Source organism: Acinetobacter sp. YH12070, from assembly GCF_013419625.1.
GTDB lineage: Bacteria > Pseudomonadota > Gammaproteobacteria > Pseudomonadales > Moraxellaceae > Acinetobacter > Acinetobacter amyesii.
In genome coordinates, this window is sequence record NZ_VOZT01000003.1 from 1 (window position 1) to 57,671 (window position 57,671).

The 57,671-nt window shown below is 40.7% G+C and carries 50 protein-coding genes and 1 tRNA gene; 24 read left to right on the plus strand and 27 right to left on the minus strand.

Annotated features, from left to right (window positions below; genetic code table 11):
• Positions 1-100 precede the first annotated feature (100 nt).
• Positions 101-913: a hypothetical protein gene (locus FTU17_RS01445; RefSeq protein WP_373684044.1), complete on the plus strand. Its 813-nt coding sequence runs from the start codon at positions 101-103 to the stop codon at positions 911-913.
• A gap of 151 nt (positions 914-1,064) precedes the next feature.
• On the opposite strand, the gene FTU17_RS01450 is transcribed toward FTU17_RS01445, so the two are convergent.
• Positions 1,065-1,259, minus strand: a complete 195-nt coding sequence (locus FTU17_RS01450; protein WP_180004283.1) for a hypothetical protein — start codon at positions 1,257-1,259, stop codon at positions 1,065-1,067.
• A gap of 460 nt (positions 1,260-1,719) precedes the next feature.
• Here FTU17_RS01450 and sbmA point away from each other — a divergent pair, with 460 nt between their 5' ends.
• From sbmA to FTU17_RS01470, 4 genes are all read left to right on the plus strand, one after another.
• Positions 1,720-2,916, plus strand: coding sequence for a peptide antibiotic transporter SbmA (gene sbmA, locus FTU17_RS01455; protein ID WP_180134546.1), 1,197 nt, complete (start codon positions 1,720-1,722; stop codon positions 2,914-2,916).
• A 465-nt stretch (positions 2,917-3,381) separates the two neighbouring features.
• Complete coding sequence (locus FTU17_RS01460) at positions 3,382-4,353, plus strand: hypothetical protein (protein WP_180134547.1); 972 nt, start codon at positions 3,382-3,384, stop codon at positions 4,351-4,353.
• A 95-nt stretch (positions 4,354-4,448) separates the two neighbouring features.
• The gene (locus tag FTU17_RS01465) at positions 4,449-5,294 is read left to right on the plus strand and encodes a hypothetical protein (protein ID WP_180134548.1); all 846 of its coding nucleotides are present in this window, start codon (positions 4,449-4,451) and stop codon (positions 5,292-5,294) included.
• Positions 5,295-5,441: 147 nt separating this feature from the next.
• Complete coding sequence (locus tag FTU17_RS01470; RefSeq protein WP_373684045.1) at positions 5,442-5,894, plus strand: hypothetical protein; 453 nt, start codon at positions 5,442-5,444, stop codon at positions 5,892-5,894.
• A gap of 10 nt (positions 5,895-5,904) precedes the next feature.
• On the opposite strand, the gene yddG is transcribed toward FTU17_RS01470, so the two are convergent.
• On the minus strand, positions 5,905-6,822 hold the full coding sequence (gene yddG / locus FTU17_RS01475; protein WP_180134550.1) for an aromatic amino acid DMT transporter YddG: 918 nt from the start codon (positions 6,820-6,822) through the stop codon (positions 5,905-5,907).
• Positions 6,823-6,929: 107 nt separating this feature from the next.
• Positions 6,930-7,154: a hypothetical protein gene (locus FTU17_RS01480; protein ID WP_180134551.1), complete on the minus strand. Its 225-nt coding sequence runs from the start codon at positions 7,152-7,154 to the stop codon at positions 6,930-6,932.
• Between the two features lie 277 nt (positions 7,155-7,431).
• Between FTU17_RS01480 and FTU17_RS01485 the strand changes: the two genes are divergently transcribed.
• Complete coding sequence (locus FTU17_RS01485; protein WP_180134552.1) at positions 7,432-8,613, plus strand: hypothetical protein; 1,182 nt, start codon at positions 7,432-7,434, stop codon at positions 8,611-8,613.
• Between the two features lie 29 nt (positions 8,614-8,642).
• Here FTU17_RS01485 and gatB read toward each other — a convergent pair whose 3' ends face one another.
• Genes gatB through gatC form a run of 3 tightly spaced genes read right to left on the minus strand, consistent with a single transcriptional unit; the run spans position 8,643 to position 11,974 of the window.
• Positions 8,643-10,130: an Asp-tRNA(Asn)/Glu-tRNA(Gln) amidotransferase subunit GatB gene (gene gatB / locus FTU17_RS01490; protein WP_180134553.1), complete on the minus strand. Its 1,488-nt coding sequence runs from the start codon at positions 10,128-10,130 to the stop codon at positions 8,643-8,645.
• Positions 10,130-11,608 (minus strand): Asp-tRNA(Asn)/Glu-tRNA(Gln) amidotransferase subunit GatA, encoded by a 1,479-nt coding sequence (gene gatA, locus FTU17_RS01495; protein WP_180134554.1) that lies wholly within the window; start codon positions 11,606-11,608, stop codon positions 10,130-10,132. The genes gatB and gatA overlap by 1 nt, the downstream gene beginning before the upstream one ends.
• 51 nt (positions 11,609-11,659) lie before the next feature.
• Entirely contained in the window at positions 11,660-11,974 is a 315-nt protein-coding gene (gene gatC / locus FTU17_RS01500; RefSeq protein ID WP_078189985.1) for an Asp-tRNA(Asn)/Glu-tRNA(Gln) amidotransferase subunit GatC, read from the minus strand.
• 133 nt (positions 11,975-12,107) lie between these two features.
• On the opposite strand from gatC, the gene FTU17_RS01505 reads away from it, so the two are divergent.
• From FTU17_RS01505 to FTU17_RS01530, 6 genes are all read left to right on the plus strand, one after another.
• Entirely contained in the window at positions 12,108-13,154 is a 1,047-nt protein-coding gene (locus FTU17_RS01505) for a rod shape-determining protein (protein WP_180004320.1), read from the plus strand.
• A gap of 16 nt (positions 13,155-13,170) precedes the next feature.
• A complete protein-coding gene (gene mreC, locus FTU17_RS01510; protein WP_078189984.1) occupies positions 13,171-14,028 on the plus strand; it encodes a rod shape-determining protein MreC in 858 nt (285 codons plus the stop codon).
• Positions 14,015-14,506, plus strand: coding sequence for a rod shape-determining protein MreD (gene mreD, locus FTU17_RS01515; RefSeq protein ID WP_180004304.1), 492 nt, complete (start codon positions 14,015-14,017; stop codon positions 14,504-14,506). Before mreC ends, mreD begins: the two co-directional genes overlap by 14 nt.
• On the plus strand, positions 14,494-15,060 hold the full coding sequence (locus FTU17_RS01520; protein ID WP_168379037.1) for a Maf-like protein: 567 nt from the start codon (positions 14,494-14,496) through the stop codon (positions 15,058-15,060). Before mreD ends, FTU17_RS01520 begins: the two co-directional genes overlap by 13 nt.
• Positions 15,061-15,102: 42 nt before the next feature.
• Positions 15,103-16,557 carry a ribonuclease G gene (rng, locus tag FTU17_RS01525; protein WP_078189981.1) on the plus strand — a complete coding sequence of 485 codons (1,455 nt, stop codon included), beginning with the start codon at positions 15,103-15,105 and terminating at the stop codon, positions 16,555-16,557.
• A 142-nt stretch (positions 16,558-16,699) separates the two neighbouring features.
• Entirely contained in the window at positions 16,700-16,873 is a 174-nt protein-coding gene (locus tag FTU17_RS01530) for a PA1571 family protein (RefSeq protein WP_168379036.1), read from the plus strand.
• A 311-nt stretch (positions 16,874-17,184) separates the two neighbouring features.
• On the opposite strand, the gene FTU17_RS01535 is transcribed toward FTU17_RS01530, so the two are convergent.
• The gene (locus tag FTU17_RS01535; protein WP_168379035.1) at positions 17,185-18,564 is read right to left on the minus strand and encodes a wax ester/triacylglycerol synthase family O-acyltransferase; all 1,380 of its coding nucleotides are present in this window, start codon (positions 18,562-18,564) and stop codon (positions 17,185-17,187) included.
• A 167-nt stretch (positions 18,565-18,731) separates the two neighbouring features.
• On the minus strand, positions 18,732-19,466 hold the full coding sequence (locus FTU17_RS01540) for a phosphoadenylyl-sulfate reductase (protein WP_168379034.1): 735 nt from the start codon (positions 19,464-19,466) through the stop codon (positions 18,732-18,734).
• Positions 19,467-19,666: 200 nt separating this feature from the next.
• Here FTU17_RS01540 and thrH point away from each other — a divergent pair, with 200 nt between their 5' ends.
• Entirely contained in the window at positions 19,667-20,284 is a 618-nt protein-coding gene (gene thrH / locus FTU17_RS01545; protein WP_180134555.1) for a bifunctional phosphoserine phosphatase/homoserine phosphotransferase ThrH, read from the plus strand.
• Between the two features lie 72 nt (positions 20,285-20,356).
• On the opposite strand, the gene FTU17_RS01550 is transcribed toward thrH, so the two are convergent.
• The 4 genes from FTU17_RS01550 to FTU17_RS01565 form a co-directional block, all read right to left on the minus strand.
• Positions 20,357-21,508 (minus strand): OmpP1/FadL family transporter, encoded by a 1,152-nt coding sequence (locus FTU17_RS01550; protein ID WP_180134556.1) that lies wholly within the window; start codon positions 21,506-21,508, stop codon positions 20,357-20,359.
• A 308-nt stretch (positions 21,509-21,816) separates the two neighbouring features.
• Entirely contained in the window at positions 21,817-23,247 is a 1,431-nt protein-coding gene (locus FTU17_RS01555; RefSeq protein ID WP_180134557.1) for an outer membrane protein transport protein, read from the minus strand.
• A 538-nt stretch (positions 23,248-23,785) separates the two neighbouring features.
• A tRNA-Arg gene (locus tag FTU17_RS01560) sits at positions 23,786-23,858 on the minus strand.
• 73 nt (positions 23,859-23,931) lie between these two features.
• Positions 23,932-25,320 carry an amino acid permease gene (locus FTU17_RS01565; protein WP_078189974.1) on the minus strand — a complete coding sequence of 463 codons (1,389 nt, stop codon included), beginning with the start codon at positions 25,318-25,320 and terminating at the stop codon, positions 23,932-23,934.
• A 330-nt stretch (positions 25,321-25,650) separates the two neighbouring features.
• Between FTU17_RS01565 and prpF the strand changes: the two genes are divergently transcribed.
• The 3 genes from prpF (at position 25,651) to FTU17_RS01580 (ending at position 29,065) form a co-directional block, all read left to right on the plus strand.
• Complete coding sequence (prpF, locus tag FTU17_RS01570) at positions 25,651-26,841, plus strand: 2-methylaconitate cis-trans isomerase PrpF (RefSeq protein ID WP_180004315.1); 1,191 nt, start codon at positions 25,651-25,653, stop codon at positions 26,839-26,841.
• Positions 26,842-27,048: 207 nt separating this feature from the next.
• On the plus strand, positions 27,049-28,026 hold the full coding sequence (locus tag FTU17_RS01575) for a GGDEF domain-containing protein (protein WP_180134558.1): 978 nt from the start codon (positions 27,049-27,051) through the stop codon (positions 28,024-28,026).
• Between the two features lie 130 nt (positions 28,027-28,156).
• Entirely contained in the window at positions 28,157-29,065 is a 909-nt protein-coding gene (locus tag FTU17_RS01580; protein ID WP_180004317.1) for a polyprenyl synthetase family protein, read from the plus strand.
• A 196-nt stretch (positions 29,066-29,261) separates the two neighbouring features.
• Here FTU17_RS01580 and putP read toward each other — a convergent pair whose 3' ends face one another.
• The 5 genes from putP to FTU17_RS01605 all read right to left on the minus strand — a co-directional run bounded on the left by putP (position 29,262) and on the right by FTU17_RS01605 (position 34,034).
• Positions 29,262-30,752: a sodium/proline symporter PutP gene (gene putP / locus FTU17_RS01585; RefSeq protein ID WP_180134559.1), complete on the minus strand. Its 1,491-nt coding sequence runs from the start codon at positions 30,750-30,752 to the stop codon at positions 29,262-29,264.
• Between the two features lie 211 nt (positions 30,753-30,963).
• Positions 30,964-31,818 (minus strand): SPFH domain-containing protein, encoded by an 855-nt coding sequence (locus FTU17_RS01590; RefSeq protein WP_078189969.1) that lies wholly within the window; start codon positions 31,816-31,818, stop codon positions 30,964-30,966.
• 16 nt (positions 31,819-31,834) lie between these two features.
• On the minus strand, positions 31,835-32,314 hold the full coding sequence (locus FTU17_RS01595; protein WP_180113867.1) for an NfeD family protein: 480 nt from the start codon (positions 32,312-32,314) through the stop codon (positions 31,835-31,837).
• Positions 32,315-32,413: 99 nt separating this feature from the next.
• Positions 32,414-33,337, minus strand: coding sequence for a patatin-like phospholipase family protein (locus tag FTU17_RS01600; protein WP_180022300.1), 924 nt, complete (start codon positions 33,335-33,337; stop codon positions 32,414-32,416).
• A gap of 61 nt (positions 33,338-33,398) precedes the next feature.
• Complete coding sequence (locus FTU17_RS01605) at positions 33,399-34,034, minus strand: 1-acyl-sn-glycerol-3-phosphate acyltransferase (RefSeq protein WP_180134560.1); 636 nt, start codon at positions 34,032-34,034, stop codon at positions 33,399-33,401.
• 169 nt (positions 34,035-34,203) lie between these two features.
• On the opposite strand from FTU17_RS01605, the gene FTU17_RS01610 reads away from it, so the two are divergent.
• From FTU17_RS01610 to FTU17_RS01630, 5 genes are all read left to right on the plus strand, one after another.
• Positions 34,204-35,490 (plus strand): MFS transporter, encoded by a 1,287-nt coding sequence (locus tag FTU17_RS01610; protein WP_180113060.1) that lies wholly within the window; start codon positions 34,204-34,206, stop codon positions 35,488-35,490.
• Between the two features lie 127 nt (positions 35,491-35,617).
• The gene (locus FTU17_RS01615; RefSeq protein WP_180134561.1) at positions 35,618-36,748 is read left to right on the plus strand and encodes a porin; all 1,131 of its coding nucleotides are present in this window, start codon (positions 35,618-35,620) and stop codon (positions 36,746-36,748) included.
• A gap of 140 nt (positions 36,749-36,888) precedes the next feature.
• The gene (locus FTU17_RS01620) at positions 36,889-38,559 is read left to right on the plus strand and encodes a phosphoethanolamine transferase (RefSeq protein ID WP_180134562.1); all 1,671 of its coding nucleotides are present in this window, start codon (positions 36,889-36,891) and stop codon (positions 38,557-38,559) included.
• A gap of 3 nt (positions 38,560-38,562) precedes the next feature.
• Entirely contained in the window at positions 38,563-39,231 is a 669-nt protein-coding gene (locus FTU17_RS01625) for a response regulator transcription factor (RefSeq protein ID WP_078189962.1), read from the plus strand.
• Positions 39,232-39,250: 19 nt separating this feature from the next.
• Complete coding sequence (locus tag FTU17_RS01630; protein ID WP_180134563.1) at positions 39,251-40,576, plus strand: ATP-binding protein; 1,326 nt, start codon at positions 39,251-39,253, stop codon at positions 40,574-40,576.
• 30 nt (positions 40,577-40,606) lie between these two features.
• Here FTU17_RS01630 and FTU17_RS01635 read toward each other — a convergent pair whose 3' ends face one another.
• Entirely contained in the window at positions 40,607-41,314 is a 708-nt protein-coding gene (locus FTU17_RS01635; RefSeq protein WP_180134564.1) for a phosphatase PAP2 family protein, read from the minus strand.
• A 172-nt stretch (positions 41,315-41,486) separates the two neighbouring features.
• On the opposite strand from FTU17_RS01635, the gene FTU17_RS01640 reads away from it, so the two are divergent.
• Complete coding sequence (locus tag FTU17_RS01640) at positions 41,487-42,185, plus strand: HAD family hydrolase (protein ID WP_180134565.1); 699 nt, start codon at positions 41,487-41,489, stop codon at positions 42,183-42,185.
• A gap of 75 nt (positions 42,186-42,260) precedes the next feature.
• Here FTU17_RS01640 and FTU17_RS01645 read toward each other — a convergent pair whose 3' ends face one another.
• The 6 genes from FTU17_RS01645 to metH all read right to left on the minus strand — a co-directional run bounded on the left by FTU17_RS01645 (position 42,261) and on the right by metH (position 51,753).
• Positions 42,261-43,448, minus strand: coding sequence for an ammonium transporter (locus FTU17_RS01645; protein WP_180134566.1), 1,188 nt, complete (start codon positions 43,446-43,448; stop codon positions 42,261-42,263).
• A 600-nt stretch (positions 43,449-44,048) separates the two neighbouring features.
• A complete protein-coding gene (locus FTU17_RS01650) occupies positions 44,049-44,726 on the minus strand; it encodes a DUF421 domain-containing protein (RefSeq protein ID WP_180041198.1) in 678 nt (225 codons plus the stop codon).
• Between the two features lie 222 nt (positions 44,727-44,948).
• On the minus strand, positions 44,949-46,679 hold the full coding sequence (dhaK, locus tag FTU17_RS01655) for a dihydroxyacetone kinase subunit DhaK (protein WP_180134567.1): 1,731 nt from the start codon (positions 46,677-46,679) through the stop codon (positions 44,949-44,951).
• A 421-nt stretch (positions 46,680-47,100) separates the two neighbouring features.
• Complete coding sequence (locus FTU17_RS01660; RefSeq protein ID WP_180007440.1) at positions 47,101-47,556, minus strand: hypothetical protein; 456 nt, start codon at positions 47,554-47,556, stop codon at positions 47,101-47,103.
• Between the two features lie 71 nt (positions 47,557-47,627).
• Positions 47,628-47,972 (minus strand): lysozyme inhibitor LprI family protein, encoded by a 345-nt coding sequence (locus tag FTU17_RS17710; RefSeq protein WP_180005277.1) that lies wholly within the window; start codon positions 47,970-47,972, stop codon positions 47,628-47,630.
• 91 nt (positions 47,973-48,063) lie between these two features.
• Positions 48,064-51,753: a methionine synthase gene (metH, locus tag FTU17_RS01670; protein WP_180134568.1), complete on the minus strand. Its 3,690-nt coding sequence runs from the start codon at positions 51,751-51,753 to the stop codon at positions 48,064-48,066.
• A 479-nt stretch (positions 51,754-52,232) separates the two neighbouring features.
• Between metH and FTU17_RS01675 the strand changes: the two genes are divergently transcribed.
• Positions 52,233-53,852, plus strand: coding sequence for an inorganic phosphate transporter (locus FTU17_RS01675; protein WP_111884444.1), 1,620 nt, complete (start codon positions 52,233-52,235; stop codon positions 53,850-53,852).
• 165 nt (positions 53,853-54,017) lie between these two features.
• Here the strand turns inward: FTU17_RS01675 and FTU17_RS01680 are convergent, their stop codons facing one another.
• The 3 genes from FTU17_RS01680 to FTU17_RS01690 all read right to left on the minus strand — a co-directional run bounded on the left by FTU17_RS01680 (position 54,018) and on the right by FTU17_RS01690 (position 56,833).
• Positions 54,018-55,568 (minus strand): hypothetical protein, encoded by a 1,551-nt coding sequence (locus FTU17_RS01680; RefSeq protein WP_180134569.1) that lies wholly within the window; start codon positions 55,566-55,568, stop codon positions 54,018-54,020.
• A 219-nt stretch (positions 55,569-55,787) separates the two neighbouring features.
• Positions 55,788-55,967, minus strand: a complete 180-nt coding sequence (locus FTU17_RS01685; protein ID WP_180005268.1) for a hypothetical protein — start codon at positions 55,965-55,967, stop codon at positions 55,788-55,790.
• A gap of 248 nt (positions 55,968-56,215) precedes the next feature.
• Positions 56,216-56,833 carry a rhomboid family intramembrane serine protease gene (locus tag FTU17_RS01690; protein ID WP_111884441.1) on the minus strand — a complete coding sequence of 206 codons (618 nt, stop codon included), beginning with the start codon at positions 56,831-56,833 and terminating at the stop codon, positions 56,216-56,218.
• A 158-nt stretch (positions 56,834-56,991) separates the two neighbouring features.
• Here FTU17_RS01690 and nfuA point away from each other — a divergent pair, with 158 nt between their 5' ends.
• Positions 56,992-57,630, plus strand: a complete 639-nt coding sequence (gene nfuA / locus FTU17_RS01695) for a Fe-S biogenesis protein NfuA (protein ID WP_078189947.1) — start codon at positions 56,992-56,994, stop codon at positions 57,628-57,630.
• The last annotated feature ends 41 nt before the right edge of the window (positions 57,631-57,671 follow it).

Consider the following 57,671-nt stretch of genomic DNA (forward strand, 5'->3'; position numbering starts at 1 on the left):
CGACCTCATTCGAGTCTAGACAAAATGACACCAAATGAGTTTTACTATGATCAGCTACCCCAACAAAACAAGGTGGCTTAACTAGAGCGGAATATCACTTATAAATACGCTTTTAGTTGTTCAAACATGTGGGACCACCTCTGATCAACAATTAGCAGAATTTAATAAGTGTGTTAGTGAATTAAGAAAAATAACACCTGAGTGTCAGTCAGTAGATGATCTAAAACTCGAAAGTCAGCAGTTGCAGTTTATTCAAGCTTTTCGTGATGTGATTCGTCTACATTCACAACTGAAAATGTATACAGACTTTGATGTTGATAAAGCAGTTATAGTGCCGCAAGAACTTGAGGACTATAAATCTAAATATAAAGATTTGTATGACAGAATAAATAAAGGTACAGCGGTTGAAAAAGATTCAGTGCTACGTGACGTGAATTTTGCTTTAGATTTTATTATTAGTGATTATGTAAATCAGGATTATATTTATACATTATTAAATATGATTGCTGCTGCGCCACCGTCCTCGATTCAAAGAGCGAAACAGCAGCAACAACTCCAATCTTTACTCAGTAATGACCGAAAAATGTATAAAAAAATGGATTTGATTCAGAAATTTATTGATGAACAAATACCACGAATGCTGAATGGCCAAAGTGTTCAAGATGCATTTAAGCAGTTTTGGGATGCAGAAAAACAGCAAGCCTATGATGTCTTTTGTAAAGATGAAAATCTTGTGATTGATGAATTTAAAAAAGTGGTTCAACGATTTGATTTTACTGAACGTTTTCCGCACGCACATGAAATTCGGCCATTGCCAAAAAACAAGCCTTCAGCACTGGTGAGTAAAGTCTATTTTGAGGGATTGCATCAGAAAACCAATGCGATTTTAGAAAAATATGATTTACGGATTTAAACGTTAAGCTAAGTTATGAAAAATATTTGCTTAAAAGGAGGGTTCTTTTTTTATGGAATTTAAGAACCTTATCCTGTTTATTCAATAATTGTATGATTAAATTTCTTAGAATAAATATGATTTAAAAACAAATCACAAAGTGAGGCGAAAATTAAATTTCGCGCCAAACTTCATTCTTATCTTTCAATGAAATCACAAAGTTAAATTTGTCATCATTACTTACCAAAAGGCCTTCTGGCGTTTGCATAATCACTTTTAGAACGGTACCAGTTTCAAAAACCAAAGGACTGCAATTTTCTTTATTTAATGTAATTGGTTTGAGTAATTCAACAATTGCACTTTCCATTTTACTTCCCCAAGCATAGGTTGTTAATTGAACTTAGCATATTATTGGTGAAGAAACATGTTTTGTAAATGACGTGAGCTACATCGCAGAAAATATTTTAGAGAATTCCATAACTTAAGTTTAAATAATGGTTAAATAAATTATGGTTTTTTAATCTATTGATATCAAAAAATAATTTTAAAATATGACAAACTTTTTAACTGTAATTATATGTCCTAAGATGTGCCTTTTGTTCCACAAACACTGACCAGATCATCAAAAGGGCATGATCAATAATGAATTTAAGGTGAACTTCAGTTTTCATGCTTAAGCTAACAGAATGATGTGTCATCTTGTATTTGATTGTTAAATTTCAGATTAAACAGCGTTAAATCTTCAATCTGAACAAGAAATTTAATGAAATAAAACTTATCATCAGCAACTCAAACTAAAAACAAAGATTCAGGGAAATGTAGGACCAATGTTTAAATCTTTTTTTCCAAATCCAAAATGGTTTTTTGGATCATTCCTTATATGGTTCGTGATCAATATTGCCTTGTGGTATAGCGGTGGCAATAGTTGGGGTACGATGTTCGGTTTAGCTGCAAATTATCATCAAGCAGAGCTGCCTATTGGTATTAGCCGATTTTGGACCCCCAAATTTTTATGGTTCTATGTTTGGTTTTTTGTAGCAACGGCGCTTTTTGCAGCCTTTTGGAAGATTAAATCAGATAATCCTTGGCAGCGATGGTCAGTGTGGGGAACCGCACTTATTCTGTTTAATGTTTGGTTTAGTGTGGAATGTAATGTCGTGATCAATGCTTGGTATAACCCATTCTATGACCTGATCCAGAAAATGCTTTCAGGTGGTGGGGGCGAAGTGACGATGCTTTATTCTGAGATACTGACTTTTCTCTATGTGGCCATGGTGTATGTCACACTGGCTGTATTGAACCTGTTTTTCGTCAGTCATTATGTTTTTCGTTGGCGTACTGCAATGAATGACTTTTATACTGCGCATTGGGAAAAACTGAGAACCATCGAAGGTGCCTCACAGCGTATTCAAGAAGACACGATGCGCTTTGCAAAAACCACAGAAGGACTTGGGGTTAGCTTAGTTGAATCGGTGATGACCTTAATTGCATTTCTACCTGTGCTGCTAACTTTATCAACACATGTAAAGAAATTACCTGTCGTGGGGGAAATCGCCTATGCATTGGTTTGGGCGGCAGTCCTTTGGGCGGTTTTAGGGACGGTTATTTTAATGCTGGTGGGTTATAAACTACCGGGTTTGGAGTTTAATAATCAAAAAGTCGAAGCGGCATATCGTAAAGAGTTAGTTTATGGTGAAGATCATGCAGATCGAGCAGACCCTTTCACATTAAAAGAATTATTTACTAAAGTTCGTTTTAATTATTTTAGACTGTATTTCCACTACGCTTATTTCAATCTGGTTCGTATTTGGTACATGCAACTGGATAATATTTATGGATATTTTATTTTGTTTCCAAGTATTGCTGCGGGAACAATTACGCTCGGTATATTAATGCAAATTTTAAATGTCTTTGGGCGTGTACGTGATTCCTTCCAATACCTGATTTCCTCATGGACAACCATTATCGAACTGATTTCTATTTATAAGCGTTTAAGAGCGTTTGAAGAAAAAATTAATAATTGATTTTATAAGTTTAAAATAGACCTGCACTAAAATGCAGGTTTTTTTATGACTTTAATTTTAAGTTAATATATTTCAATAAAATCAATAGATTAATATTTTTATATGAGCTGTTTTTTTACTCGATTCCATATTGTCGCTCGAATCCTAGATAAGCCTAGTTTTATATCATGATTAATAATAGAGGCTTGTTCTGATGGCAGATTTGATAAGCACATAGCGATACATAAATGCTTGCGAAATAACCTAAAAGGGAACGATGATGACCGTTCACCAAGGATAAACAAATACACTTAAATAAAATGTGAAATTCATCAAATTAAAATGAACAACATATGCACACATCTCAAACGTGTACGATTTTAGTGATTAAATTTATAAAAATAATAAATAAAATCAAGATTATAAAATTGTGAAAGGCACTAAATTACGCTATTTTTTAAGGGTGAATTTTTTGAGATTTTTGCTGTGAATTTAAAGGCAATTTTATGGGTGGGGAGTATTGGATTTGCATTACATGGTTGTACAACCATGCAGAGTTTAAACCCAAATTCATTTAATCATTATGCATCACCACAAGAAGTGATTAATCAAAAAGGGCTAAATAGCTCAAATGGGAAGGCGAAAGAATACGTCTATGATTGGGGGCCACAAAAGAAAAATATGGAAGCAGAATCAGTTATACCCAAGCAAAATATGAGCAGTTACTGCCAAGCCAAAAATGGCAAATTTATTCAACTGAATAAAAGCAATTTGAACCAAGTCAAAAATGCATGGAGTCGTAAATTATTAGCGACCTATAGCAGTATAAAACAGGGCACAGGCGTATTTCAGTGTAGTCAGGCAGATGGACAACGCTGGATGGTTGCTATTGAACCCGTTTCAGAGCGTAAATCAAATGACCGTTCTGAAACCCGCTTAGTGAGTTTGTATACAGCAATTATTGGACCCGAAGAACGTCGCAAAAACTATAATAAACAAGAAGAAACTGTAGCTAAAAAAGCCACACCAAGCAAAGCCAAAGCAACGACAACAAAAAGCAATGCGAAAGAGGAAGCAAAAAAAGAAGTAGAGACTAAAAAAGAAACCAAAGCCAAAGAGCCTGAAAAAAAACCTGTAGTGAAACCAGTTGCAGAAACATCGCAACAGATACAAATGCGCTTATATGTGAATGCACGACGTGACCTGAATGCCGGAAAAAATCAAGTCACCGCTTGTAATAATGCACAGCGCGCTTATAGCTATGGCAAATTAAATGGTGCAAATGCCAATAGAGCCTATGCTGAATCAGGTATGCTCGTTGCAAAATGCTTAACCTCAGTGCCTGCATATAGCAAAAGTTATCCAAACGCCAATGCAAGAGCAAAAGGCATCCTACAAAACTTAGCGACCAACTATAACCACGCAGGGGCAAAAAATATGTTGAATCGTATGAAATAAACTTCAACAGGATAAAAGCCATTTGGGGAAATAAGCTTTTATCCTGATCCAATGATGTACTCAGATAAAATTTTAAAAAATAATAAGGAAAAACCATGAGTTCAGTAAATGAAACTTATTTTAATGCACCATTATTTGACCGAGAATTAACAGAGATTACAGTCAATATCGAGCAAACACCCTTCTTTTTGAATGATCGTGGGCATCCAACATATTTAGCATCACTTGGGGCAGGAATTCATTTAATTACAGAGTCAACTACCAATGCGAAAATGACGATGGGAAATCCCTACGATGTACCTTCCGAAATTTCGACTAAAATTACCAATTGGGGGGAGCAAACGGAGCTTGAATTTGAAGGGCAACACTTCGAGTTTATGCCATTGGTGGCAAGCAAAGAAACCGCGGCAGCTTTTGGTATCACCTTAGTTCAGGCAGGTGAAGCGATTCAGATTCATTCAAATCAAAAACGACTGTCAGAGATTCAATATGAATACGGCATGATGGCAGGGCATTATTTGCCTTATGAAAATGCAACATCAAATTTAAATGGCTGTAAAACTTTAACGCCATTTGTCATTACTGATTTAGAACATCATGACTTTCCGCATATTTTTAGCGCGACAGATCGGGATCATTTGCCTCTGGTCATCTCAGTAGGACGCTATTTTCCAAATCTAGGCAAGATTTACTTGGCAGATTTATGGGTCAATCCGGGGGATGCTTTATACATTCCTGCGAAACCCAAATATTCGAATCCCGAGTTTATTGACCTACATAACAACCGTAATGCAGCACTTGCCTGTTGGCGAGGTGACAGCAATAAATCGACATTGACCACCCATAGTTTGCTCGATACCCACGGACATTTTTACTGGTATTGGAATAGAAGGCCAACGATTCATCCTCTCATCTATGCACCGACTAGCAAAAATGAATAGTTGAGTTACATAGACCAAACAGCAAATACAGCACTTCATGATACAAAGGTGACTCAAGTTTTGGGAGTTTGGTCTATGGCTTACGGTTTATCTAAAAAATTACATCTACGTTTTTCACGACCAGCAGGTTTGGCTGTATTGACGCTCATGATGCTCGGGACGACTCAGGTGAGTTTGGCGAGTCCGACGGTCGATCAGCTCAGTCAATGTTTAGTGAAATCGACCACTGCTGCAGATAAAACGGCAGTTCTACAATGGACCTTTTCTGCATTGGCAGCGCATCCAGATTTAAAACAATACAGTAATGTCAGTGATGCGCAAAAAACGCAACTCGATAAAAATCTGGCTCAAGTGATGCAGCGAATCTTGGTTGAGCAATGTTCTACGCAAACGCAGGCCGTAATTAAAGCCGACGGTCTACAGGCTGTAGGCGAAAGTTTTCAAGAGCTTGGTAGTATCACAGGGGATGAAATATTAAAGACGCCTGAAATTAAACAACAATTACAAGGCGTACTGCGTTATGTCGATTTGAATAAATTGGTGACTAAATTTTTAACCCCAGAAATTTGGAATAAGTTAGGCTCTTTAAGAGGACAATAAGGTCAATGGGCTAGCTGCTCAGCTTAGAACGGATTTCAGTCCAATTGGTCGAAATCCAACATACAAAAGAACCGAGTGTCACCATCACAGCGCCAATCCAAAAAGTGGGTGAAAGCGAAGTTTGTAAAATCCACATGGACATGACAGATGAAAAAATAGGGCTAAAGTAAGACAGTGTCACGAGCATAGTGATATTGCCTTGGTTAATGCCAATATTCCACGCGGCATAGCCCAGTCCTGTCACGGTAGATACCATCAGCATATACATGATGGTTGTGGCATTAATATGCACAATTTGAGATAACTGCTCAGGATGTAAAACTAGCATTTTCAGCCAAAGCACAGCACTGGTGGCAATAAAAAATAAGGTAATCGGGTTATGTCCCTGACTGTATTTTTTAGTAATCACGCAATACAGCGACCACAAACTTGCGCCAATAAAGGCTAAGCCATAACTCAGCGGATTGCTTTGCACATTACTAAGTACCGCGGACAGATCAATCGCACCATTGCCCGTTTGAATATAAAACACCCCTGCAAGGCTGATACCCAAACCTAAAATTACCAAAATATTAAATTTCAGTTCTTTAAAAATAATTAGCATTAAAATGGTCATGCTTGGCCAGAGGTAATTGACCAAACTGATTTCGATGGCTTGTTGTGCGGTTTGTGCTAAGGCAATAGCGTAGGAAAAACAGATTTCGTAAATGACAAATAAAGCGGTTGCCCCGTAAAGGTAAGTACGTGGAATTTGTTTTAAATTGGGAATGCGAAATAGGGCAAATAGCAGTACCGCACTTAAGCTATACATAAACAGGACGGCCAAATCTGCCCCGATGTTTGCGCTGACTTTTTTCAGTAATCCAATAATGGTTGACCAGAGTAAGATGGCGCTAAAGCCGATGAGGGTAGCGAGGTTTTTGGTCATGGTTATAGAGGGATGGGAGAATAAGAAGATTGTATCCCAAACAGACTAGGTTCAAGATTGAAAAGTGATGTTTTTAAATAACTTTAAAATATCCATTAATTATAGATTTATGATTTGAATAGCCGAATGATGATTTTAATTAGCCAATAAATTGGATAGAGAATAAAGTCCATGCCATAGGCAAAGTCTTCGCTACGTTGTTTTCTACGTGGTTCAGGTTGCATGTTAGAGAGCCATTTACGGCTTTTGGGAATAATAAGCAAAATGATGATGATAACGGTGAATATGCCAATTGCGATTTGAATGATGGTGAGTAAGAGTTCGGGTGTCATTTTTGTTTTTCTTGAATATTTTGAGTTTTATAGCATATTTTAAATCCTCTCCCTAGCCCTCTCCTTTGTCAAAGGAGAGGGAATCACGCGTATCCAATTGATGATGTGACAAAGTCTCCCTTTTTTAAAGGGAGATTTAGAGGGATTAAAGGGTTTGGATAAGTTCTAAGTTTTCGAATTTTTTGCAATATTATTTGCTAAAAATTATTTCTTGAATAAATTTAAAGAGCTTTTATAAATTAATCTTTTATATCTTGAAGTAGAAGTGAGGGGATCCTTGAATTTAAATGAAATACAAAAAAACATCGAAAGAATATCAATAGAAAATTGGAATCGGTCTTTTAGTGGAACTTCAAGTTCAGAAATTGCTAAGAAAATTGATATCGAACATTCACTTGTTATGAAGGCTATGGAGAACCTTGTATCTAATGGGCTTGGTTCGATCAATGCGAATGTAGAAATGTGTGAAGTATCAATGGATATTGATATGGAAAAACCTAATTTTAATTTTACCCCTATCATTTTACATATTTATTTCCCATCAAAGAATATGTTGGAAGAGTATTTTTATACTAGTGATTTAGTTAGAAAGGATATTCCTGAGTATAAGAAAAGGTTGCATCTTGGAGCTCATCAGTTAGGACAAGTATTTTTTGATGAGGCTGTTTTATCAAGATATTTTGATTATCCAGAATACTATGATGTTGATGATTCTAGATCAGGTGGCCATATTTATATTGCATCAGATAAAACTCCTGAAGAGCGATATATTCATGTTCGGCATGGTAGAAAAACTCTACTAACCAATCAGTCTGTGGTTATAGCTATATATAAAGATTTAGAAAATATGAGTGAATTTGAGCAAAGACATTGGCATGCACATGAATTAAATAGTGCTCAGTTGGATTTCTGTGTTAATGATGAAGCTTATCAAAATTTTTATAATCGAAATTATGAGGGGGCTTGGATTGAGTATAAGGATGACTTATTAGACTTAACTAAAAATATAGAATTATTAAATTCACTTCTTGGTGATAAAGTTTTAAATAAAACTGAAAATATCTATTGCAATCCACCTGTGGAAAATACAAACAAGGCATATTTTGATAGCTGTAGTGAGTTATTTAAGTTAGTAGGCCCAGATAATATTAATCAGAAAACACTAAAGACATTTCTCAAAGTCAATAAAGCGTGTATAGAGCAAGATTTTATTCACGAAGAATCAGGTAGATCTTTAAGTGCCATACAACTAATGGAACTATTTGAGGAGAAAATTGGTGTTTCAAAAGCGTTTACGAAGAGTATACGTTTATTGCAAAAAGATAGAACGGAAGCAGATCATAAAATTACTGAATTAAAAATTTCTGAAGATAATCTAGTTGAAAAATTCTTTAGTCATATAAATGAACTTAATCGTAATATCTTAGCGATCATAGAAATAATAAAAAACCCGCTCTAAAGCGGGTTTTCTTTTAAAGAAAGATCAAATCAACCAATCAATTTCTTCATCAATTCATTCACTTGCGCAGGGTTGGCTTTACCCTTAGACGCTTTCATCACTTGACCAACTAAGCCGTTGAAAGCTTTCTCTTTACCAGATTTATACTCTTCAACCATCTTCTCGTTGGCAGCAAGCACTTCCTTAATAATCGCTTCAATCGCGCCTGTATCAGTTTCCTGTTTCAAGCCTTTTTCCGCAATAATTTCGTCCGCAGTTTTGCCTTCATCCCACATAAAGCCGAACACTTGTTTCGCGATTTTACCGCTAATGGTGTTATCGACAATACGCGCGATCATACCGCCAAGTTTCTCAGCAGATACAGGAGAATCCGCCAAATCTAAGCCTGCTTTATTTAAAGCACCCGAGAATTCGCCCATGACCCAGTTTGCAGCAATCTTACCTTGTGCAGCACCGCCCGCAGCAGCCACAACAACTTCATAGAAGTCCGACAACTCGCGTGTAAGCGTCAATACGTGAGCATCATACTCAGTCACGCCAAAGTCCGCGACAAAGCGTGCACGACGTGCAGCAGGCAACTCAGGAAGCGCAGCACGTGCCGCTTCAATTTGCGCATCTGCAATGATTACAGGCAACAAGTCAGGGTCAGGGAAGTAGCGGTAATCGTTCGCTTCTTCTTTCGAACGCATTGAACGCGTTTCCATCTTCACAGGGTCGAACAAACGCGTTTCTTGGTCGATGGTGCCATCCCAATCCAAGATTTCCATTTGGCGTTCGATTTCAACGTTAATCGCTTGTTCAATGAAACGGAATGAGTTCAAGTTTTTCAACTCGCAACGCGTACCAAACGGTTGACCCGGACGACGTAAAGACACGTTACAGTCCGCACGGAACGAACCTTCTGCCATGTTGCCGTCAGAAATGCCTAACCAACGCACAAGCGTGTGAATCGCTTTAATGTAGGCAACTGCCTCTTCAACCGAACGCATATCAGGTTCAGATACGATTTCAAGTAACGGTGTACCTGCCCGGTTGAGGTCGATACCCGATTGGCCTTCAAATTGGTCATGGATCGATTTACCAGCATCTTCCTCAAGGTGAGCACGGGTTACGCCAATGCGCTTAACCGTACCATCTTCAAGTTGGATGTCGATATGACCCAAGCCCACAATCGGGTTATCCATTTGGCTGATTTGGTAGCCTTTTGGAGAGTCAGGGTAGAAATAGTTTTTACGTGCAAACACAGACGCTTGGTCGATGTAAGCATCGATACCCAAACCAAAGCGGATCGCAAGATCAACCACTTCTTTGTTCAATACTGGCAATACGCCCGGCATTGCCAAGTCAACAAGGCTCGCTTGCGTATTTGGGTCTTGACCAAACGTAGTTGATGAACCTGAGAAAATTTTGGTATTGGTTGCAAGCTGAGTGTGAATCTCAATACCAATCACTACTTCCCAACCGTCAATCAGGTTAGATTTTGGTTTAGCCGCTTTTGTAGAGTTGTTTTTAGACATTATGCGTTCTCCTCAGCAATTGCAGCGCGTTGTGTATGCCAATCCGTTGCTTGTTGGTACTGATGAACCACAGACAACAATTGAGATTCTGACCAGTAGTTACCAATCAGCTGTAAGCCAACAGGCAAGTTGTCTTTGTCAAAACCAACAGGCGCGTTAATCGCAGGCAGACCTGCCAAGTTCACTGCGATGGTGTAGATGTCGCCTAAGTACATTTCTACAGGAGACAAGTTTGCACCAATCTTATATGCAGTCGTTGGTGCAGCAGGAGCCGCAATCACGTCTACAGATTCAAATGCTTTTAAGAAATCTTGTTGGATTAAACGGCGTACTTTTTGTGCTTTCACATAATAAGCATCGTAGTAACCCGCAGAAAGCGCGTATGTACCAATCAAGATACGTTGCTGAACTTCTTTACCAAAACCTTCTGAACGTGAACGTTTGTACAAGTCCATTAAGTCCACAGGATTTTCACAGCGGTAGCCATAACGCACGCCATCAAAGCGTTGTAAGTTAGACGATGCTTCAGCAGGAGCAATTAGGTAGTAAGTAGGTACATAAGCATCCGTCATGGTGAGATCAATCTCAACCAGTGTTGCGCCCATTTCTTCTAACTTTTTCAGAGATTCTTCAACACGCGCTTTTACGTCCGCATCTAAGCCGGCAACATTAAAGTATTGCTTAGGAATACCAATGCGTAAGCCTTTAACCGATGTGCCGTTTAGGTTAGCAACATAGTTGTCTACGTCTTTTTCAACAGAAGTTGAATCTTTCGCATCATGACCTGCCATCACGTTCATGAGGTAAGCACAGTCTTCAGCCGAACGTGCCATCGGGCCGCCTTGGTCTAAAGATGATGCATACGCAATCATACCGAAACGTGAAACACGACCGTAAGTCGGTTTAAGGCCAGTCAAACCACAGAAAGACGCAGGTTGACGGATTGAACCGCCTGTATCTGTACCTGTTGCGAACGGCGCAAGATCAGCCGCTACAGCCGCAGCAGAACCGCCTGAAGAACCACCCGGAACATGGTTTAAGTTCCAAGGGTTTGCTGTTGCGCCATAAAATGAATTTTCAGAGGTCGAACCCATGGCGAATTCATCCATGTTCACTTTACCTAAAGTGACAAGGCCCGCAGCTTTACCTTTCGCTACAACGGTCGCGTCGTAAGGAGAGATAAAATTGTCCAGCATTTTAGAACCAGCAGTGGTTTTAATGCCTTGGGTACAGAAAATATCTTTATGTGCAATTGGTACACCGGTCAACGCAGTTGCATTGCCTGCTTTAATTGCAGCATCAGCCGCATCTGCTTGCGCAAGTGCTTGTTCAGCTGTCACGGTCACGTATGACTTGACTTGAGCATCGATTTTTTCAATGCGTTTTAAATAGTGTTCAGTCAATTCGCGTGAAGAAAATTTAGCGCCAGCCAAACCTTCAGACAATTCACGAATTGATAAGCGATGTAAATCTGTCATGAGAAATATTTCTTTACGTTTAATTTGAAAAAATGTTGATCTGAATAAAAATTATTCAATCACACGCGGAACAAGGTACAAGCCATCCTGTACGGCAGGAGCAACTGCTTGATATGCTTCGCGATGATTGGTCTCAGATACCACGTCTTCACGTAAGGGCTGTGGATTGTCGAATGGACTTTTTAGTGGTTCAACACCGTCAGTATCGATGCCTTTCAGGGTTTCCATCATGCCTAAAATTTTATTTAAACTTTGAGCATAGTCAGCAGATTGCGCTTCATCTAGCGACAATCGAGCCAGATGGGCAATCGCTGAAACTGTTTGTGCATTTAGATCTGCAGAATGCTGTGCATCCGATGTAGACATAACATTACCTAATCAGTATTAAAAAAATTCAAAATATCGTGGCTTATAATAAGCGATTGACTTGTTCAAATCATCACATTTAGTTAAAGTTGCCACCTTGCGTCCATATAAAAGTTTAACTGAGAACGTCCCCGTGATTCTAAAACGACTAATTGGCTTGTTTTCGCCGGATCTTGCCATTGATTTAGGCACTGCAAATACACTTATTTATGCGCCAGGACGAGGCATCATTTTAAATGAGCCGACGGTTGTGGCGATCCGTCATAGTGGCTCAGAAAAAATCGTTGCTGCGGTCGGTCTTGATGCAAAACAAATGTTGGGCCGTACACCAGCCAATATTTCTGCCATCCGTCCGATGAAAGATGGGGTGATTGCAGACTTTGAAGTCACTGAAACCATGTTGAATCGTTTTATTACCAAAGGGTATGAAAAGCGTTTATTCCAACCTGCACCACGTGTCGTGGTGTGTGTGCCATGTAAATCGACGTTGGTGGAACGCCGTGCAATCCGTGAAGCTGTATACAATGCAGGTGCACGTGAAGTTCGCTTAATTGAAGAGCCAATGGCTGCTGCAATTGGTGCAGGTATGCCTGTTGAGCAAGCTTGTGGTTCGATGGTTGTCGATGTTGGTGGTGGTACAACTGAAATCGCGATCATTTCACTTCAAGGTTGTGTCTATGCAGACTCACTACGTATCGGTGGTGATGTATTTGATGAACAAATCATTAACTACGTGCGTAAAGCACATGGTTGTGTGATTGGTGAAACCACTGCAGAAAACATCAAAAAAGAAGTTGGTATGGCGCTTCCAGAAGAAGGTGCAAAACCTTTGGAAATCGAAGTCCGTGGTCGTAACTTGGCTGAAGGTGTACCTCGTGCGATTACCGTAACTTCTGATGAAGTGACTCAAGCGATTTCTGATCCACTGCAAAACATTGTGGCTGCGGTTAAATCTGCACTAGAGCAAACGCCACCTGAGTTGTCTTCAGACATCGCAGAACGCGGTATTGTGTTGACTGGTGGCGGTGCATTACTTCGCAATCTTGATAAGCTTCTTGCAAAAGAAACAGGTCTTCCTGTCGTGGTTGCAGAAGATCCACTATCATGTGTTACACGTGGTGGTGGTAAGGTTCTCGAATTCTTCGATAACCCAAATCATGACATGTTATTTGTAGGCTAAGAAAAGGACTCGGCGGGTGCAAACGCAACTGTTTTCAAGACAACCGCCATCTTTTCGCTCATTTATCATTGCGGTGATTACATGCTTGGTGGTGCTTTTCTTTGATTGGCGCATGCCGCATGTAATTCAACCGGCCAGAGACGTCTTGTATGCGGCATATAATCCAATTTATGCCCTTGCAAGCTATCCAGTGTTATCGCGAGAATGGCTGAATCAACAAACCAAGTCTGAAGCTCAATTACGTCGTGAAAATACCGCGATGCAAGCAGAGTTAATTCAGGCTCAAGTCCGTTTACAGAAACTTTCTGAACTTTCTGCTGAAAATACTCGACTGCGTGGACTGCTCGATACACCACTCATTATTGATGGTCGTATGGAGATTGCCGAAGTCATTGGTACCGATGCTGATCCCTTACGTCATATTATTGTGATTAACCGTGGAGCCAGCAGTCAGCTTAAAGTGGGACAAACTGTACTCGATGACAAGGGCATTATGGGGCAAATTATCAATGTTTACCCGCATAGTAGCCGTGTCATGTTGCTCTCAGACAAAGAGCACTCTTTATCCGTGCGTATGGAGCATACCGGTATGCGTGCAATCGTTACGGGTACAGGTGACTTAGGTCGACTTAAGATGGAATACGTGCCAACCAGTGCGAATATCAAAGTCGGTGAAAAAGTCTATAGCTCAGGGCTAGGGGCACATTTCCCAGCAGGATATTTGGTGGGGACAGTCTCGAAAGTCAGTCGTCACAATAGTGGTGAATTTGCCCAAATTGATATCAATCCTGCTGCCCAATTGGCAGGTGGTCATCATGTGGTTGTGCTATTTTCCGATTCTTTAGCGATGGAGCAACCGCATGTCACTCGCTAAGCTTAGTCGTCATACAGAGCGCGACCCATTATTTCCGATTATCTTTTCCATCATTTTGGCATCCGTGCTGATGGTGTATCCGCTTTCTTATGACCTATCGGGTTGGCGCCCATTATTCATGATGATGATCATGCTATTTTGGGTCCTCTGTCAGCCGACATGGTGCGGTGTTTGGTTTGCATTTGCCACAGGTCTCTTTACGGACTTGTTGACTGATGCACCTTTTGGCATGAACGCACTGAGTTTTGTGGTCATTGCATTTGTGACACGCTTTTTGACCCGTGAACGTCGTATCCTCACATTTGGTAATTTATGGATTATTGCTGCAATGGCAATTTTCGCGCATTTACTGTTTGTGTGGATTGTTCAAGTGATGGGTGGAGCACAGTTTTCATTTGCCCGCCATTGGCAGCCAATTGTTACTAGCTTAATCATTTGGCCAATCATGTATTACTTCTTGAGAAAATGGCGCATATAATTTTAGCTTCGAGTTCTCCTCGACGACGCGAACTATTGCAACAATTAGGTCTGGAATTTGAAATTTTCAGTCCAGATATTGATGAGTCCGTGTTGGAAGGAGAACCTGTAGCGGATTATGTAGAGCGTTTAGCACGTGCTAAAGCTTGCGCAGTACAACAACAATTCCCTGATGCTATTGTTATTGCCGCCGATACCAGTTTAGGCGTTGATGAGCACATTTTAGGAAAACCAGCGTCGAAAGCACATGCTTTTTCTATGTGGGAAATGATCTCTGGACGAAAACATGATGTGTTTTCAGGTGTTTGTGTCAGTACAAAAGATCAAATATACAGTATAGTAGTGCGTACACAGGTTGAATTTCAAACGCTGAGTCTAGCTGACATGGAAAGCTACTGGGCAACAGGTGAACCAATCGGCAAGGCGGGAGCCTATGCTATTCAAGGAATTGCTGCGCGCTATATTCCTTGTATTGAAGGGAGCTACAGCAATGTCGTTGGGCTGCCTTTGCATGAAACCGTACAGTTATTACAGACAGTTAAGGCATTAAATTAACTGCTGCAACACAAGAATTTTTATAATGTTTTGAGTTTTGATATGTCTGACGAGTTGTTGATTAATGTCACACCGATGGAATGTCGTGTGGCGTTGATTCAAAACGGTACGGTCAATGAATTATTTGTTGAACGCACCGTGAAGCGTGGGTTAGTGGGCAATATTTATAAAGGGAAAGTTGTTCGCGTGCTTCCGGGTATGCAGGCTGCTTTTATTGATATTGGATTGTCGAGAACGGCTTTTTTACATATCAATGATATGGTCTGGCAGCGCAATCAACCGACCCCGAACGTTTTTGAGCTGTTACAACCGGGACAAGTACTCACCGTACAAGTCATGAAAGATATGTTGGGTACCAAAGGTGCACGACTTTCTACTGATCTTTCTATTCCTTCCCGTTACCTCGTTTTAATGCCATATGGCAGTCATACCGGTGTTTCACAGCGCATTGAGTCTGAAGAAGAACGTGATCGCTTGCGTAGCATGATTGAACGCATTCAAAAGGAACACAACTTACCGGGTTCAGTCATCGTTCGTACTGCTGCCGAAGGTATTCCTGAATGTGAAATTGCGCAGGACATGGCCTATTTAGCAAAACTGTGGGAATACATTCAACGTAAACAACGCAGTATTGTCGTACCTTCTTTGATTTTTGAAGAGCTACCTTTACCTCAACGCGTCATCCGTGATTTGGCCAATGAAGATACTTCTAAAATTCAGGTCGACTCACGCGAAGTGCATGGCAAATTGCAAGAGTTTGTCCAAGAATTTGTACCGAGTATGCAAAATCGCTTACTGCATTATCCGGGTGAGCGTCCAATTTTTGACTTGTACAATGTCGAAGAGGATATTCAGAAAGCCTTACAGACACGTGTAGCACTTAAGTCTGGCGGCTACCTGATGATCGATCAAACTGAAGCGATGACCACGATTGATGTCAATACTGGCTCCTACGTTGGTGGTCGTTCGCTTGAAGACACTGTGTTTAAAACCAATATGGAAGCCACACAGGTCATTGCACGTCAGCTCCGACTACGTAACTTGGGCGGGATTATCATTATTGACTTCATTGATATGCAAGAAGCACATCATCGTGAAGAAGTGATGAGCCAGTTTGAGAAAATGCTTGAGCGCGATCATGCTAAAACCAAGATCACTCAAGTGTCTGAGCTGGGTTTGGTGGAAATGACTCGGAAACGCACCCGTGAATCTTTAGAGCATCTCCTTTGTGATTCTTGCCCGACCTGTCAGGGGCGTGGTTATGTGAAAACGGCTGAAACAGTTTGCTATGAAATTTTCCGTGAAATCTTGAGATATGCACGTGCTTATGAGTCACAAAGTGGCTTTACCGTGGTGGCACATCCGTCGGTGATTGACCGATTGTTAACTGCTGAAGCACCTGCGGTAGCTGATTTAGAGCACTTTATTAGCCGTGTGATCAAGTTCCAAGTGGAAAATTTATATACGCAAGAGCAATACGATATCATTCTGAGCTGAAATTGTAACAGAATATCGTTAAACACTTGTTACAACTGAGATTTTACTTTTGAACTGTTATTTTGAATACTAGACACATCAAATAGCCAAAGCCATTTTCCTGCATTGGACTTGAAAATGGTTTAGCAAAAAGAGGTGTACTATGGGTGTTAGTAAAACAGTAATGAAAAGTGGTCTTAAAACTGTTGTTGAAGCAAAAGCGATCCATTCAGGTTATATCGTGGATGAACGTGGTAATGAAGTTCAAATTACAGCGTCTATGATTCGTTCTGCTTGTCATCAGTTACTTAAACAGTGCCGAGCAATTAAAGCTTAAATATTGAAATATAAATAATGTAATCCAGAGGGTTAAAGTGCTAACGCGCAATTCTAAAATATTTAATGCGCTAAAATTTTATAAATAATGGAAAATAAACTTAATTATCAGTTCGTATCTACAAGTCATAATTAAACAATAGCAACGGATTTGTTCACCTAAATTTTAGCTTATACACATAAATTGCTCCAAAAAATCAATCAAAGTTCAAATACTAAAAACCCGTCTAGATTGTTCAATTTAGACGGGTTTTTATCATTATGTATGGTTCAAGATGCTGATGAATTGATACCAAATCTAGAAACAGGCGGTTAGCTAACCGCCTGTAACTTTGGGGAATCTTGGTTCACAATAGTTTCAAATCGTTGAATTTCTTCTTCCAAATGCGTCAGTAAATTTTGCATTTTTGGCAGCGCATTACGACATGCGGTTAAACCAACTTCAAGCTTATCTAAATAGCTGGTCATGGTGATATTAAGCGCTTGACCATCCAAAACAATAGACGCTGGGTAGAGCGCTTCTAAACGTGCACCATTCCAATATAACGGCTCTTGTGGGCCGGGAACATTCGAAATGACCAAGTTAAAGGCCTGACGTTTTGGCATGAAGCCTGATGCAATATTTAAACCTGCTGCACTGTAGACAAAAGCACTGTAGTTTAAAATTTGATTCGAGTTCATCCGCTTAAAGCGCTCTTTGGCATTGAGCACACTACGACGCACAATCTTCAACCGTTCTAGCGGATCTTCTTTATGGGTTCCAAGATTGGCCAAAATCATGGTAATACGGTTTGACATATCTGAATCATCGGTACGAACTGATGCAGGCACCATGGCAATCAATGGCTTTTTAGGTAAAGCATTTTGTGTAATTAAATATTCACGTAATGCGCCTGAACAAATTGCAAGCACAATATCGTTAATTGTTACGCCGAGTGACTTGGCAATATGTGACAAACGTGAAAATTCAAAAGACTGAGCAGCGAAACGACGAGAAGAACTAACCCGTTGGTTTAATATTGAACTCGGCGCTTGGAAACTAGACACATAATCTGGGTTACGCCCCATATCTTTCATTACTGTTTGTGACAGTTCGTACAAAACTCGTGGAGTTGAGTCAAGTTGTCCCTTAATGGTCGATAACAGACCTTTCATACGACTGGATTTAGGCTGTTTCAGGCGTTTTGCACGAGGGCCTTCTACACACCATGGTGGCACAATTCTTTTAGCATCTGGGTCATGCGAAAGTGATTTTTCAACTAAACGCATACCTGCAATGCCATCGACCATCGCGTGGTGGATTTTGAAGTACATAGCAAAACGATTGCCTTCAATGCCTTCAATAATATGGCAAGTCCAAAGCGGTTTCGCACGGTCAATCAGCGCACTGTGTTCTTGAGAAATATAAGTCAAAAGTTCACGAATACGACCGGGATGCGGCAGTGCGATATGGCGGAAGTGATGATCTAAATCAAACTCTTCGTCTTCATCCCAAAAGAAGCCGTTGAGTTTATTGTTAAAAGGAGGAATAGGAATGGATTTTGAATTACGAATATCTGCGACTAAATCTTGAATAAAAGTATCTGGTGCATTGTCAGGGATCTGAAATAAAAATAGACCACCTACGTGCATCGGTTGTTGCCGTTTCTCTAAATTTAAGAATATGAAATCAATAGGATGTAATGGACGCATAGCGTTGATTGCCTCACTGCAATTTCTACAGCTGCTCATGTATGAGTAGCATTGTTAGAATTATTAAATTGTCTTTTGCAGTATAGCGTTTTTACGTTGAAATGATACGGAATTATGTGTATCGATGCGTTGAAAAAAACCACTGCTATGCAGTGGTTTTGTGATCTTTATTTTTTCATGTTGCCTGCGTGTAAGCCGCATTCTTTATGGGTTGCATCTTCCCACCACCAGCGACCTTCTCGTTCGTGTTGATTCGGTAAAACAGGTCGAGTACATGGTTCACAGCCAATCGAGATAAAGCCACGTTCGTGTAGTGGATTATATGGAATTTCCATTAGACGGATATAGTTCCAGACATCAGCGCTAGACCAGTTTGCCAAAGGATTATATTTAATCAATTGCTTGCCCGGACCTGAAAAACCGGGGTCTGCTTGTACCACTGGAATTTCATTACGTGTGCCTGGGCTTTGGTCTTTACGTTGACCTGTGATCCAGCCATCTAAAGTGGCTAGTTTTTTACGCAAAGGTTGTACTTTGCGGATACCACAGCATTCTTTATGTTCATCTTGATAGAAGCTAAAAAAGCCCTTTTCTGTTACCAGTTTTTGTACGGCATCACTTTCTGGGAAACAGATTTCAATATCAATTTTATAATGTTTACGGACAGTATCTAAAAATTGGTAAGTTTCAGGGTGTAAGCGACCGGTATCTAAACTAAATACACGAAAAGGAATCCCTAAGTTTGATGCAAGATCAATCAGTACAACATCTTCTGCACCAGAAAAGGAAATCGCAACTTCACCTTGCTGGCTAAGCGCAAGTTTCATAATCTCAGAAGGTGATTTATCTGCATATTCAGATGCAAGTGCATCGACAAGGTCAATAGTAGGGATGGTAGTCATGAATGTCCTGGCTATAGGCTTGGAACGTTAAAACCTATATTAATTTATTTCAGAACTATTTTAATGGAAATGCTAAAACACACTTATCACTAAAAAATAGATACTTATGAAAAAAACAGATTTAAAAAAGAACAATGCATTTTTTTATTCTTCCGCTATGATAATGAAAAATTTTTTTCACATAACAGAGGGTAGAGTGCATGGAAGTCGTTTGTTTAGATCTAGAAGGGGTTTTAGTACCTGAAATTTGGATTAATTTTGCGAAAAAAGCAGGCATTAAAGAACTTGAAGCAACGACTCGTGACATTCCAGATTACGATGTGTTGATGACTCAGCGTTTAAATATCCTAAAACAACACGGTTTGGGTTTAAACGATATTCAAGACGTAATCGCAGATATGGGGCCATTTGAAGGTGCAAAAGAGTTTGTAGAGTGGGTGCGTACTCATTTTCAATTGATTATTCTTTCAGATACTTTCTATGAGTTTGCACATCCATTAATGCAGCAACTTGGTTGGCCAACGATTTTCTGCCACAAATTAGAAACTGATGAAAATGGTATGATCTCAGCTTATAAGCTTCGTCAACCTGATCAAAAGCGTAAAGCCGTTCAAGCATTGCATGGGTTAAACTTCCGGGTGATTGCAGCAGGTGATTCTTATAACGATACGACGATGCTTGGTGAAGCAGATGCGGGTTTCTTATTTGATGCGCCTGACAATGTGATTGCAGAATTTCCACAATTCCCACCAATTCATGGCTATGCTGCATTAAAAGAAGCGATTCGTAATGCTTCAGTTCGTGATATTCCAGCTTAATTCTGTATAGCTGGTTATAGAAAAGGGCGCTTATGCGCCCTTTCTTGTTTAATGCAAAGCTGTTCTAACAACTTAGAAGCGATAGCCTATTTTCAAACCATAGCCAAGCGCATGGTTATCTTCAAATTCACCTACTGGATTACCACCAGTTTGAGCAGTAGCATCACCTAACCAGAAGTATTTAACACCTGCTTGGATGAAATAGTTTTCAGCAGGACTATATTGACCACCTAGACCAACATTCCAATTCCCTTCAACAGGGCCTAAAGTCGTAATAGGGTTGCCAGCACCCGAATCGTAACCTACAGATGCAGAACCAGACCATTTGCTGTTAAATTTATGGCCTACACCAACATTAGCTGACCATTGGTCGTCTGAGTAATCAATAAGATTTTGACGGACATGAGGTGCTGGAATTGAACTTACGTTACCAAGTAAAGTTGGTTTAACCGCAAACTGGCTCCAATGTACCCAACGAACATTGGCAAATGCTAGCGTATCTTTAGCAATACCTGTTTGGAAATCTAAGTTAACTGATTGAGGTGTTGTTGCATCAACAGATGATGTCAGCGCACTTAAAGATGGATACGGTAGAAGCGTAGTTTCATTGGATTTTGTATTATGTTCAATTTCAGAGCGGTAGGTAATAGCCGCTTTTAATGCAATTTCAGGAATCGAATAAGCAACACCTGCTAACCAGCCATAAGCTTCTTCACGTTCCATTTCGATGTTATAAGTACCAAGTTTGGCATTACCACCATAAGCAGCACCACGTAGTTTGATATTGGCTTCTACAGTTTGCCAAACTGGACCTGCATAAAAGTTCCAATTTTCGTTTGGTTGGTAACCAATTAGGGCAGTTAAGCTTTCAGTTTTAACATCTACTGACGTACCTTGAGCACCATTACCAAATACTGGCGATGCAGCATCATATTCAGCTTCTGCGCCATATGGTTGGTCGTAGATTAAACCTAGTGAAATTTTGTCAGTCGCTTGCACTTTGACAGCGGCGGAAGGGAAGTAATATGACTTCGCCATGTCATCGACATTAAGTTCATTTGACTTTACTTCTGCATCTAGAACAGTGATACCTGCTTCTGCATAGTTACCAGGTTGTAAAAATGCAGAAATTGACTGGCCAGAACGATCTAAACCACCAGCAATTGCAGATGTTGCAGGCATTAAACTGATGATGATCGCTTTTGTAAGACGGTTAAGTTGCATACATTTTCCCTGTTTGTAACTTTTGATGTTATTTCAATGTGTGGAAAGTAACATAAATAGAAAAACAGTAAATAAGAGTTGCTACTCTAAAATTGAACTAAGGAAGTTAAAAAATGAGCATGACTAGAGTATTTATTCTAGTGGTTGATAATTATCTTTATGATTTTTAAATGAAAAATTAGAGTAAAAAGCTTAGTTTTTGATAAAACTGTTGGTAAATTTAAATGTTTATTGTTTGATCAAACAATATGGCGAAACGAAAAAAAGTTAAGGCCATAGCGAACTATGGCCTTAAGCTTACTGTTTAATTAAAATTTATAACCGATTTTTAAGCCGTATGCCCATGCATGGTTATCTTCAAATGTTGCAACATAGTCGCTGCTTCCAGCTTGTGCAGCCGTTTGAGCATCTGCATCACCGAGCATGAAGTATTTAACACCGCCAGCAATGAAGTAATTCGGTGCAGGGCTAAATTGTAAACCTAAGCCGACATTCCAGTAACCTTCAGTAGGACCAAGAGTTGATACAGGGTTACCAGCGCCTGAATCCCAACCTACAGATACGTTACCAGCCCATTGGTCATTAAATTTACGACCGACACCTACAGTTGCAGAAATCTGATCATCAGTATATTCCACAAGGTTAAAGCCATCTGGACGACCAACTAGAGGACCTACAGCTTCACTTACCTTACCAAATTTATAAGGTTGAATTGAGAAATTTGACCAGTCAACCCAACGAACGTTCGCAAATGCAACAGTGTTAGCCATGATACCAGTTTGGAAATCTACGTTAACTGACTGTGGAGTTGTGATTTTGGTTTTACCAGCTTGACCTAATGCAGCTAATTGTTCAGCTGATACACCTAAGCCGCCAAGCACAGCTGGTAAACCAGCAAAGTTCATTAAAGATAATGATTCATCTGATTTTGCATCATGATCAATTTCAGAACGATAAGTAACAGATGCTTTTAAAGCAATATCAGGAATTTGATATGCAAAACCTGCTAACCAACCTGTCCCAGCAGTTTCTTTAAAAGTAGCATCGTAGCCATTAAATAGGCTATACGCTTGACCACGTAGACTTAGATTACCTTTTACTGTTTGGTATACACCACCAGCATAGATGCTGAAGTTTTCAATTGGCTCTACACCAAAAACCATAGATAAATTTTGAGTATCTACTTCAACTTTTGTATTGCCTTCGCCTAAGTAACCATTAGCAGCTGTAAGCGCACCATTAAGTTGTTGGAATGCAGGACTTGCTAATACTTGTTGCTTTGCAGCTGCAAGAGTTTGTTCATTTACTGGAATGTTTTGAGCTTCTAACGCAGCAACTGCTTTAGATGTAACAATATTGTTAACTGCACTTGCAGATAACACTGTGTCGCTGCCTGGTGCAGATGTGAATACGTTATTACCTGTATATTCTGCGTTAGCACCAAATGGTTGGTCGTAAATTAGACCAAAAGAAAATTTATCAGTTAACTGAAGTTTAATAGCCGCTGAAGGGAAGTAGTAATCACCCGCCATATCTTCAATATTGCGACGAGTTTCACTAGTACCAGACTCTTTACCTTCAACAGTAGGATCAAGAACTGAAATACCTGCTTCAAAATAATTTCCTGGTTGTAAGAATGCAGACATAGATTGTCCTGAACGATCTAGTGCTGCTGCAAAAGCACCTGTCATTGGAACTGAAGCAAGAATCATGGCTGTAGCTAAAGTTTTTAATTTCATTCTTCGTCATTCCTTGAGATACGAATTTGATTTTTATGGTTACTGCATATATTCGTTATGGAAAACTTCTTAATACTCTTAGGCTTAATTGTTACTCCATGTGACAAAAATAGCACAATTAAAATAAGAGTAAATGCTCTAGATTGAAAAATATGGCTAAAAGTTGCTATTTTTAGAGTAAAAGTACTAATTAGTATATATAACATTTTGATTATTATTTAATATTTTCATTTAGCGCATTATTTTCTAAACCTAGAAAAAAATTGAAAAAATTTTGATATGAGCAGTCATAAATTGATTTTTTGGCCTTATGGACCATACTATGTGTCGTTTTTTGCATTGAGAGGTAGGTGGTTAGCACATTTTAAAGCGCTATTTAACTGTTCTTAAAAATAGTCTTTGAACAGTAATCTTTGTAAAAACAATAACTAAGTTAAAAACTGTAATTGATGGGTTTTTAGTGTGAAAGGTTCTTTCTTTATATTTATTGGTATATGGGGGATTACAAATACAGGGAGGAGGGATATCTCAGAAATTGTGCGCTCTGCGGGACTCGAACCCACGTCGGTCGCTTAGGAGGCAACTGCTCTATCCAGTTAAGCTAAGAGCGCAAGACGGAGGCTAATGTACTCCTATTTTAGCTAAAAAAAAAGTTATTGCCGAAACAATAACTTTTTAAATTACTTAGTCTTTATGAACTTCATTGGGGTCAATGTCGCTCAAATCTTTAGGATTAAGATAGTTAAACATTAATAACATGACTGTAATCCAAACAGGGATCATTAGAACAGATTCCATAAAGCCCTGAGTCCACATAATAAAGAGAACTAAAGCAATAAAGATCAGAACGATGTAGTTGCTGACTGGCGCCCAAAGTGCAGGATAAGACGTTGTAAAATTCAAAATACGTTTTGCACGACGGAACTGTAAGTGAGTCATGGTAATCATCGCCCAGTTAAGGACAAGTGCACCAACCACCACATACATTAAGTGACCCAGCGCATCTTCAGGTACAAAGTAGTTTAAGAGTACGCAACCGAAAATCAGGACAGCAGAAAGTAATACTGCTGGAATTGGCACGCCACTTTTGTTGGTTTTTGCGAAAACTTTTGGTGCATTACCTTGTTTCGCCAAGCTGTAAAGCATACGGCTATTGGCATACATACCGCTGTTATAAACAGACAGTGCTGCAGTTAAGATAATGAAGTTCAGTAAATGTGCAGCCCAATCAATACCCAGTTGGCTAAAGATCATCACAAATGGACTTTTGTCTAAACCACCTAGTTCAAGCTGATTCCATGGCACAAGTGATAATAGAATAGTCAAAGAACCCACGTAGAAAATCAAAATACGAAAAACAACTTGGTTAATCGCTTTAGGAATAGTTTCTTTTGGATTTTCAGCTTCCGCTGCCGCCATACCAATCAGTTCAATACCACCGAAGGCGAACATCAAGAAAGCCAGCATGAAGAATAAGCCTTCAAAACCATTTGGGAAGAAGCCGCCCTGACTCCATAAGTTGGTAAATGATGCGGTTGAGTTGGCATCTGCAGTCAGTAGCAAATACAAACCAAATACGATCATCGAAATAACTGCAGTGACTTTAATAATCGACAGCCAAAACTCAGATTCACCATAAAACTTCACATTACCTAAGTTTACTAAAGTAATGATCACGAAGAAAAACAGTACAGATGCCCACGCTGGAATATGAGGCCACCAATAATTGATGTATTTCGCAACAGCGGTGAGTTCTGTCATTGCCACTAAAATATAGAGAATCCAGTAGTTCCAACCTGTTAAGAAACCTGGAAATTTCCCCCAATATTTATATGCAAAATGGCTAAATGAACCCGCTACAGGTTCATGGACGATCATTTCACCCAACTGACGCATAATTAGAAAGGCGATCAAACCGCCAATGGCGTAGCCAAGAATAATGGATGGTCCAGCAGATTGAATCACATGCGCTGAGCCCAAGAATAAGCCTGTACCAATTGCACCACCCATGGCAATCAATTGAATATGACGATTCTTTAAGCCACGCTTGAGTTCGGAGGAATTGGTAGTCAAGTTACTCTTCCCGAGAATGGTTTAATTTTGGTAATTGTAATGTATAGAGAATGAATAGCCTAGTAGCTCAAAATTTATGAAAAATATTTATAGGTTTGATAACCTATTTTTGGTTTTAAATGCTGAATTAAAAATTTATGAATCAATAGATTAATTTTATTTTAATTGAAATTCTTATACTTGGCTTTATATGGAAAAGGTATCGAATGTTGTTTTTTTATACTTAAGTCATGTGATTGTTAAAACTTCAATTAAACATTGTATGATGCAAAAGCGCAGAAAAGAACGCTCTGCCAAAACACAATGATAAAGATTAAGGATTCAATAAAAATGAGTTTTGCTCCCCAAATTAAGATTGCAGCGACTTATATGCGCGGTGGTACTAGTAAAGGTGTATTTTTCAAGCTAGATGATTTACCGCTTGCGGCACAACAAGCTGGAAAAGTTCGCGACCAACTTTTATTGCGAGTGATTGGCAGTCCAGATCCTTATGGCAAACAAATTGATGGGATGGGGGGAGCGACTTCAAGTACCAGTAAAACCGTGATTTTGGCAAAAAGTTCACAGCCTGAGCATGATGTCGACTATCTATTTGGACAAGTGTCAATTGATAAAGCATTTGTCGACTGGAGTGGTAACTGCGGAAATTTAACTGCAGCGGTTGGTGCGTTTGCCATTTCAAATGGTTTGGTTGAGGCATCACGTATTCCTGAAAATGGTTTGTGTACGGTTCGTATTTGGCAAGCCAATATTCAAAAAACCATAATTGCGCATGTACCTATTACTGATGGTGCAGTACAGGAAACTGGTGATTTTGAACTAGATGGTGTGACCTTCCCAGCAGCCGAAGTTCAAATTGAATTTTTAGACCCCGCAGATGATGGTGAAGATGGCGGCGCTATGTTCCCTACAGGGAATTTGGTCGATACCTTAACCGTACCCGATGAAGGCAGTTTCCCTGCAACATTCATTAATGCAGGTATTCCAACGATTTTCTTAAATGCAGAAGATATTGGTTATGTCGGCACTGAACTGCAAGATGCGATCAACGGTGACGCTAAGGCATTGGCCCGTTTTGAAAAAATCCGTGCTTATGGTGCACAACAAATGGGTTTGATTTCAGATATTGCTGAAGCAGAGCAACGTCAACATACACCAAAGATTGCATTTGTTTCAAAGCCGAAAGCTTATACATCTTCGAGTTCTAAACAAATTTCAGAACACGATACGGACTTATTGGTTCGTGCCTTGTCGATGGGGAAACTGCATCATGCCATGATGGGCACAGCGGCAGTTGCCATTGGTACAGCAGCTGCGATACCGGGGACACTTGTGAACTTAGCCGCGGGTGGTGGGGAGCGAGAAGCCGTGCGTTTCGGACATCCATCTGGGACGCTACGTGTAGGTGCGCAAGCAATTTATGAAAATGGTCAGTGGGTCGTTAAAAAAGCCGTGATGAGCCGAAGTGCGCGTGTCTTAATGGAAGGCTGGGTGCGTATTCCTGCGGATAGTTTGGATTAAGCATTTAACATCTCATTTGAAATCAGCCTCTGCTTTGCAGGGGCTTTTTTTTGCCTTTATCTTTTATATGAATAAGCAAATCATGAATTGGTATATCTTTTTATATAATATGAACTGCATTTAATATTAGAAAGTTTCTGTGATTTATGCCAGATTAATTTTGTTAGCATTTTGCGTAGCTTTACCCTGAAAAAAAGTAGCGAAACCATGCTTAAAAAAGACTTAATAAAATCGGATCTACCTACTGAACAATTGGCTGTATTGGAAGCGTTGCCAATGCCTGCTGCATTATTTTCTGCGACAGCTGAGCTGATATGCGCCAATCAAATATTTAAACATCGGTTTCAGTCAGACTTACAAGAGATCGTATTAAATCATGTGTTTGTGATGCAGCAAAAAACCAAAGCCACAAGTTCTGAGTTTGATTTACGCTGTTTAGAGAACGATAGCATTGAACCCTTTATGTATAGTGAAAATGAACGGCATTATTGGTTCACGTTCAAACCAAAGTTTCAACAAAGTGGCGATTTGGAACATGTGCTGTTGTGCTGTGCGGACATTACAAATTTAAAGCAAGTCGAATTATCGCTGTTGAAACATAACCAACAACTCGAACAACAAGTTTATTTTGATTATCTGACAGGGATAAGAAATCGACGAGGTTTTGATTTAGACCTTTCTCAGTGGCAAAAAAGCTTCGCGGTTGAACAAGCCAATGAAATTTGTTTGATGATGCTCGACTTAGACAATTTTAAGCAAATCAATGATATCTACGGTCATGCGTTTGGCGATGAAGTTTTAAGAAAAAGTGCGCAGCTTTTAAGGATGCAAATTAGTCAACATGCAGATGCACAAATATATCGCATGGGTGGGGAAGAGTTTGCAATGATTTTGCCACGCACGGCTATATCGACTGCATGTTCGATTGCTCAACAATGTTGTGAGCAAATCTATGCTTTTTCGATGAATTATGCGGATAAGGCTCTACAACTGAGTATCTCATGCGGAGTGGCCTTGTGGGATGGTACAGAGTCATTTTTTGAAACATTAGCACGTGCCGATCAGGCTTTGTATCAAGCCAAGAAAGGCTCGAAAAATTGTACCTGTTTTAATGATGGACAAAATGTGGCGCTATTTGAGGAAACGACATTTAAAAAACCATCAGACTGTGGGAAAAACACATAGATTTAGGTCGTAACATAGAGAAAGATCTGAGAAAGCAGTATGATGCAACAGGTCAAAATTGACAGAAAACATTGGCAGTCGATTTGCTAATGAACGAAGCAGTTAAATATTTAAAGTATTTGAGGTGAATGTGTCTTCTTTAACAGACGTTTCCACACATGCCCTGACAGAAGCGCAGCAGCGTATTCAGCAGGATTTACTGACAGCGCTTGATGCATTTTCAATTCCAGAACCCTTAAAAGGGGCGGTGTATCATGCTGTGATGTTGGGTGGAAAACGTGTTCGACCGGCACTTTGTTATGCAACAGCAGCATTAAAACCCAATACTAATTTTGCAGCAGTACGCCGTGCTGCGGTGGCGATTGAATTTATTCATTGTTATTCATTGGCACACGATGATTTGCCGTGTATGGACAACGATTTACTCCGTCGTGGTCAACCAACCTGTCATGTGGCTTTTGGTGAAGATACGGCTTTACTTGCTGGCGATATTTTACAATCGATGGCTTTTGAAGTTTTAGGCAGCCGTCTCTTTGATCAAGGCCCAGCCGTTGAAGCGCCGATCATCTTGAAGCAAATGCAAATTTTAGCGACTGCAACTTCAAAAATGGTCAATGGACAAGTTCTAGACTTACAAGCGGAAGGCAAGCATGTCAGTCAGGATGAACTAGAAAATATTCATCGAAATAAAACTGGTGCTTTAATTTCTGCCGCAATCATGATGGCGGCAGTGACAATATTTAATGGCACAGATCAAGCCATTCCTAAACTCCGTGAGTTTGGCCTAGCGATTGGTTTAGCCTTTCAGGTGCAAGATGATATTTTAGATATTATTGCTGACACTGAAGCATTGGGTAAAACAGCGGGTAAAGATCAACAAGTGGATAAATCCACATATCCTGCGCTAATGGGTCTTGATCAAGCCCAAGCTTATGCAGAAGAATTACATGCACAAGCGCTTCAAGCTTTGGATTATTTTGCAGAAGATGCGGCAGAATTACACAAGATCACGCAGTTTTTATTAAAACGTCAAAGTTAATATGACGCAGTAAAAGACCTCAGCCCACACATGTAACATGTTGTGGGCATTTTTATATTTTGTACATTTGGAACAGAAGGAAATAAACCATCTAGGTAATATCTAAATGGATGACATGATAAAAACAAAAAAGGACGCTAGGCGTCCTTTTTTGCAGATATTAAAACTTAGAAATTAATTTTAAGTGCTATTGGTCTTAAATACTTTCTTTATAGATACGATCTGCTTCTTCAAATTTTTCAGTGACTTCAGCAGATGGCGCTTTGCCCATTAAACTCACAATGATGATTGCAATGAGTGAGCAGATGAAGCCCGGTATAATTTCATAAACGCCTGTATCGCCCCAGAGGTTTTTCCATAGAATAACCATAACAGCACCAACCACCATACCTGCTAAAGCACCATTGAGTGTCATGCGTTTCCAAAACAATGACATGATAATCAGTGGGCCAAATGCAGCACCAAAGCCTGCCCATGCATATGCGACGAGACCAAGGACTTTAGAGTCAGGATTACCCGCCATATAGATCGCAAGAAGCGCAATCATTAACACCATAATACGGCCGACCCAAACCAATTCTTTTTGTGAAGCATTTTTGCGTAAGAATGATTTATAAAAGTCTTCAGTTAATGTACTTGAGCAGACTAAAAGCTGACAGCTTAAGGTACTCATGATGGCAGCTAAAATCGCAGCCAGTACGATACCTGCAACCCATGGGTTAAATAGAATTTTAGTCAATTCCATAAAGACCGTTTCAGGGTTAGCTGTAACGATACCTGCTAGTTCTGGATGCTGTTGGAAATAAGCAATACCGAAGAAGCCTGCTGCAACTGCGCCACCGAGGCAGAGTGTCATCCATGTCATACCAATACGGCGTGCATTGGGAATCGATTTAACCGAATCTGCTGCCATGAAACGCACTAAGATATGCGGTTGACCGAAATAGCCTAAGCCCCATGCCAACAAAGACATAATTGCGACAAAACTTAAGTCAGCAAATACATCCATGGCTTGAGGGCGTGCTGCTTCTAGTGCCAGAGTGAATTGGGTTAAATCAGAGAACGACAACATGACAACGATAGGTGTCAGCAGCAAGGCAAAAATCATAAAGCCCGCTTGAATGGTATCGGTCCAACTGACAGCAAGGAAGCCACCAATAAACACATAGCTCACTGTTGCGATGGCACTGATCCAAAGCGCAGTGCTATACGACATACCAAACATACTTTCAAATAATCGAGCGCCTGCAACCATGCCTGAAGCACAGTAAATTGCGAAGAAAATCAAAATAATCACAGCAGACACGATACGTAAGATTTTCTTTTGATCGTTAAAACGATTTGAGAAATAGTCAGGTAGGGTTAAAGCATTATTTTGAACTTCGGTATGTACACGGAGACGACCTGCAACAAGTAGCCAGTTGAGCCAAGCACCGATGATCAGACCAATTGCAATCCACATTTCAGATAAACCTGAAAGGTAAATCGCACCCGGAAGACCCATGAGCAACCAACCACTCATATCCGATGCACCTGCAGAAAGGGCAGTGACAAAGCTCCCTAATCGGCGGCCACCTAAAATGTAGTCAGAAAAGTTACTGGTCGCACGGTATGCAAGTAAACCGATCACGATCATGGCGACAATATAAAAGAGAAAGGTAATTAGGGTGGGATTCAGGGAGCTCATACGGTATCCGCTTTGGCGTTGGACAATTGCGTTTAATTAGGGGACTCAATGGGATTTGCCTAAGCCAAGTAGGTGAAATCGAACGATAAGTCCTAAAACGTCAAAAAAATAACGTGAAATTTAAACATAAATTCACAAACTTTGCCTTCTTTTTTGTTTTGGGCATAAAAATGGGCCGTATGTCACGACCCATTTTAATTAATACGGAGATTTAGTTATTACGACCCATTACACCACGAATCGTATTCAGTACATCCGCAGGTAAAACCACAGTTTTGGCATTATTAGATTTAGCCATATCTTGCATGGCTTTGACGTATTGTTCACCCAGTAAGTAAGCAACTGGAATTTCTTTATCGCCGACGGCTGAACTCACCATTTCAATTGCACGCTGTGACGATTCTGCCAATACCACTTGAGCTTCTGCATCACGACGAGAGGCTTCTAAACGACCATCTGCTTCTAAAATAGCCGCTTGTTTTTCCCCGTCTGCCTTGGTCACTGTCGCACGACGTTGACGTTCAGCGGCCGCTTGCTCTTCCATCGCAGCTTGCATGGTATGAGAAGGTTTAATATCTTGAATTTCTACAGTTTTAAGCGTAATACCCCAGTCAGAAATATCGTCAGAAATTGCGGCTTTAAGTTTAGCCTTAATATGATCACGCGATGACAGTGCATCATCGAGGTCCATTTCACCGACAATTGAACGTAAAGAGGTTTGAACTAAGTTTTGAATCGCCCATGTGTAGTTTTCAATACCGTAAACTGCTTTTTCAGGCGTGGTTAAATTGATATAAGCCACAGCATTCATCAGCAGTACCGCGTTGTCACGAGTGATCACTTCCTGAGAGGGAATATCTAACACGATATCTTTGGTTGTCACTTTATAAGCCACTTCATCGACATACGGAATCACAAAGTTCAGCCCCGGATTGAGCGTGGTATGGTATTTACCTAAACGCTGAACAATCCATTTATAACCTTGGGGAACAATACGGACACCTTTAAAAATGGTGACGGCTACAAAAACTAAGAGCGCTAAAAAAACAATAGAAACACCAGACATGTCATTTCTCACTTATTTATGGATTGTCAGTGGGGTGGTTGCTGCTGTGCAGTTGGACGACTAAATCATTGCCTAAAATATCGGTCACGCGAACACGGTCGCCGACTTGAAGTGCATCTTGGGTACGGCAATGCCATTCGTCTGAACCTAAAACAGGCATCGGGAAGCGAACTTTAACGCTGCCATGATTGAGCTGGGTTTGAATCACCATACCCACTTGGCCAATCGTCGCTTCACGGGACAGACCTGCTTTGGTTTTATCGATGGATAAAGGCTTAATAAATTTGAACCACAAAAATGTGCAGAGCACGGCAAAAATAATCCAAACCACAATTTGGACATTAAAGTTCATGGATGGAAAGATCCAATATAAGATCCCAACCAAAATTGCAGAAACGCCAAACCAGAGCGCAGCAAAAGACGGCAAAATTAGTTCAAAAAGCATCAAAGCGACGCCCAATACAAACCAGTGCCAAGGTTCTAAAATAAATTCCATACATCTACTCTTATATAAGGGTGAATTGATATAGATGAACCAGTATCTATATCAATGTAGCAGATGTATAACTCAATGAATATAAAAAAAATCGTTGAATTATATTTTCGCTTTTGGTGCAGGTTTAAAGGCCGCAGGGGACTGTTTAAAGTTGTCGATCGCCTTAATAATGCTATTCACTTTAAGCTGTGCCGCTTTTTCACCTTCTAAAATCGTCGCATTGCTCGACTTCAAATCGAGTGTGCCAATATGTCCCACTTTCGGTTGAATCACGAAATTGGCATTTTTCAGTTCTTCATTAATACTTTGTTGTCCCATGATGTTAATGGTTTGATCGAGTAAACCAAACATGCTTACGGCTTTGCTACCGTCAGGACGCGCAGAAATATCAACCGCAATCACAATATCTGCACCCATATCACGTGCGGTTTTCACCGGAATCGGGCTGACTAAGCCACCATCGACATATTTCACCCCTGCAATGGTCGCAGGTACAAATACATTCGGAATACTGCACGATGCACGTACCGCTTGGCCTGCATTACCACGATTAAATTCAGTTTTACTGCCATTATCCAAACGGGTGGCTACAGCAGCAAAGCGTTTTGGAAATTGTTCAATCGATTTATTGCCGACGTTTTTATTAACAAAGTCTTGCAGTTTTTGCCCTTGAATAATGCCTTGGCTATTTAAGGTTAAGTCACGAATATCGGACTCTTTAAAGTTCAGGGCCAATTGCTGCATTTGATAAGGTGTTTTACCGCTGGCGTACAAGCTACCGACAAAACTACCCGCACTGGTCCCAGTCACAATTTTAGGTTTAATACCGTGCGATTCGAGCACTTTAAGCACACCAATATGAGCAAAACCTTTGGCACCGCCACCACCGAGCGCAATCGCGATCACCGGTTCACGTGCTTTGGCAGGTGTAGGTGTCGTGGTTGCAGGCGTTTTGGTTGCGGAATCACAGCCAGCGAGTGCCAATACGAAGAGGCTAGGAATCAGGTAATGCAAAAGTTTCATGGGTGAAATCTGATGGTTAAATATACAAAGTGCACATCACATCAAAAAAATAGCCATTTGACTAGGGCTTTTTCCAGTGCTTTTGTAACGGCAAGGCCAACCATTCGGGATTTTTCGGGGAAAATTTCCCGTCATATATCTTCAAAATTTTTTCGAGATCAGTTTCAAAATCTCCACTGGGTTCAAAAACACCCAAGCAATGAATGGTTTTCTTTGCATAATCAAAGCTAAACATCACAATAGGTATCTGTGCTTCATAGGCAATATAGTAAAAACCACTGCGGATTTTATCGGCTTTTTTTCGTGTTCCCTCAGGTGCCATTACAATCCAAATTTGATCTGTCGCTTGGACAATCTCAGCAATTTCACGTGTCAGTCCATGTGGATTTTCACGCTGTACTGGGATCACGCCGACCCAATCCAAAAGTGGTTTTAAGGGAGTATCAAAAAGGGTGTTTTTACCAAAAATGGTTATTTTTATCCCGATCCCAAGCAAGGCGAGAAAACCATGCCATGCATCTATATTAGAAGTATGCGGAGAAATGATCGCTACAGCTTTGGCAAGGTTGGGAAATTCGCCGTCAAATTTCCATCCTTGTGCCAAAAAAAGTTTTTTAAAAATAGCGCGGCTCAGGATGGAGCCTCGTGATGGAACTTGATCGGGCAAAACTGGAAATAATTGAGTCTTTTGATTCATTGCATATTCTTATATAAGTGAAATCCATTTTCGACGTGATGCATTTTAAAAAATACGGCATCAGCATTGACCTTTATCTTAGGTCGATGATTTTTTTAGATCATTGGCAAAATAGCCGTATTTTGACTACTCTAAATGTAACTTCAGCGCATTCAACATTTAGGAACTTATGATCCAGCTTCGTCAGCTCTATCTTTTACTGTTTTCCTTATATTGGGCGCAAGGGTTACCTGTCGGTTTTATGACGCATGCTTTACCAGTGATTTTAAGAGCGCAAGGTGTGTCTTTGGCGCATATTGGTGGCTTTGGATTACTCATGCTGCCATGGTCGATCAAAGTTTTTTGGGCACCGTGGATTGATCGACATGGTTCAAGGTCCAAAGGGCACTATCGGAGTTGGATTATTCCAATGCAGTTGTTGTCCGTGGTGGTCTTGGTCTTCCTATCATTTTTGCCGATCCAAAGCTTGAATGAACCAATGTATTTGCTGCTGTTTTTTGTGGCTTTACTCAGTATGAATTTGGTCGGTGCAACTCAAGATGTTGCAACGGATGGATTGGCTGTCAATATTTTAAAAACTGACCAACAGCACTGGGGCAATACCTTTCAGGTGATTGGTTCAAGACTCGGCTTTATTGTCGGTGGTGGCGCTGTACTTTGGGCCTTGGATTGGTTGGATTGGCAAGCCACCTTTCTGTTTTTAGCGGCATTGGTGTTCATCAATACGATTCCTATTTTTCTGTATCGAGAACCTTCAAAGCCACCAATCAACATAAAATCTAGTCCAGAGAATGATAACAACCATAAACATACTTCAGGCTTGTTCTACGCCATTCGCCAGTATCTGACTTATTTTACTCAAACTAAAACTCTCACACTGTGGCTGATGATCTTATTGAGTTTTAAGCTTGCAGATGGTCTAGCAGGTCCTTTACTTAAGCCACTGATGGTCGATTTAGGATTGAGTTTTAGTCAAATTGGTCTGTATGTCACCATGCTAGGTGCAGTGGCTGCTTTAATTGGGGCAGGGCTTGCTGGTCTTAGCTTGAAGTATATTTCTCGGGCACAGGCCTTGGTTTTCTATTCAGTATTGAAAATATTCAGCTTATTAGCCTATGCATGGTTGGCTTTGCAGTTCGAGGCAAAATGGCCCGTCCATGAATGGGTGATCTATGGCATTAATGCTGCCGAAGACATGATTTCAGCCATGCTGCTTGTGATCATGCTGACTTTGGTGATGCAATATAGTCGTAAAGCATTTGCAGCAACGGACTTTACATTTCAGGTTGCCATTATGGCTACGGTGAGTGGGGGGCTGTATAGCATCAGTGGCATAGTGGCCGATCAGTTGGGTTATAGCACTTATTTATTTTGGATCACAGGTTTGGCTGCATTGAGCTTAGTCCCGATTCTATTTTGGGGAAAAGCATCAAAAAATGACCAAAATCACTTCTAAATCATGATTTTGGTTGTTTTTTATCAGCTAAAGCACTAAAAGAGCAATGCAAATATTATTTTAATAATTTTGTAATATGTTTCGCGTGTGTAATATCTGTTACAAAATAATTTAAGGAAAATTTTTGATGAAAACTAAGTTAGCAGCGGCTATCGCATTGAGCCTTTTGGCTGGGTCAACCTTTGCAGCACCAACCTTCTACGGTGAAATTGATGCGTCAGTTGATTATTTACCTGAAGATAATAAAACGGGTGTTTCAGATAAAGATGTCGTTGAAATCAGTTCAAACAGTTCTTTCTTGGGTTTAAAGGGCGATGAAAAACTGACTGACCGTTTAAGCGCAGTTTATGCAATTGAATGGGCATTTAACTCAGACGGCGAAGGCGACGACTGGTCTAAGCGTAACCGCTTCGTTGGTTTGAAAGATGCGAAACTTGGTACATTGAAAGTCGGTGCACACGATACACCATTAAAACAATTGTCTAGTCCAGTTGATACATTCAATAACTACGTGGGTAACCGTGCTGATGTTACAGGCATCATGACGGGTGAAAACCGTGTAGATAACGTTGTTGTCTATGAATCACCAGCTTTTAAAATTGCTGAAGGTGCAATTAAAGTTAATGCATTGCTTGCAACAGGTGAGTCTTCAGGAATCAAGAGTGATAAAGGTGTAGTAAAAACTGCAGGTCGTGGTCTTGGCGATGCTTGGTCGGCGTCTGTTGTCTATGACAGCCCTGTTGTTGTTGCAGGTTTAGCCTATGACAAAGCCATTCCATCGAACTTTGGTGGTGTAGGGATCTTAAATGCAAGTGCGCCTGAGGTGCATCCTGCATTAGATAAAGATGGAAAAGTAACTTCAGTATTTGCTGCAGCAAATACTGTTCGTGCGATCGGTCGTGTAAATCTTGAGGGTGGTTTGGCACTCAAAGCACTGTATCAAACATCAGAGGTTGAGGCTGCTAAAGGTAATGATGTTGCAGCAGCAAATATTGATGATGCTCAAGGTTGGTTAGTCGGTGCAGAATACAATCTACCATCTGCAAAAGCGTGGACAGTCAAAGCACAATATAGTCAAAATACCACGACCTATAAAGTGGGTGAGGATTATGAAGCTCAGCAATTCATTGCAGGTGCAGATTATGCATTTAGCAAACAAGTGAAAGCTTATGGTTATGCAGGTTACTTAGCACTTGAAAAAGGTTCGAATGAAAGCGAACAACCTGTTCTAGGTACAGGTCTAGAATTTAAATTCTAAGACCTTGATTTAAGTTGTTCAAAAGGCGATGTTTTACATCGCCTTTTTTGATTTTTCTTGCTTGGTTTTGATCAGTTTTAAGTGATTTTTAAGTTTGAATTTTTAGATTAGGGCATCAAAGATCAATAATTGATGCCAATATGCTTCAGGTCATAGCTAAAATACAGCAAAAAATTCCAAGACTTAGTTTAAGTCAATTTAACCTCGTGCTTGCCTTATGGCTTGGGGTGGTTTTGAACCTCGCGTTTTATCAGCAAATCCAGCAGCTCACACCTTATACGGGGCTGAAGGCCGGACTATTTTTAGCGGCAACCGTACTGGTGGTAGTGGCACTTTATAATGTGCTGATGCAACTCCTGCAATGGCGATGGAACTCAAAACTTTTGGCGAGTGTTTTGCTTATCATTGGTGGCTTGAGTGCTTATTTCGTCAATAGTTTAGGCGTGACCATTACATCTGACCAAGTGCAGAACATGATGCAAACAGATGTAAAGGAAGTGCAGGATTTAATCTCGCCACAATTTTTTATCTGGGTCTTTGGACTGGTTATTTTGCCAGTGCTATTGATCTGGCTTTTGCCACTGCATAAAGAAGTCCTAAGCACGGTCGTAGCCAAAAAGGGGCTACATATAGTGCTATCGCTCATCCTTTTGGGTGCTTTGCTGTTTGTTTATTTTGTCGATTATGCAGCGATCTTTCGTGAGCATCGTGACTTAAAAGGCATGCTCTCACCACAAAACAGTATCGCTTCGACATTTTCCTATTATCACAAAAAAGCACCGAAACAGAATTTGCCATTGCTGAGCTATGGTGAAGATGCACATATGGTTGAAAACCTAAGCGCCAATAGCTTACCAAAATTGATGGTTTTAGTGGTTGGTGAAACTGCGCGCGCGGAAAGTTTTTCACTGAATGGTTATGCTAAAAATACCAATCCTGAACTCAGTCAGCAAAATATTATCAATTTTAGCCAAGTCAGTTCATGTGGCACGGCAACCGCTGTGTCTGTTCCTTGTATGTTCTCGGGTATGCCGAGAACCGAATATGACGAACAGCTTGCAAGTCATCGCGAAGGTTTACTCGATATAGCACAGCGTGCAGGTTATAAGGTGACGTGGCTAGATAATAATTCAGGCTGTAAGGGCACATGCACACGTGTTGAAAAATATGAATTTCCTGAAGCACTGAAGAAAAAGTGGTGTGATGCCGATGGCGAATGTCATGATGAAATCTTAGTGGATGGTTTGAAGGCATATTTGGCTTCGATCCCCAAAGCAGATCCAACTCCTCGTTTAATTGTGTTACACCAAATGGGCAGTCATGGCCCTGCTTATTTCAAACGAAGTACCGCAGCATTTCAAAAATTTAAGCCAACCTGTAATAGCAATGCTATACAGGGATGTAGCTCGACAGAATTAATAAATAGTTATGACAACAGTATTATCTATACCGACCATGTGCTGAGTGAATTGATTAACACCTTAAAAGTGACTAACAACTATCAAACAGGACTGTGGTATTTGTCCGATCATGGCGAGTCGACAGGTGAGCATGGCTTGTATTTACACGGTTCTCCATACGCAATTGCACCGTCACAGCAAACTCATGTGCCGATGTTGATGTGGTTTTCACCGGCTTGGCAAAAAAATAATTCAGCGCAATATACTTGTTTAATGGCACAAAAAAGCCAAAAATTAAGTCAGGATAATCTATTTCCATCGCTATTAAGTTTGCTCGATGTGCAGACTCAGGTGATTGATGAAAAAAACAATATGTTGCAACAATGTACTTCAGTACAGCGCAGGACTTAAGCCATGCACAAAATACTTATTATTGAAGATGATTTCATGATTGCCGAATCGACTAAAACTTTGTTGAACTATCAACAGTTTGAAGTCGAGTGGGTGAATAATGGTATCGATGGCTTAAAGCTCATAATGCAAGGGGGGATTGATATCGTCTTGCTGGATCTGGGTTTGCCGATGATGGATGGTATGCAAGTCCTGAAACAAATTCGTCAAATGCAGCCTAAATTGCCAGTGTTAATCATCTCGGCACGTGATCAATTACAAAATCGTGTAGATGGTTTAAACCATGGGGCAGATGACTATCTGATCAAGCCTTATGAGTTTGATGAATTACTTGCACGGATTCATGCACTCCTTCGACGCACAGGGCTGAGTTCAGTCGAAGCACCACAGAAAATTTTAAAACATGGTGAATTGATTTTAGATATTGAGCAGCATCTTGCACGCTATAAGGGTCAATATGTCGATTTATCTAACCGTGAATGGGCCATATTGATACCACTGGTGACGCATCCGAATAAGATTTTTTCGAAAGCTAATTTAGAAGATAAGCTTTATGATTTTGATAGTGATATCAGCAGTAATACTATTGAAGTGTATGTGCATCATCTCAGAACAAAATTAGACAAAGATTTTATTCGCACCATTCGTGGTTTAGGTTATCGACTCGGTTAAGGCAAAGGAATTATCGACCATGCAGCAGCCTTATTCTCTGAAAAAGAGACTAATTATTTATGTGTCTGTTTTCAGTATGCTTTTGGGCTGTCTTTTGGTGTTTTCAGCTTATCGAATTGCACTTGAAGAAATTAATGAAATTTTAGATGCGCAAATGCAAAATTTGGCGGAACGTGTTGCAGAGCATGATCCGCAGCCCATTCGCAGCGAATTTGATCAACATAAGCATTATCATGAAGAAGATTTATTTGTCGATGTATGGACCTATCAATCCAATGCGCATCAAACCCATCAATTAAAATTATTGGTCGCGCCTCAGCCCAAAGCCGGTTTTTATACCCACAGTACCCAACAGGATGAGTGGCATACCTATATTTTGCCACTCGCAGATCGGCAAATTCAGGTCAGTCAGCAAGAATCGGTTCGACAGCATCTTGCAGCAGAATTGGCCAGTAGCATGTTTATTCCCTATTTGGTTTTTATACCTTTTGCATTAATCGCTTTGGGATGGTTGATTCAACGCAGTTTAAATCCACTGGAAAAATTTAAAAAAGAACTGGCAAAACGGGATGCCTTTGAACTTTCTCCAATCTCTCAAATGCCTTATCCAGAGGAAATTGCGCCGACCATTATTGAAATGAACCAGTTGTTTGAACGAATTTCGTTGTCGCAGCAGGAACAGCGCCAGTTTATTGCTGACGCAGCGCATGAGTTACGGACCCCGATTACCGCACTGAATTTGCAAATGCAGATTTTGCTACAAAAATTTCCACAAGATGACGCTCTACAAAATTTGAGTAAAGGTTTAATTCGTATTCAGCATTTGGTGAGTCAATTATTGAGTTTGGCAAAACAAGATGCCTCGGTCTTTGAACTTGAGCGCAAACAACATTTTGATCTTAAGCAAGTTGCAACCAATTGCGTGGAGCAACTGGTACATTTGGCGATGCATAAAGATATTGACCTTGGCATGGAGCAACAACAAAGCATTTCCTTATATAGTCTTGAGCCAACCGTACATTCAATCATTTTTAATTTGATTGATAATGCGATCAAATATACCCCTGCACAGGGCGTGATAAATGTCTCTGTCTTTGAACATGCGGGGCAGGCGGTTATACAGGTTGAAGATAGTGGGCCTGGCATCGACCCAGCTTTATATGAGCAAATTCGAAAACGCTTTTATCGAATTTATAATCATGAAGAAATTGGAAGTGGTTTAGGCTTGGCGATCGTGGATAAGGCCGCTGCGCATATTGGTGCACGTTTAGATTTCGCGAAAAGTGAAACGCTGGGTGGGTTGAAAGTAACGATTCAGATTCCGCTAAGACCTTTAAACTCCTAATTATTTTAATTTACTCCTTGCGAATAAAGCCTATATCCATTCAAAGTGTTTATAGGCAGTTTTGATTTTTTCTGTGGGTAGATAACGACAGCCAAATGTATAAATGACTGTGTTAAAGGCCCAAATAAACCATGCTGTCCATAGATTATGACTCAGAAAATGCGCACCCCGCATCATTTGCGCCCAGCCAAAAGCAAAGCCTAAAATCAGCCCAGCAGATAAAAAGAAGTAAGCACCGGCAGGTCGATGTATTCGATAAACAAAATATCCAGTGATTAGGGCAAAACCAGTTGCAGCATGACCACCGGGAAAACAGTGTCCTTGGCGTGCTGAAAAATCCCAAGAAAAGCCATGGGCTGTAGCGACTGTCATATTCCAAGGGCAGGCATGTGCAGATTGTGATTTGAGCAACCCAATGATTGCCGTGCTGAGTAGAGCCACTACGATAAAATAACCGAATTCAAACTTACGTGCTTTCAGATGCGGATATTTAAAACTGCATATCCATGCTGCGATATAGAGAACATAAACGCCTATAACGATATTCTTGATATAGCGATGGTTCAGCACAGCAAGTGCCCAATCATTACGATGAGGAAAACCACCATGTAGGTCGACCCAAGGCTGAATAAAAGCTTGGTCGAGCGAACCACCGACGGGGAAAACATAAAGGAGGCCAACCAAACTGAGTGTGAGCAGCAGCGCTTGTCGTAATAAAAAGGAACGGTTCGAGAGCATAAGTCGTGTGATGTGCTGAAATTATTTTGTTTGAATGCTGCTATTTGAAACCACGAAGCTTAAATCAGACTTAATCGGCTATGTGAACTGTATCGATATCGATAGCGAAGAAGGTGCATAAAGCAGAACAGGCATTGTGTTAAAGTTTTTGAAAACTCAGTAATAAAGATTTATGAGCATACGTGCAGTCCTTTTTGATTTAGATAATACTTTGACTCATCGAGATCACAGCGTTCAGGCCTATACGCAGTATTTAGCCGAGTCTTATCAGTCGACGCTGGCGGAGGTAGACCTTGTACAAATTAAACGTATTATTAATCGTATAGATAATGGGGGATATCCGAAAAAAGAACTCCTTACACATCCGAGTATTGGGGCATCTGTCGCTTATGCTCTACAAACGGAGCTGAGCTGGATACATCAACCCGATTTTGATGAGCTGACACAATTTTGGTTTCAGCACTTTGGTCAGTTTGCCGTGGCGATGCCAGAAGCATTGAGCTTGCTGCAGCAACTAAAACAGCAGCAGTATAAACTGGCGGTGGTGTCGAATGGTGGACATGCCACACGCCTGAATATTTTGAATGGACTAGGTTTTGCATCGTATTTTGATCAGATCATCAGCTCGGAAAGTGCAGGCATCAGTAAGCCCAAAGTTGAAATATTTCAGTACAGTTGTCGTGAGTTGGGCGTGACGGAAACCGAGTGTTTATTTATTGGTGATCATCCTGTCAATGATATTTATGGTGCGAGCCAAGCAGGGATGTCTGCTGTATTGCTTGAAGGCTTTCATACTTTAAGTGCTGAACAACAGCACAGCATTCCGAATAAAATTCAGCATTTGGATCAGGTCTTAGATTTTCTAAAATAAGGTGATTTAAACTCAAGCTTTAAGCGAAGTTTAGGGTAAAAAAAGCGGCATAAATGCCGCTTTAGATTGTGTTGTTTAGAACATGTTTTCTTCAGAGTTTGCCGAAATACGGTGAATACTTAAGTCTGCACCACGGAATTCTTCTTCTTGATCTAGGCGAATACCCATCGTTACTTTGAGTAGACCATAAACGATGAAACCACCTGCTAATGCAATCACGATTGCGAGTAGCGTACCGATACATTGAGAGATCATTGAAATACCACCTAAGCCACCTAACCATTTTTGCCCAAATAAGCCTACAGCTAGGCCACCAAAAGCTCCACAGACACCATGTAGTGGCCAAACGCCGAGTACATCATCGACTTTGAGTTTGTTCTGCGTGTAAGTGAATAATTTTACAAAAATAACTCCAGCAATTGCTCCAATGATTAATGCGCCTACAGGGTGAACCACGTCAGAACCTGCACAAATAGCGACTAAACCTGCTAATGGGCCGTTGTGAAGAAAGCCCGGGTCATTTTTACCCATGAAGTTTGCCGCCAATGTGCCACCGACCATCGCCATGAGAGAGTTAATCGCGACTAATCCTGAAATCGCATCAAGGCGTTGAGCACTCATTACGTTGAAGCCAAACCAACCGACAATGAGAATCCAAGAACCGAGTGCCAAAAAAGGAATACTTGAAGGTGGATGCGCACTGATACGGCCATCTTTTTTGTAACGACCATGACGCGCACCGAGTAAAAGTACTGCAGCTAAAGCGATCCAACCGCCCATGGCATGTACCACGACCGAACCTGCAAAGTCATGAAAGGCTGCGCCAAATGTGCGTTCTAACCATGCTTGTAGCCCAAAATTACCATTCCACGCCATGCCTTCAAAAAATGGATAGACCAAAGCGACCAATAATAATGTGGCAATCGCTTGAGTCCGCATTTTTGCACGTTCAGCAATACCACCCGAAATAATTGCTGGAATGGCTGCGGCAAAAGTCAGCAGGAAGAAACAACGCATTAAGTTGTAGCCGTGATCGGCTGCTAAAGTGTCCCCAATATGGAAAAAGTGCTGACCATAAGAGATGTAATAACCCACAAAAAAGTATGCAATTGCGGAAATAGAAAAGTCAGTCAAAATTTTACTCAGCGCATTGACCTGATTTTTATGTCGTACTGTACCTAATTCTAAAAATGCAAAGCCAGCATGCATGGCAAGAACCAAGACTGCACCAAGAAGGAGAAAGAGGAGATCTATATTTTGCATAAGGTGTTCCAGTTTAGTGCGCTAGTTCACGAAAAGAAGTTCAGTATATCGAGCGGAATAATTTCGAAAAGAGGAGTGAGAGAGGGAAATTTTGATTAATAAAACTAAAAAATGTAGAAGACTCGATATAAAGCAAAGGCTTGCAAGAGTGTAATAATAATGCACCAAAGTGGTGCAATTGTGTTTTGCAATGAGAAAATTAAATGAATGATTATTAAGTGAAAAACTATGTTTTTTGAATCTGTTTAAAAAATGAAAAACAAATAGCGCCATTTCTGAGTTAATTCAGGGCAGCCCATTATTTTGTATTTTTATCTGAATGATAGATGTTAGTGCGAGAATGAAACTGAAAATTGACGAATGATACATTATTGGTAGTCTGTCTGAGCATCTTGGGGTCATTAAAACTTGAAATCTGTATGTCTTGCCTGAACTGAATTAATGCACAGATATTAACCAATGAAATCTCTGCTGCTGCACTTTTAGATGGCGAAAAACATTCAAGGGGTGAATCTGTGGTGATGGTCGTTGGATCTAACTGTATTTGATGACGTGTTTAATTGAAGCGGCACAGGAGTTTTAAGTTTAAGCGTTGAATGCTTAAGCTAAACGCTGTGTATTAATCGCTTCAGCCCAGTCACAACATCCGCAGCGCGGGCAGGTATCCTGAGCACCGTGAATGTACATGGTTTTGCCACAGTGCGTACAGGCATACAGCTGATGCATTTTGATATCTCGAACCGCTTTGTAGGGTTTCGGAAATAGTGGCAGTCCATAACGTACCTGCTCAGGTGGATAAAACAAAATACTAAATTTGCCATCACTTTCTAATAGACCGACGCGGACTTGCCCTAAATGTTCAACATTTTGCTGGCGCATTTCAGATAAAAATTCATCATGCGACATTTTTCCTTGTTTGATTTTCTCTAAGACCAATTCACCATCTTCAACAATGTATAAGGCCTTACCCTCAATTAAATCTTCAAAGGGTTGGTATTTCATCATTAGCCAAGTGATTACTCGGTATAAACCAATCACCACCGTCATCACAATGAGCGCTTGTAAGAGGGGGAGTTCCTCATCAAACATCGGATCGCCAGCAATTGAGCCTAAAGCGAGTAAGATCGCGACCTCAAAAATAGACAACTGACGAACGCCACGTTTCCCTGTAAGGCGTAAGAATACGATGATTAAAACGAACATAGTGACGCTACGCAAAATCACTTCGGCAGCAAAAGTCCATCTAGTGTCATGGATGAATATTTGATTTAAATCCATGTCTCATCCTTTTTAATCGTTATGTGTTTTAACTTAGCAAAGCGCTGGGCGGTAAAGCAGCTCAATTGTGTTAATTTTTAAGCATTATTTGAAAATGGATTTCATGCTAACGGTATTGTATGCATGAGATATTTGATGAAAAAAGTGCTTTAAAATAGTCATAAAAAAGCACCGACGAATCGATGCTTTTGATGTGGGTTGGCAATTTTTTAAAACGTTCAGTTATTTAATATGTTCAGCAATATCCGTAAAGATCACGCCTAAACCATGTGCGCCTGCATCTGGATAGCCAAGACTACGGTCGCCTACAGTTCCCGCACGTCCCATACGCGCCACGATCTCTTTGGTATTTTCAGCGCCTTGAACTGCCGCTTTTGCACCTAATGTAAAATTTTCTTTAAATGATTTATCGGTATGGGCAGACCATGAATCTGCACATGGTACTAAAGCATCAATCAGGGTTTTATCGCCCACCACTGCGCCACGTCCAAATGAACGTTCACCTGTAGTTTGAATGCCTTTGACTGCTGCTTGCAGCATCTCTGCGAAATCAGCGACAGTTAAAACTGATTTGCCTTGAATTGATTTCGCTGCCGCACGGAATGCTGAACCCCAGATTGGGCCAGACGCACCGCCACAGTGTTCCATAATGATCATTGAGCAGTTCAGCATGAATTCATCCATCTGCTGCGCTTGAATTAGACTTTGCCATTCACGTTTTAATTGCTTGAAGCCTTTCGCCACGCTCATACCGAAGTCGCCGTCACCTGCATGCGCGTCTAGTTCACAGAATGGCACTTCATTTCTAATGATGCAGGCAGACATCACATCCACTATATAGCGCATGTTTTCGATGGTGAATTGTTCATTGCTAATCACCGCATGTTCAGGCTGTGTTTCAACTTGGGTGTTCACCACAGCTTCGGTAGCAGCATTTTTAGTTGCAAAAGTTAAAGGCTGTGCTGCTGAACCATCCATTTTAAATGCAGGGGTGTTGGCTGCTGCATCGAGGTAAGTTTTCAATTCATCATCGACAGCAAGCAAGGACACAGATGCACCATTCATGTCGATACTGGTCATATAGTTGCCGACAAATGTGCGGTAAATTTTGATACCTTTACGTGCAAGGTGTTCGCATACATCATGGTTAAAGACATACAACTCTTGCAGCGGTGTGCTACCAAAGCCATTGACCAAGACTGCAACTTCTTTCATGTCTGGGCGGTCAAGGAACAGGTCATCCACGATGCGCTGTGCCATTTTTTTGGATGGCAAGATTTTTTCACGACGGATGCCGGGTTCACCGTGAATGCCGACGCCATATTCCATTTCGTCATCAGCCAAAGTAAACGTTGGCGTGCCTTTGGCTGGAACAGTACATGAGCTATAAGCAAAACCAAGGCTAATGACGTTGTCCGCAGCTTTTTGAGCAATCGCTTTTACGTCTGCAAGTTCTAAGCCTTTTGATGCTGCTGCGCCTGCAATCTTATGTACAAATACTGTGCCTGCAACACCACGACGACCGACTGTATATAGGCTGTCTTTAACCGCAATGTCATCTGCCACTTTTACATAGTCAACTTTAATGCCGTCTTCAGTTGCAAGGGCTGCGCCATTCTGGAAATTCATCATATCGCCAGAATAGTTTTTGATGATCATCAACACGCCTTTGTCGGTTGCGACGTGTTGTAAGGCTTTATAGACCTGAATTTGCGATGGAGATGCAAACACGTCCCCACATACGGCAGCGTCTAACATGCCTGTACCGACAAAACCTGCATGGGCAGGTTCGTGACCGCTACCACCACCACTGATAAGTGCCACGTTATTGTGCTTTTCTTTGCGTGTAATGATTTTGTGCGACTCGTTAAATGCGAGTTCTGGATGGGCAAGAACAAAGCCTTTGCACATTTCAATTACGATGTTTTCTGCACCGTTCATGAGTTTTTTCATGGATGTACCAATCTGTATTTATAGGGGAGAGTTCTAAGTTTTAATTATTCAGGAATTTGAAGTTTTTTGCTGATTAAATAATGTAAAAACGGATGGTTTGGAAAGTATAGATTGAGCTTTTGAAACTTTACCTCTCCCTAACCCTTACTTTCATTTTGTTTTAAATCAAAGCTTAAAGGTTATTATAGGGGTAATATCCATTAATAAATTCATAAAGTTTTTAATTCACAATGAAAGCTCCCTCTCACTCTGGGATGAGACGCATTGCTTAGCAAGGGGGAGGAGGAATGGGTAGGTGCTAGGACGGATTGATGAGTGGTCTTTTAGCGTTTTTTGAAATTTCCTATAAAGGAATCCCAATACATCTGATTTAGTGAGATTCTCATTTTTTAAGACATGTCTATTATTTTACTAGGATAGATTATTTTTTAATTAAGTTTTTGTTGAAATGGATATCAGTCAAAAAATAATAACCAAATCTATCTGAATAATTTTCTGCATAGGTTAAACAAACTGATTGTGGTGGATTTTCCAAATATTCAAAATGGCTTCCAGTCATAGAAATTTGATCTGATTCAGGGAAACTAAGATTTTTACCATCTAACATTGTGAAATGGAAAATAATTTGTTGCCATGAGTTGCGATGACTTCCTCGCAGAATTGTTGAATGACCTGTATATGTGCCGCATTTTTTGACTTTATGTTTTGATTGCATGGCATCATTAATTTTTTGCGTACGAAAATGATCAATAATAAGTGATCCCATGTGTGCAAAGCATGACATAAAAATGATAATCCAGATTAGTGAATGTGTGTATTTCCATACAAAAACGGATCCTATTAAACACACAATACCAAAGCTTATTTCCATAATCATTTCGAGCCACCAACTATTCACAAAATTAAAAAAAGTTCATTTTATTTTTAAAGGCTAAAGGTAGGGGGCTATTATTCTAACTGATTTAATTGCTTGATTCTCTGGTCAATACGATCGGCATTGCATGATAGATTGATTAACTTAGATCCTGCACCTTGTACACTGCTAGATAGATAAGATACGAGTTCATCACAATGACTATTTTTATATAACAACCAATTCTTTTGAGAGGTTTCTAAAATTTTCTGACCTTCCTCATCCATAGTGTTATAAAGCTTTTGATAAGTTTGGTTGAGCTTGGTTTTATTAGATTTTAATTCTTTTTCATAACAGGCAATTTCATCATAAACATTACTTATCTTACATTCTGCAAAAGCAAAAGATGAAATAAAAGGTAAAACTAAAAGTAAGAATATTTTTTCATTTTATAAAATTCGTTTATGTGTTTTTAAGATTTTTGATTATAAATAAAAAACCCCCTCACACGAGGGGATTTTTTCAAACTAATTATTGAACTGAATCATCCAAATTTGGCGCTAACCAACGTTTCGCTTCATCCAGTGTCCAACCTTTACGCTGCGCATAATCTTCAAGCTGGTCGCCTGCGATTTTACCCACGTTAAAGTACTGGCTTTCAGGGTTTGCATAGTAGAAACCGCTGACAGATGAAGGCGGCCACATTGCAAAACTAGAAGTCAATTGCGTACCAATCTTGTCGGTAGAACCTAACCAGTCAAACAATGGCGCTTTTTCAGAATGCTCAGGACAAGCAGGGTAGCCCGGTGCAGGACGGATGCCTATATACTTCTCTTTAATCAATTCTTCATTGCTTAAGGTTTCAGACGCTTGGTTACCCCAGAACTCTTTACGGATGCGCTCATGCAAATGCTCCGCAAACGCTTCCGCAAAACGGTCACCTAAAGATTGCGCAAGAATTGCAGAGTAGTCATCGCCTTTAGCTTTGTACTCATTGGCCATTTCTTCTGCACCAAAGATCGATACAGTGAAACCGCCCAAGTAGTCTTCTGCGACACCTTTAGGCGCAATAAAGTCCGCTAATGACAAGTTTGGTTTACCTGTCACTTTATCAGACTGTTGACGAATGTGATGGAAGGTATGCGTAACCGATTGACCATCTTCGCTATACACTTCAACCGAATCCGCTGCAGAACGGTTAGCAGGGTAAATACCAAACACAGCACGAGCATCAAAACGTTTGTTGTCGATGATGTCTTTTAGCATGGTCTGTGCTTGTTCATACAAGTCAGTTGCTGCTTCACCTACAACTTCATCCGTTAAGATAGCAGGGAATTTACCTGCCAAACTCCAAGAAATGAAGAACGGTGTCCAGTCAAAGTACTCAACTAATGTTTCCAATGGATAATTGGTCAGCGTTTGCGTACCAATAAAGTTTGGCTTCACAGGCGCATTGGCAGCAAAGTCAATTTTTAAGCCATTTTCAACAGATTCAGCATACGTCAGTTTCGCTGCTTTCGGCTGTTTGTTAGCAATACGCTCACGGACTTTTTCATATTCAGCACGGGTTTCTGCGACAAACTTCGGTTTCATTTCTTTAGAAAGAAGTGTCGTCGCAACACCCACAGCACGTGAAGCATCGGCAACATAAATCACAGCATCATTAGAATATTGCGGGTCAATTTTCACAGCAGTGTGCGCTTTAGAAGTTGTTGCACCGCCAATCATCAGCGGAACATTAAAGCCTTTGCGCTGCATTTCTTTCGCAACAAAAACCATTTCATCCAGTGACGGCGTAATCAGGCCAGATAGACCGATAATGTCGACTTTCTCATCAATGGCAGTTTGCAGAATCTTCTCGCAAGGCACCATCACGCCAAGGTCGATGATGTCATAGCCGTTACAGCCCAACACCACGCCCACGATATTTTTACCGATGTCATGCACATCGCCCTTAACAGTCGCCATCAGGACTTTACCCTTAGATTGGCCAGCTGTTTTTTCCGCTTCAATGAATGGGTTGAGCCAAGCTACGGCTTGCTTCATGACACGTGCAGATTTCACCACTTGCGGCAGGAACATTTTGCCTGAACCAAACAAGTCGCCCACGACGTTCATGCCGTCCATCAGCGGGCCTTCAATCACGTCTAGAGGACGAGCTGATTTTAAACGCGCTTCTTCGGTATCTTCATCAATGAACGTTGTGATGCCTTTCACCAAAGCATGTTCAAGACGTTTTTCAACTGGAAGTTCACGCCATTCCAAGTTTTCAACTTGTTTTTGTGCAGCGCCTTGACCACGGTATTTTTCAGCAACTTCAAGCAGCTTTTCTGTTGCTTCTTGATGGCTTTCACCTTGGTTTTGGTTCAAGATCACATCTTCAACCGCAGCTTTCAATTCCGCATCAATATCATCATAAATCGCCATTTGACCAGCGTTGACAATACCCATGGTCATGCCTTGCTTGATGGCATGGTACAAGAACACAGAGTGAATCGCTTCACGTACAGGTTCATTACCACGGAAGGAGAACGATACGTTAGACACACCGCCTGAAATCATCGCATGCGGCAAGTTTTGCTTAATCCAGCCAGTCGCTTCAATGAAGTCCACAGCATAGTTGTTGTGTTCTTCGATACCTGTTGCGACTGCAAATACGTTCGGGTCAAAAATGATGTCTTCAGCAGGGAAGCCCACTTCATTGACCAATACATCATAAGAACGCTTACAGATTTCTTTTTTACGTGCAGCAGTGTCGGCCTGACCATTTTCGTCAAAGGCCATCACAATCACGGCAGCGCCATACTGACGGCACAAACGCGCTTTATGTACAAACTCGTCATAACCTTCTTTGAGGGAGATCGAGTTTACAACCGCTTTACCCTGTACGCATTTTAAGCCCGCTTCAATGATGTCCCATTTCGATGAGTCAATCATGATCGGCACACGTGAAATTTCAGGCTCAGATGCTACAAGATTCAGGAAGTGCACCATTGCGCCTTCTGAATCCAGCATGCCTTCATCCATGTTGATGTCGATAATCTGAGCACCGGCTTCAACTTGCTGCTGTGCAACTTCTAAAGCTTCGGCAAAGTTTTCTTCACGGATTAAACGTAGGAATTTTTTAGAACCTGTCACGTTGGTACGTTCACCGACGTTTACAAACAGCGAATCTTCTGTAATGTTGAACGGCTCTAAACCGCTTAAACGACAAGCGGGTTTGGTTTCTGGCACTTGGCGCGGCGCAATGTCTTTTACGGCATTGGCAATAGCACGGATGTGATCCGGCGTTGTACCGCAGCAGCCGCCAGTGATGTTAATCAAGCCACTTTCTGCAAATTCTTTAATAAAGGCAGCGGTTTGTTCAGGGGTTTCATCATAACCGCCGAAGGCATTTGGTAAGCCAGCGTTCGGATGCGCCGAAACAAAAGTATCGGCAACGTCAGCAATGGTTTTTACATGCGGACGCATGGCATCTGCACCTAGGGCACAGTTAAAGCCAATCGACAATAAATCACCATGACGCACAGAGTTCCAGAACGCTTCAGCAGTTTGGCCAGTTAAAGTTCGGCCAGAGGCATCGGTAATCGTGCCTGAAATCATCAATGGCAATTCGTAGCCAATTTGGTTGAAGACTTCTTTCACTGCAAAAATGGCAGCTTTACAGTTTAAGGTATCGAATACAGTTTCAATGAGTAGAATATCCGCACCGCCTTCAATCAGGGCATGCGCAGCTTGAATATAGTTTTCTTTTAACTCATCAAAAGTAATGTTACGAAATGCTGGGTCATTTACATTTGGCGAGATCGAGCAAGTACGTGAAGTCGGCCCAAGCACACCTGCCACAAAACGCGGTTTTTCAGGCGTTGAATATTTTTCACAAGCGGCTTTGGCAATACGCGCTGCTTCACGGTTGATCTCTGATACCAAATCTTCCATGTGGTAGTCAGACATTGAAACTTTAGTGCCGTTAAAGCTGTTGGTTTCAATGATGTCTGCGCCAGCATCGAGATAGGCTTCATGAATGCCTTGAATGATTTGAGGCTGCGTCAACACCAATAGGTCATTATTGCCTTTGAGGTCAGATGCCCAATCTGCAAAACGCTCACCACGGTAGTCAGCTTCTTCGAGTTTATGACGCTGAATCATGGTGCCCATTGCACCGTCGATAATCAGAATCCGTTGAGCGAGCAGCTCTTTTAGGGTGGCAAGCGTGGACATAAATAACCCCAATCCGATGGAATATAAAATCGGCAAATATATTAACAGAATTCATTGCAGTTTTATTGATATTCAATCATCTTCACAGCGCGCAATTATTAGCTTGTTGAATTAATGAGCAATATTGCAACTTGATAATTTCATATTCCAATTTCATATAAATGTATGGAAAGCTTCATGAATTTGTCATATTGCTCAGGCAAGATTAAAAAACATCCATTAGGGCTATGCAAAATGACAAAAAAACATGACAGATGAAATATAAGTTGAAATATTGGGTTTCAAAGAAAATAAAGTTTAAATACGCAGATTAAATAACTGATTTACTTTATGAAAGTAGAGTAGGGAAGTCGGTTTTTAACACTTAAAAAAAACAAATAAAGCATGAAAAATTGCTTTATATGACACCGCTTTGTCATATAATTGTCATAATTAAATTGAACAATATGGGGATTTTAAAATCCTCTATTCCTGCCTGCATGAATTCTAAACAAACTCCCGTAGATTCAGCGCACACGTCGACTCCTCAAAAGTCCACGAATGTTCATGTGCCTACACCGAAATTCTTTATGCCGGTATTTTTAACGCTGATTATTTCAACGTTGATATATATTGGTTTTCAGGTGACTGCCGATTTAGCGCATGTTCCGCCTTTAAGTCTTTATTCAATGATTTTATTGGGCACAGCCTTATTCATCGCACTTGGCTTTGAATTTGTAAATGGTTTCCATGACACTGCAAACGCAGTGGCAACAGTGATTTATACCAACGCCTTGTCAGCACCAGTTGCGGTAATGTGGGCAGGTTTCTGTAACTTTCTGGGTGTAATGGTTGCCAGTGGTGCAGTCGCTTACGGCATTATTGCCTTATTACCTGTTGAATTGATTATGAATGTCGGTTCAGGTGCTGGCTTTGCCATGGTTTTCGCAATGCTGATCGCAGCGATTTTGTGGAATTTAGGGACTTGGTTTTTAGGCATCCCGGCGTCTAGTTCGCATACTTTGATTGGTTCTATTCTTGGCGTTGGCATCATGAACTACCTGTTAAATGCAGGCGGTGGTGCGAGCGGTGTAGATATGGAGCAGGTGCTTAAAGTCGGTAAGGCTTTATTGTTCTCGCCACTGATTGGTTTTGCATTTGCAGCCCTAGTTTTCTTGTTGGTGAAGCGTATTTTCCGCAAACAGCTTGAACTGTTTCAACCACCAGAAGGCAATAAGCCACCACCACCATTGATTCGTGCAATTTTGATCTTTACCTGTACAGGTGTAAGTTTTGCGCACGGTTCAAATGATGGTCAAAAAGGTATGGGTCTGATCATGCTGATTTTGATCGGATGTGTGCCATTGGCTTATTCATTGAATAAGAACTTAGATAATCAACATATTCAATCTTTCCATCAGTTATCTGCTCAAACTGCGACTGCGATCTACGCAGAGCATAAGGATATTCCTGATGCACAAGCGCGTGATGTACTCACCAAATACATTCAAACCAAAGAAGTCAGCCCAGAAGTTGTGCCAGCTTTAGCAAGTTTGACCGATCATTTAGGTGAGCGTGTTGCACAGTATGGCGACTTAAAAGATATTCCCGAACAAGAAGTATCTTCGATTCGTAATGACATGTACCTCAGTACCACTGCTTTTAAACGTCTAGATAAAGCTGAACAACTACCAGCAATGGCAGAAGCTGAACAAAAGACAGTGAAGGAATATCGTAGTCACTTAGATTCGTTCTTACAGTACATTCCAACATGGGTGAAAGTCGCTGTTGCATTGGCACTGGGTCTTGGAACCATGGTGGGTTGGAAACGTATTGTCGTGACTGTAGGTGAGCGTATTGGTAAAAACCACATGACCTATGGTCAGGGCATGTCTGCCGAGCTTGTTGCTATGTCAACGATTGCTGCTGCGGATGGTTTTGGTATGCCAGTATCGACTACACACGTACTTAACTCTGCGGTTGCAGGTACCATGGTCGCGAATAAATCGGGTCTGAACTTTGCAACAGTGAAAACCATTCTATCAGCTTGGGTCTTCACTTTACCTGCAACGATCTGTCTATCAGGCTGCTTGTACTGGTTATTCTTGAAAGTGTTCTAAGCAACTCAAATTCCAGACATAAAAAAACGCTGCTTCGGCAGCGTTTTTTTATGGCTGTATCTCAGACATCACCGATTTTAATGGGATGACTGAGAGCTGAATTAGAACAATCAAACTAGCGAGTTGAAGCTTTGCAAAGTTCAACACTTATTTGAACCAATGCAGTTACGCTTTTTTAAACAGTCCCAATACTTTTTTCACGGGCAATTTCTCTTCAGCAAAACCATACAGCGCTGCAAAAGGTAAGGCAGTACGCGCCAAATAAGCCACACGCCATAAGCCACCATGGTTGGCACCATGCATCATGAGTTCTAATGGGTGGTCTAGCGCCGTTTCAGGGTTAGCAACCGATTGAGGGTTTCTCAAGTCGTGAATCCATAAAGCCGCCATGAGTGCATTGGTGGTTTCAGGTTGAAAGGATTCCACATCAAATAAACTCGCACCATTAAATGCGGCTTTTAATAATGGGTTCTTCGTCACTGAGCGCGTCGTGGTGGATGGCGCAATATTGATACTAACCCGCTGACCATTTTGACGTGCGACAGTTGCGCGCCATTGTTGGATACGTTTTGCGAGTGCGTAGTTTGGACCTTGTTCCACCACCAAACAGTCAGCGATACCATAGGATTTTCCATTGTCTGCTGTGGTGGTTTGCTCATTATTTTGCTTAAAGAAATGCTGACCAGTGACTTTGGCAATGCTTTGCGTCAATAGCTTTTGTGCAGACGCACGGTTTTGGAATTTGGCTTGCGCTGCCGTAACGATCTCTTCTGGAACCGCATAGACATCGGTCGGAGTACACATAAACATCAAGCTGGTGTCGGCTTTTTGTTGACTGACATAAGCCATGATGCTGTCCATCGCCATTGCAACACGAACATGCTTTTCGCCATCTAAATAGGCAATTGCAGCCAGATCAAGTTGATGTTCACTTTGTGCAAGCCACTGTGCAATTTCAGGAATGTGTGTCAGTAAATTGGCGCCCAACTTGTGTTTTAGTTCTTGAATGGGCGTATCTTCATGCACAGCGTCGAGACTCGGTGCATATAAAGTGGCATTACCGGCCTGAACCGTGCTTAAGATTCGATCCCAAACACGTTCATTATTGAGGTCGATTGCCACAATATTGGCTTTCCATTTTGCTAACCATGTCAGTGGGCCAGCTTCGGAAGCAGCACCGAAAAGCACCATAGTCCGATCTGACAAATCGAACCATTCTGGGTGGGCAATGGCTTCGCGTAATGCGTCGGCATGACTCGCTTCAATGATGCCAGCATCTTGCCATTTTTGAATCTGAGCCAGTAAAGCCTCACCTTGCAGTTTTTGCCCATGATAGGGCACATACCACTCAGGCGCTGCATCACTTTCACCTTTTAATTTCACGGTATGCAGCGGATGCGCAGTTAAAGCCACGGCATCTTTGAGCGTATGCTTTTCTTGATCACGATAAAATTCAAAGACGTGATGCGCTTTATTTAAACCTTGTTCAGCAATGTTGATCGCGGCTTCAGATGATTGAATTCCTTGTTCAACCAAGGCTTTAAAATATTCAGGATATTTTTTACGCCAGTTTTTTTCTTGTTTCGCACGTACAGACGAGTGATGGTCAACTGCAGCTAAGGCTTCAGCGATAATTTCACGACCGGTTTTAGATGTACTCGGCTTTTGGTTGGAAGCCGAAATGGGAAATTGAAGACCTTCAGTTGAACTCGACATGCAAAATATCTCAGCTAATTTTGTCATTAATATACAGATGTATACATTATCTATGCCAAATTAAAAAATAGGGTGGCATAAAGTGCCAGATTTATATGATTTGTCATGTGCTTTTGTGAACTTTCGTAGAATATACAGCTTCAAATTTTATTGCCGGAATTGAAAAAGCCTTCGATTTGAAGGCTTAAAAGAAGAGGGCATTAAATCAATAACGGCAAATCAACAACGGCCTTTTTTTGCCTGTCCAGGCGGGCAAAAGTCACCATGGCGATCTGGGTAATTATAAGGATAGTGATTACGATCTGGGTCGACCACGATACTGCCTTCACGGGTGTGAACGGCACAAGCACTCAACACGCAGGTCAACAGCAAACTTGAGAACATCAGGACTATTTTCATTGGAATTTTCCTTTTTTTATTCTGTGTCATTTCAGTTTAAATCAGGGCAAGGATAGATAGCGTTTCAATCTGCTGTGAAATTGTATAGTTCGATATTTAAAGTGCGGTGTTGTAGATGTGGGAAATTGGCTAAAGAAAAAAATTAAAGGACATTTCGGTTTAACGAAGCACAATAAAAAAAGCCTAAACTGAAACGGTTTAGGCTGTCATTTTCAGGTTAAATCCAGCTGATTTTTTAGACTTAACGTTTAGAAAGGAACGTTTAATAACTGACTTAAGAAATGTGGAATGAGCTTCGGTTCAAGAATAATCGTCATGATTACACCATACGCTGCGCCCCAAAGGTGTGCGCTGTGGTTAATGTTGCTGTTGCCACGTTTACCTGACCAAATACTATAAGCCACATATAGCACGGCAAAAATAATCGCAGGAACAGGAATAAAGAATACAAAAATCAGTTTCCACGGTTCAAACAAGATATACGCAAAAAGTACCGCAGATACCGCCCCAGAAGCCCCTAAACTTGCCCAATGGGTATCATGCTTATGTTTTAAATAACTCGGAATAATCGCAGCGATCAAACCGCCCAAGTAAAACAGCACAAAGCCCATGTCGAAAAAATATTGGCGATAAAAACTTTCAATCACGCTACCAAAGAAAAATAAGGTAATCATGTTGAATAATAGGTGCGCACCATCTGCATGAATAAAGCCATGGCTAATAAATCGGTCATACTCGCCACGACTGAGGGCTGGCGGCCAAAATAACAAACGATTCATCACTTTCTGATTTGAAAATGCAATCAGTGAAATCACCACCGTAATCAGGATAATGGTCACGGTGTGGTTAAAGGGTAGACCCAACATATATGACTATTCTACTTGTTAAAATTTATGCTCAATAATGCCATTAAAACGGCTTAAAGCGTGAACTTTCAGAATAATTCCGACAATTTTAGTTGATTTTTTTCTAATGCCCCGCATCTTAAGTTAAAATAGCGACTTCAGCTTGAGGAAATATTGTAATGTCGACTGAGAACAACAGCACAGCAGTTGCTGAAGAAATTCCAAACCTATTGATCACTCCAAATGCCCAAGAGTATTTGAAAGATCTTTTGGATAAACAAAATACACCGGGCATTGGTGTACGTGTTTTTGTGGAAAATCCGGGTACGCCACGTGCTGAATGTTGTATGGCTTACAGTGCACCAGAAGAAGTTGTGCCTACAGACTATAAACAAGACTATCCAGATTTCCCTGCATTTATTGACACACCGTCTATTCCATATCTTTTGGATGCGGTAATTGACTATAACAAAGACCGTTTTGGTGGTCAGTTAACTTTCCGTGCACCAAACTCAAAAGTGCCACGTGTGGGTCCTGATGCTTCTGTAGAAGAGCGTATCACTTATGTTCTACAGTCAGAAATTAATCCTGGCCTTGCCGGTCATGGTGGTAACTGTGCATTGGTAGAAGTGGTTGAAGATGCAGAACATGGTTTAACTGCAGTGCTTAAATTCGGTGGTGGTTGTCAAGGTTGTTCTTCAATCGATTTAACCTTGAAACAAGGTGTTGAAACAACATTGAAGCAGCATGTACCTGAGTTAATGCGTGTTGTTGACCAAACGGATCACAGTAATACTGAAGGTGCTTATTTCAAATAAGTTCAGTATTTTTATAAAAAGCCGCAACCTTGCGGCTTTTT

Excerpts from the sequence above, each read along its gene's own strand:
- mreD (WP_180004304.1), top strand. The coding sequence starts at position 14,015 with ATGTCACTCGCTAAGCTTAGTCGTCATACAGAGCGCGACCCATTATTT.
- FTU17_RS01685 (WP_180005268.1), bottom strand. The coding sequence starts at position 55,967 with ATGAAAATAGTCCTGATGTTCTCAAGTTTGCTGTTGACCTGCGTGTTG.
- FTU17_RS01610 (WP_180113060.1), top strand. The coding sequence starts at position 34,204 with ATGATCCAGCTTCGTCAGCTCTATCTTTTACTGTTTTCCTTATATTGG.
- sbmA (WP_180134546.1), top strand. The coding sequence starts at position 1,720 with ATGTTTAAATCTTTTTTTCCAAATCCAAAATGGTTTTTTGGATCATTC.
- gatA (WP_180134554.1), bottom strand. The coding sequence starts at position 11,608 with ATGACAGATTTACATCGCTTATCAATTCGTGAATTGTCTGAAGGTTTG.
- FTU17_RS01630 (WP_180134563.1), top strand. The coding sequence starts at position 39,251 with ATGCAGCAGCCTTATTCTCTGAAAAAGAGACTAATTATTTATGTGTCT.
- prpF (WP_180004315.1), top strand. The coding sequence starts at position 25,651 with ATGAGTTTTGCTCCCCAAATTAAGATTGCAGCGACTTATATGCGCGGT.
- nfuA (WP_078189947.1), top strand. The coding sequence starts at position 56,992 with ATGTCGACTGAGAACAACAGCACAGCAGTTGCTGAAGAAATTCCAAAC.
- FTU17_RS01465 (WP_180134548.1), top strand. The coding sequence starts at position 4,449 with ATGAGTTCAGTAAATGAAACTTATTTTAATGCACCATTATTTGACCGA.
- putP (WP_180134559.1), bottom strand. The coding sequence starts at position 30,752 with ATGAGCTCCCTGAATCCCACCCTAATTACCTTTCTCTTTTATATTGTC.
- rng (WP_078189981.1), top strand. The coding sequence starts at position 15,103 with ATGTCTGACGAGTTGTTGATTAATGTCACACCGATGGAATGTCGTGTG.
- FTU17_RS01535 (WP_168379035.1), bottom strand. The coding sequence starts at position 18,564 with ATGCGTCCATTACATCCTATTGATTTCATATTCTTAAATTTAGAGAAA.
- FTU17_RS01540 (WP_168379034.1), bottom strand. The coding sequence starts at position 19,466 with ATGACTACCATCCCTACTATTGACCTTGTCGATGCACTTGCATCTGAA.
- FTU17_RS01680 (WP_180134569.1), bottom strand. The coding sequence starts at position 55,568 with ATGTCGAGTTCAACTGAAGGTCTTCAATTTCCCATTTCGGCTTCCAAC.
- FTU17_RS01660 (WP_180007440.1), bottom strand. The coding sequence starts at position 47,556 with ATGATTATGGAAATAAGCTTTGGTATTGTGTGTTTAATAGGATCCGTT.
- yddG (WP_180134550.1), bottom strand. The coding sequence starts at position 6,822 with ATGACCAAAAACCTCGCTACCCTCATCGGCTTTAGCGCCATCTTACTC.
- thrH (WP_180134555.1), top strand. The coding sequence starts at position 19,667 with ATGGAAGTCGTTTGTTTAGATCTAGAAGGGGTTTTAGTACCTGAAATT.
- FTU17_RS01605 (WP_180134560.1), bottom strand. The coding sequence starts at position 34,034 with ATGAATCAAAAGACTCAATTATTTCCAGTTTTGCCCGATCAAGTTCCA.
- FTU17_RS01645 (WP_180134566.1), bottom strand. The coding sequence starts at position 43,448 with ATGCAAAATATAGATCTCCTCTTTCTCCTTCTTGGTGCAGTCTTGGTT.
- FTU17_RS01650 (WP_180041198.1), bottom strand. The coding sequence starts at position 44,726 with ATGGATTTAAATCAAATATTCATCCATGACACTAGATGGACTTTTGCT.
- FTU17_RS01530 (WP_168379036.1), top strand. The coding sequence starts at position 16,700 with ATGGGTGTTAGTAAAACAGTAATGAAAAGTGGTCTTAAAACTGTTGTT.
- FTU17_RS01620 (WP_180134562.1), top strand. The coding sequence starts at position 36,889 with ATGCTTCAGGTCATAGCTAAAATACAGCAAAAAATTCCAAGACTTAGT.
- FTU17_RS01480 (WP_180134551.1), bottom strand. The coding sequence starts at position 7,154 with ATGACACCCGAACTCTTACTCACCATCATTCAAATCGCAATTGGCATA.
- FTU17_RS01555 (WP_180134557.1), bottom strand. The coding sequence starts at position 23,247 with ATGAAATTAAAAACTTTAGCTACAGCCATGATTCTTGCTTCAGTTCCA.
- dhaK (WP_180134567.1), bottom strand. The coding sequence starts at position 46,679 with ATGAAAAAACTCATGAACGGTGCAGAAAACATCGTAATTGAAATGTGC.
- FTU17_RS01590 (WP_078189969.1), bottom strand. The coding sequence starts at position 31,818 with ATGTCTGGTGTTTCTATTGTTTTTTTAGCGCTCTTAGTTTTTGTAGCC.
- FTU17_RS01675 (WP_111884444.1), top strand. The coding sequence starts at position 52,233 with ATGAATTCTAAACAAACTCCCGTAGATTCAGCGCACACGTCGACTCCT.
- FTU17_RS01470 (WP_373684045.1), top strand. The coding sequence starts at position 5,442 with ATGATGCTCGGGACGACTCAGGTGAGTTTGGCGAGTCCGACGGTCGAT.
- gatB (WP_180134553.1), bottom strand. The coding sequence starts at position 10,130 with ATGTCTAAAAACAACTCTACAAAAGCGGCTAAACCAAAATCTAACCTG.
- FTU17_RS01520 (WP_168379037.1), top strand. The coding sequence starts at position 14,494 with ATGGCGCATATAATTTTAGCTTCGAGTTCTCCTCGACGACGCGAACTA.
- FTU17_RS01600 (WP_180022300.1), bottom strand. The coding sequence starts at position 33,337 with ATGAAACTTTTGCATTACCTGATTCCTAGCCTCTTCGTATTGGCACTC.
- FTU17_RS01615 (WP_180134561.1), top strand. The coding sequence starts at position 35,618 with ATGAAAACTAAGTTAGCAGCGGCTATCGCATTGAGCCTTTTGGCTGGG.
- FTU17_RS01595 (WP_180113867.1), bottom strand. The coding sequence starts at position 32,314 with ATGGAATTTATTTTAGAACCTTGGCACTGGTTTGTATTGGGCGTCGCT.
- FTU17_RS01550 (WP_180134556.1), bottom strand. The coding sequence starts at position 21,508 with ATGCAACTTAACCGTCTTACAAAAGCGATCATCATCAGTTTAATGCCT.
- FTU17_RS01450 (WP_180004283.1), bottom strand. The coding sequence starts at position 1,259 with ATGGAAAGTGCAATTGTTGAATTACTCAAACCAATTACATTAAATAAA.
- gatC (WP_078189985.1), bottom strand. The coding sequence starts at position 11,974 with ATGTCTACATCGGATGCACAGCATTCTGCAGATCTAAATGCACAAACA.
- FTU17_RS01575 (WP_180134558.1), top strand. The coding sequence starts at position 27,049 with ATGCTTAAAAAAGACTTAATAAAATCGGATCTACCTACTGAACAATTG.
- FTU17_RS01640 (WP_180134565.1), top strand. The coding sequence starts at position 41,487 with ATGAGCATACGTGCAGTCCTTTTTGATTTAGATAATACTTTGACTCAT.
- FTU17_RS01625 (WP_078189962.1), top strand. The coding sequence starts at position 38,563 with ATGCACAAAATACTTATTATTGAAGATGATTTCATGATTGCCGAATCG.
- FTU17_RS01690 (WP_111884441.1), bottom strand. The coding sequence starts at position 56,833 with ATGTTGGGTCTACCCTTTAACCACACCGTGACCATTATCCTGATTACG.
- metH (WP_180134568.1), bottom strand. The coding sequence starts at position 51,753 with ATGTCCACGCTTGCCACCCTAAAAGAGCTGCTCGCTCAACGGATTCTG.
- FTU17_RS01635 (WP_180134564.1), bottom strand. The coding sequence starts at position 41,314 with ATGCTCTCGAACCGTTCCTTTTTATTACGACAAGCGCTGCTGCTCACA.